This window comes from Pseudorhizobium tarimense (assembly GCF_022968135.1).
In the GTDB taxonomy this organism is placed as follows: Bacteria; Pseudomonadota; Alphaproteobacteria; order Rhizobiales; family Rhizobiaceae; genus Neorhizobium; species Neorhizobium tarimense.
This window is the reverse complement of the sequence record NZ_JALJRA010000009.1, coordinates 165,350-219,833: the sequence shown is the minus strand read 5'-3', so window position 1 is coordinate 219,833 and position 54,484 is coordinate 165,350. Positions and strand designations below refer to the sequence as shown.

General features: G+C 60.9%; 56 protein-coding genes and 3 pseudogenes. 42 read left to right on the top strand and 17 right to left on the bottom strand.

The annotated features are described in order from the left end of the window. Window positions 1-496: 496 nt before the first annotated feature. The 7 genes from MUU54_RS13135 to MUU54_RS13105 all read left to right on the top strand — a co-directional run bounded on the left by MUU54_RS13135 (window position 497) and on the right by MUU54_RS13105 (window position 5,359). On the top strand, window positions 497-895 hold the full coding sequence (locus tag MUU54_RS13135) for a hypothetical protein (RefSeq protein WP_247244469.1): 399 nt from the start codon (window positions 497-499) through the stop codon (window positions 893-895). 89 nt (window positions 896-984) lie between these two features. Next, a complete protein-coding gene (locus MUU54_RS13130; protein WP_247244468.1) occupies window positions 985-1,206 on the top strand; it encodes a hypothetical protein in 222 nt (73 codons plus the stop codon). Beyond that, window positions 1,206-2,663, top strand: a complete 1,458-nt coding sequence (locus MUU54_RS13125; RefSeq protein WP_247244487.1) for a TolC family protein — start codon at window positions 1,206-1,208, stop codon at window positions 2,661-2,663. Before MUU54_RS13130 ends, MUU54_RS13125 begins: the two co-directional genes overlap by 1 nt. A 14-nt stretch (window positions 2,664-2,677) precedes the next feature. Next, window positions 2,678-4,036 carry a multicopper oxidase family protein gene (locus MUU54_RS13120; RefSeq protein WP_247244467.1) on the top strand — a complete coding sequence of 453 codons (1,359 nt, stop codon included), beginning with the start codon at window positions 2,678-2,680 and terminating at the stop codon, window positions 4,034-4,036. Window positions 4,037-4,067: 31 nt separating this feature from the next. Then, window positions 4,068-4,544: a cupredoxin domain-containing protein gene (locus MUU54_RS13115; protein WP_247244466.1), complete on the top strand. Its 477-nt coding sequence runs from the start codon at window positions 4,068-4,070 to the stop codon at window positions 4,542-4,544. Window positions 4,545-4,565: 21 nt separating this feature from the next. Beyond that, entirely contained in the window at window positions 4,566-4,850 is a 285-nt protein-coding gene (locus MUU54_RS13110) for a copper-binding protein (RefSeq protein ID WP_247244465.1), read from the top strand. Between the two features lie 59 nt (window positions 4,851-4,909). Next, window positions 4,910-5,359 carry a DUF411 domain-containing protein gene (locus MUU54_RS13105; RefSeq protein ID WP_247244464.1) on the top strand — a complete coding sequence of 150 codons (450 nt, stop codon included), beginning with the start codon at window positions 4,910-4,912 and terminating at the stop codon, window positions 5,357-5,359. A gap of 21 nt (window positions 5,360-5,380) precedes the next feature. Here MUU54_RS13105 and MUU54_RS13100 read toward each other — a convergent pair whose 3' ends face one another. Next, on the bottom strand, window positions 5,381-5,764 hold the full coding sequence (locus MUU54_RS13100) for a MerR family transcriptional regulator (protein WP_247244463.1): 384 nt from the start codon (window positions 5,762-5,764) through the stop codon (window positions 5,381-5,383). Between the two features lie 72 nt (window positions 5,765-5,836). Between MUU54_RS13100 and MUU54_RS13095 the strand changes: the two genes are divergently transcribed. Then, entirely contained in the window at window positions 5,837-6,625 is a 789-nt protein-coding gene (locus MUU54_RS13095; RefSeq protein ID WP_247244462.1) for a glutaredoxin family protein, read from the top strand. A 415-nt stretch (window positions 6,626-7,040) separates the two neighbouring features. On the opposite strand, the gene MUU54_RS13090 is transcribed toward MUU54_RS13095, so the two are convergent. After that, window positions 7,041-8,102, bottom strand: coding sequence for a LacI family DNA-binding transcriptional regulator (locus MUU54_RS13090; RefSeq protein WP_247244461.1), 1,062 nt, complete (start codon window positions 8,100-8,102; stop codon window positions 7,041-7,043). Between the two features lie 107 nt (window positions 8,103-8,209). Between MUU54_RS13090 and MUU54_RS13085 the strand changes: the two genes are divergently transcribed. From MUU54_RS13085 to MUU54_RS13060, 6 genes are all read left to right on the top strand, one after another. Beyond that, entirely contained in the window at window positions 8,210-9,244 is a 1,035-nt protein-coding gene (locus MUU54_RS13085; protein WP_247244460.1) for a TRAP transporter substrate-binding protein, read from the top strand. A 91-nt stretch (window positions 9,245-9,335) separates the two neighbouring features. Continuing rightward, entirely contained in the window at window positions 9,336-9,794 is a 459-nt protein-coding gene (locus MUU54_RS13080; protein ID WP_247244459.1) for a TRAP transporter small permease, read from the top strand. Then, complete coding sequence (locus MUU54_RS13075; RefSeq protein WP_247244458.1) at window positions 9,791-11,068, top strand: TRAP transporter large permease; 1,278 nt, start codon at window positions 9,791-9,793, stop codon at window positions 11,066-11,068. The genes MUU54_RS13080 and MUU54_RS13075 overlap by 4 nt, the downstream gene beginning before the upstream one ends. Window positions 11,069-11,077: 9 nt before the next feature. Then, a complete protein-coding gene (locus tag MUU54_RS13070) occupies window positions 11,078-11,617 on the top strand; it encodes a VOC family protein (protein ID WP_247244457.1) in 540 nt (179 codons plus the stop codon). 7 nt (window positions 11,618-11,624) lie between these two features. Next, complete coding sequence (locus MUU54_RS13065; RefSeq protein WP_247244456.1) at window positions 11,625-12,905, top strand: RuBisCO large subunit C-terminal-like domain-containing protein; 1,281 nt, start codon at window positions 11,625-11,627, stop codon at window positions 12,903-12,905. Then, the gene (locus MUU54_RS13060) at window positions 12,902-14,182 is read left to right on the top strand and encodes a four-carbon acid sugar kinase family protein (protein ID WP_247244455.1); all 1,281 of its coding nucleotides are present in this window, start codon (window positions 12,902-12,904) and stop codon (window positions 14,180-14,182) included. Before MUU54_RS13065 ends, MUU54_RS13060 begins: the two co-directional genes overlap by 4 nt. Before the next feature lie 374 nt (window positions 14,183-14,556). Here MUU54_RS13060 and MUU54_RS13055 read toward each other — a convergent pair whose 3' ends face one another. The 3 genes from MUU54_RS13055 to MUU54_RS13045 form a co-directional block, all read right to left on the bottom strand. Next, window positions 14,557-15,123 (bottom strand): recombinase family protein, encoded by a 567-nt coding sequence (locus MUU54_RS13055; protein ID WP_247244454.1) that lies wholly within the window; start codon window positions 15,121-15,123, stop codon window positions 14,557-14,559. 503 nt (window positions 15,124-15,626) lie between these two features. After that, entirely contained in the window at window positions 15,627-16,277 is a 651-nt protein-coding gene (locus MUU54_RS13050) for a Vgb family protein (protein WP_247244453.1), read from the bottom strand. Window positions 16,278-16,286: 9 nt separating this feature from the next. Continuing rightward, window positions 16,287-17,507, bottom strand: a complete 1,221-nt coding sequence (locus MUU54_RS13045; RefSeq protein ID WP_247244452.1) for a helix-turn-helix domain-containing protein — start codon at window positions 17,505-17,507, stop codon at window positions 16,287-16,289. A 106-nt stretch (window positions 17,508-17,613) separates the two neighbouring features. Between MUU54_RS13045 and MUU54_RS13040 the strand changes: the two genes are divergently transcribed. From MUU54_RS13040 to MUU54_RS13025, 4 genes are read left to right on the top strand one after another with little or no spacing between them, the layout of a single operon-like run. Continuing rightward, on the top strand, window positions 17,614-17,904 hold the full coding sequence (locus MUU54_RS13040) for a hypothetical protein (protein WP_247244451.1): 291 nt from the start codon (window positions 17,614-17,616) through the stop codon (window positions 17,902-17,904). Between the two features lies 1 nt (window position 17,905). Further along, window positions 17,906-18,613, top strand: a complete 708-nt coding sequence (locus MUU54_RS13035; RefSeq protein WP_247244450.1) for a DUF899 domain-containing protein — start codon at window positions 17,906-17,908, stop codon at window positions 18,611-18,613. A 44-nt stretch (window positions 18,614-18,657) separates the two neighbouring features. Next, complete coding sequence (locus tag MUU54_RS13030; RefSeq protein ID WP_247244449.1) at window positions 18,658-19,866, top strand: MFS transporter; 1,209 nt, start codon at window positions 18,658-18,660, stop codon at window positions 19,864-19,866. Window positions 19,867-19,923: 57 nt separating this feature from the next. Beyond that, entirely contained in the window at window positions 19,924-20,676 is a 753-nt protein-coding gene (locus tag MUU54_RS13025) for a DUF899 family protein (protein WP_247244448.1), read from the top strand. Between the two features lie 523 nt (window positions 20,677-21,199). On the opposite strand, the gene MUU54_RS13020 is transcribed toward MUU54_RS13025, so the two are convergent. After that, window positions 21,200-21,892 (bottom strand): helix-turn-helix domain-containing protein, encoded by a 693-nt coding sequence (locus tag MUU54_RS13020; protein WP_354532213.1) that lies wholly within the window; start codon window positions 21,890-21,892, stop codon window positions 21,200-21,202. A 63-nt stretch (window positions 21,893-21,955) separates the two neighbouring features. On the opposite strand from MUU54_RS13020, the gene MUU54_RS13015 reads away from it, so the two are divergent. From MUU54_RS13015 to MUU54_RS13005, 3 genes and pseudogenes are all read left to right on the top strand, one after another. Continuing rightward, window positions 21,956-22,159, top strand: coding sequence for a hypothetical protein (locus MUU54_RS13015; protein WP_247244446.1), 204 nt, complete (start codon window positions 21,956-21,958; stop codon window positions 22,157-22,159). Between the two features lie 12 nt (window positions 22,160-22,171). Continuing rightward, window positions 22,172-22,498, top strand: a pseudogene (locus MUU54_RS13010) (VOC family protein); the annotation flags it as partial. Between the two features lie 157 nt (window positions 22,499-22,655). Beyond that, window positions 22,656-23,825: an MFS transporter gene (locus MUU54_RS13005; RefSeq protein WP_247244444.1), complete on the top strand. Its 1,170-nt coding sequence runs from the start codon at window positions 22,656-22,658 to the stop codon at window positions 23,823-23,825. A gap of 656 nt (window positions 23,826-24,481) precedes the next feature. Here MUU54_RS13005 and MUU54_RS13000 read toward each other — a convergent pair. Both MUU54_RS13000 and MUU54_RS12995 read right to left on the bottom strand, forming a co-directional pair. Then, window positions 24,482-25,213, bottom strand: a complete 732-nt coding sequence (locus MUU54_RS13000; RefSeq protein ID WP_247244443.1) for a haloacid dehalogenase type II — start codon at window positions 25,211-25,213, stop codon at window positions 24,482-24,484. A gap of 156 nt (window positions 25,214-25,369) precedes the next feature. Beyond that, window positions 25,370-25,927: a TetR/AcrR family transcriptional regulator gene (locus MUU54_RS12995; RefSeq protein ID WP_247244442.1), complete on the bottom strand. Its 558-nt coding sequence runs from the start codon at window positions 25,925-25,927 to the stop codon at window positions 25,370-25,372. Between the two features lie 140 nt (window positions 25,928-26,067). On the opposite strand from MUU54_RS12995, the gene MUU54_RS12990 reads away from it, so the two are divergent. Together MUU54_RS12990 and tyrS are read left to right on the top strand one after the other, a co-directional pair. Continuing rightward, window positions 26,068-27,504, top strand: coding sequence for an MFS transporter (locus MUU54_RS12990; RefSeq protein WP_247244441.1), 1,437 nt, complete (start codon window positions 26,068-26,070; stop codon window positions 27,502-27,504). Window positions 27,505-28,149: 645 nt separating this feature from the next. Beyond that, window positions 28,150-29,410, top strand: a pseudogene (gene tyrS / locus MUU54_RS12985) (tyrosine--tRNA ligase). A gap of 61 nt (window positions 29,411-29,471) precedes the next feature. Here tyrS and MUU54_RS12980 read toward each other — a convergent pair. After that, window positions 29,472-29,675, bottom strand: a complete 204-nt coding sequence (locus MUU54_RS12980) for a DUF4287 domain-containing protein (protein ID WP_247244440.1) — start codon at window positions 29,673-29,675, stop codon at window positions 29,472-29,474. Window positions 29,676-30,094: 419 nt separating this feature from the next. Here MUU54_RS12980 and MUU54_RS12975 point away from each other — a divergent pair, with 419 nt between their 5' ends. Continuing rightward, window positions 30,095-30,439, top strand: coding sequence for a hypothetical protein (locus tag MUU54_RS12975; protein ID WP_247244439.1), 345 nt, complete (start codon window positions 30,095-30,097; stop codon window positions 30,437-30,439). A gap of 93 nt (window positions 30,440-30,532) precedes the next feature. On the opposite strand, the pseudogene MUU54_RS12970 reads toward MUU54_RS12975, so the two are convergent. Continuing rightward, window positions 30,533-30,826, bottom strand: a pseudogene (locus MUU54_RS12970) (transposase); the annotation flags it as partial. Between the two features lie 556 nt (window positions 30,827-31,382). Here MUU54_RS12970 and MUU54_RS12965 point away from each other — a divergent pair. The 6 genes from MUU54_RS12965 (at window position 31,383) to MUU54_RS12940 (ending at window position 36,465) form a co-directional block, all read left to right on the top strand. After that, the gene (locus MUU54_RS12965) at window positions 31,383-31,610 is read left to right on the top strand and encodes a helix-turn-helix domain-containing protein (protein WP_247244438.1); all 228 of its coding nucleotides are present in this window, start codon (window positions 31,383-31,385) and stop codon (window positions 31,608-31,610) included. Continuing rightward, window positions 31,607-32,824 (top strand): type II toxin-antitoxin system HipA family toxin, encoded by a 1,218-nt coding sequence (locus tag MUU54_RS12960; RefSeq protein ID WP_247244437.1) that lies wholly within the window; start codon window positions 31,607-31,609, stop codon window positions 32,822-32,824. The genes MUU54_RS12965 and MUU54_RS12960 overlap by 4 nt, the downstream gene beginning before the upstream one ends. 183 nt (window positions 32,825-33,007) lie before the next feature. After that, window positions 33,008-33,400: an HNH endonuclease signature motif containing protein gene (locus MUU54_RS12955; protein WP_247244436.1), complete on the top strand. Its 393-nt coding sequence runs from the start codon at window positions 33,008-33,010 to the stop codon at window positions 33,398-33,400. Between the two features lie 782 nt (window positions 33,401-34,182). Beyond that, complete coding sequence (locus MUU54_RS12950; protein WP_247244435.1) at window positions 34,183-34,719, top strand: hypothetical protein; 537 nt, start codon at window positions 34,183-34,185, stop codon at window positions 34,717-34,719. Between the two features lie 7 nt (window positions 34,720-34,726). Next, on the top strand, window positions 34,727-35,647 hold the full coding sequence (locus MUU54_RS12945; protein ID WP_312038825.1) for a DUF6615 family protein: 921 nt from the start codon (window positions 34,727-34,729) through the stop codon (window positions 35,645-35,647). Between the two features lie 194 nt (window positions 35,648-35,841). After that, window positions 35,842-36,465 carry a hypothetical protein gene (locus MUU54_RS12940; protein ID WP_247244433.1) on the top strand — a complete coding sequence of 208 codons (624 nt, stop codon included), beginning with the start codon at window positions 35,842-35,844 and terminating at the stop codon, window positions 36,463-36,465. 260 nt (window positions 36,466-36,725) lie between these two features. On the opposite strand, the gene MUU54_RS12935 is transcribed toward MUU54_RS12940, so the two are convergent. Together MUU54_RS12935 and MUU54_RS12930 are read right to left on the bottom strand one after the other, a co-directional pair. Continuing rightward, window positions 36,726-36,977, bottom strand: coding sequence for a Y4lK-related protein (locus MUU54_RS12935; protein WP_247244432.1), 252 nt, complete (start codon window positions 36,975-36,977; stop codon window positions 36,726-36,728). A gap of 52 nt (window positions 36,978-37,029) precedes the next feature. After that, window positions 37,030-37,938, bottom strand: coding sequence for a LysR family transcriptional regulator (locus tag MUU54_RS12930; RefSeq protein WP_247244431.1), 909 nt, complete (start codon window positions 37,936-37,938; stop codon window positions 37,030-37,032). 93 nt (window positions 37,939-38,031) lie between these two features. Here MUU54_RS12930 and MUU54_RS12925 point away from each other — a divergent pair, with 93 nt between their 5' ends. Beyond that, complete coding sequence (locus MUU54_RS12925) at window positions 38,032-38,385, top strand: helix-turn-helix domain-containing protein (RefSeq protein ID WP_247244430.1); 354 nt, start codon at window positions 38,032-38,034, stop codon at window positions 38,383-38,385. Window positions 38,386-38,966: 581 nt separating this feature from the next. On the opposite strand, the gene MUU54_RS12920 is transcribed toward MUU54_RS12925, so the two are convergent. Then, on the bottom strand, window positions 38,967-39,281 hold the full coding sequence (locus MUU54_RS12920; RefSeq protein WP_376742089.1) for an EAL domain-containing protein: 315 nt from the start codon (window positions 39,279-39,281) through the stop codon (window positions 38,967-38,969). A 229-nt stretch (window positions 39,282-39,510) separates the two neighbouring features. Between MUU54_RS12920 and MUU54_RS12915 the strand changes: the two genes are divergently transcribed. From MUU54_RS12915 to MUU54_RS12905, 3 genes are all read left to right on the top strand, one after another. Continuing rightward, complete coding sequence (locus MUU54_RS12915) at window positions 39,511-39,702, top strand: hypothetical protein (RefSeq protein ID WP_247244429.1); 192 nt, start codon at window positions 39,511-39,513, stop codon at window positions 39,700-39,702. A 74-nt stretch (window positions 39,703-39,776) separates the two neighbouring features. After that, window positions 39,777-40,166, top strand: a complete 390-nt coding sequence (locus tag MUU54_RS12910) for a group II truncated hemoglobin (RefSeq protein WP_247244428.1) — start codon at window positions 39,777-39,779, stop codon at window positions 40,164-40,166. A 4-nt stretch (window positions 40,167-40,170) separates the two neighbouring features. Continuing rightward, complete coding sequence (locus tag MUU54_RS12905; protein ID WP_247244427.1) at window positions 40,171-40,548, top strand: DUF423 domain-containing protein; 378 nt, start codon at window positions 40,171-40,173, stop codon at window positions 40,546-40,548. A gap of 204 nt (window positions 40,549-40,752) precedes the next feature. Here the strand turns inward: MUU54_RS12905 and MUU54_RS12900 are convergent, their stop codons facing one another. After that, window positions 40,753-41,160 carry a DUF2325 domain-containing protein gene (locus tag MUU54_RS12900; RefSeq protein ID WP_247244426.1) on the bottom strand — a complete coding sequence of 136 codons (408 nt, stop codon included), beginning with the start codon at window positions 41,158-41,160 and terminating at the stop codon, window positions 40,753-40,755. A gap of 209 nt (window positions 41,161-41,369) precedes the next feature. Between MUU54_RS12900 and MUU54_RS12895 the strand changes: the two genes are divergently transcribed. The 4 genes from MUU54_RS12895 to MUU54_RS12880 all read left to right on the top strand — a co-directional run bounded on the left by MUU54_RS12895 (window position 41,370) and on the right by MUU54_RS12880 (window position 47,998). Then, entirely contained in the window at window positions 41,370-42,731 is a 1,362-nt protein-coding gene (locus tag MUU54_RS12895) for an NAD(P)-dependent oxidoreductase (RefSeq protein WP_247244425.1), read from the top strand. Window positions 42,732-42,743: 12 nt separating this feature from the next. Then, complete coding sequence (preA, locus tag MUU54_RS12890; RefSeq protein ID WP_247244424.1) at window positions 42,744-44,060, top strand: NAD-dependent dihydropyrimidine dehydrogenase subunit PreA; 1,317 nt, start codon at window positions 42,744-42,746, stop codon at window positions 44,058-44,060. A 206-nt stretch (window positions 44,061-44,266) separates the two neighbouring features. After that, window positions 44,267-46,174, top strand: coding sequence for a methyl-accepting chemotaxis protein (locus MUU54_RS12885; RefSeq protein ID WP_247244423.1), 1,908 nt, complete (start codon window positions 44,267-44,269; stop codon window positions 46,172-46,174). Window positions 46,175-46,336: 162 nt separating this feature from the next. Then, the gene (locus MUU54_RS12880; protein WP_247244422.1) at window positions 46,337-47,998 is read left to right on the top strand and encodes an alpha-amylase family protein; all 1,662 of its coding nucleotides are present in this window, start codon (window positions 46,337-46,339) and stop codon (window positions 47,996-47,998) included. A 6-nt stretch (window positions 47,999-48,004) separates the two neighbouring features. On the opposite strand, the gene MUU54_RS12875 is transcribed toward MUU54_RS12880, so the two are convergent. Next, on the bottom strand, window positions 48,005-48,904 hold the full coding sequence (locus MUU54_RS12875; protein ID WP_247244421.1) for a LysR substrate-binding domain-containing protein: 900 nt from the start codon (window positions 48,902-48,904) through the stop codon (window positions 48,005-48,007). A gap of 105 nt (window positions 48,905-49,009) precedes the next feature. Between MUU54_RS12875 and MUU54_RS12870 the strand changes: the two genes are divergently transcribed. Further along, window positions 49,010-50,035 carry a YeiH family protein gene (locus MUU54_RS12870; RefSeq protein WP_281433317.1) on the top strand — a complete coding sequence of 342 codons (1,026 nt, stop codon included), beginning with the start codon at window positions 49,010-49,012 and terminating at the stop codon, window positions 50,033-50,035. 1 nt (window position 50,036) lies between these two features. On the opposite strand, the gene rutR is transcribed toward MUU54_RS12870, so the two are convergent. Then, window positions 50,037-50,690 carry an HTH-type transcriptional regulator RutR gene (rutR, locus tag MUU54_RS12865; RefSeq protein WP_247244419.1) on the bottom strand — a complete coding sequence of 218 codons (654 nt, stop codon included), beginning with the start codon at window positions 50,688-50,690 and terminating at the stop codon, window positions 50,037-50,039. Between the two features lie 252 nt (window positions 50,691-50,942). Between rutR and MUU54_RS12860 the strand changes: the two genes are divergently transcribed. From MUU54_RS12860 to hydA, 3 genes are all read left to right on the top strand, one after another. Beyond that, the gene (locus MUU54_RS12860; protein ID WP_247244418.1) at window positions 50,943-52,196 is read left to right on the top strand and encodes a Zn-dependent hydrolase; all 1,254 of its coding nucleotides are present in this window, start codon (window positions 50,943-50,945) and stop codon (window positions 52,194-52,196) included. A gap of 49 nt (window positions 52,197-52,245) precedes the next feature. Beyond that, the gene (locus MUU54_RS12855; RefSeq protein WP_247244417.1) at window positions 52,246-52,449 is read left to right on the top strand and encodes a hypothetical protein; all 204 of its coding nucleotides are present in this window, start codon (window positions 52,246-52,248) and stop codon (window positions 52,447-52,449) included. A 105-nt stretch (window positions 52,450-52,554) separates the two neighbouring features. Then, complete coding sequence (gene hydA / locus MUU54_RS12850; protein ID WP_247244416.1) at window positions 52,555-54,009, top strand: dihydropyrimidinase; 1,455 nt, start codon at window positions 52,555-52,557, stop codon at window positions 54,007-54,009. 14 nt (window positions 54,010-54,023) lie between these two features. Here the strand turns inward: hydA and MUU54_RS12845 are convergent, their stop codons facing one another. After that, window positions 54,024-54,437, bottom strand: coding sequence for a cupin domain-containing protein (locus tag MUU54_RS12845; protein ID WP_247244415.1), 414 nt, complete (start codon window positions 54,435-54,437; stop codon window positions 54,024-54,026). Window positions 54,438-54,484 lie beyond the last annotated feature (47 nt).

The following is a 54,484-nucleotide window of genomic DNA, read 5'->3' as shown; positions in this document are numbered from 1 at the left end:
GCACACTTGTATGCCCGATGGACGGAGGGGACAGCCGCCGGAGCGCTCATGATCGGCAGCTCAGGCATGAGCGGACAACAGTGCGTCGTGCCGCAGCATTGTCTGGCGGCATTATCTTTATCGGCGTGATGTGAATCCGCTTGCAACTGATGGCACTCGGATGCGGCTGCGCCGGCAGGTGTTATGTCCGCGAAGGTAGCCATCGCCGCCACGATGGCGACAAGGGTCAAGACCGTCCTCATGTACCTGGCAAAAACCATTTCGCTCTCCGGCAGCAGTCGGGAAACAGCGCGTCTCCCGGAAAGTTCCATTTTGCTCTCGAGCAGGCGCGCGCCTCCGACTGAATGACGAGGAAAAAAAGCGCTTCACCTTCCCATAGAGGAAGCCCTTACCTCGACTTCACGGCAAGCTCCTGACAAGCTCACTGCGTCACACTTAGTTTCGCCGCACGAATCGGCGATTGAACAGCTACGGGACCAATGGTAGTCCCAGGAGTATGAGCAGGGTGCTACGCGACCTGGCGAACAGGATCATGGTTGTCTTTCGTCTGGCGGTCGTCGTGTCGCTGGCCAGCTACACCATGCCCAACGCCAATGCCGCCATGCACGGCTCCGCCTATCCGGATGCGACCATTTCCATCGAAGCCGGACATCATGGCGAGGCCCACTCCCACGGTGCGAAAGTGCTCGACGCGGACGCCGGTCATCACGGCGACGGCGGCGACGCCGGCAAGACGGCAAAGGATAACTGCTGCCAGGACTTCTGCTTCAGCATCGCCCTGCCCTCTCCTTGCCAGACCTCCGTAATGGCAAGAGCCTCCGCCGTCTTCGGCGCTTTTGACGAATCTCGCGTGCACGGCACGCGCCCTAGCCTCCACAGACCCCCCAACATCTGAGCATGAGCACCCGCTCGGGCGGGTTCTGCAGCGTCTTGACGTCCGCGATGACGTGAGCGCGCTCGCCACCTCATGTTCGGAAACTCAAGATGAAACCATCGTTTCTGGTGGCCGCACTGCCGCTCGTCGTCAGCGGCTGCGCCTCCACCCTGCCAGAAGTCGTAGATCACGGCTCCCATCCTGATTCAGCATATGCGGCCCCCGTGCGGTACCAGGGCGTGATGGGGAGCTACACCCATCGCGTTCCCGTCGATCCGAAGCCCTGGCGGGGGCTCAACGACGCCCAGGTCCCGGCAAAGGAGGGCGCATGATGGTCTCCAGGGGGATGAAGTTGTTTGCAGTGATGGCACTGCCGTTGCTGGCGTCGGGGTGCACTACGGCATATTCCGCAAAGGATGCGGGCTTTATGAACGCGTCGCTGAAGAGCGGCGAAGCGACCGGCAAGCAGACGGTCTGGATCCAGAACCAGCAGCAGTCGGCCGAGGCACGAGCGCGCGTCAAGGCGCTGATGGCGAAGAAGACCATCGACGCCGAAACGGCCGTACAAGTCGCGCTCCTGAACAACAGGGGTCTTCAGGCGGCCTACGCCGACCTAGGCGACAGTGCCGCGGACGCATGGCAGACACAGTTGTCGGTGTTCCCGACGTTCTCGATCGGGCTTTCCGGGATCGGTACGCCGGGGTTGGAAGCCTATCGCGTGCTCGAGGGCGCAATCGCCGCCAACATCCTGGCGCTGGCGACCTACGACCGGAACGTGAAGCTGGCCGAGACGCGGTTCAGGCAGGCCCAGCTCAATGCCGCGCTTGCAACGATCTCGCTTGCGGCGGAGACCCGCAGAGCATGGATCGAGGCGGTAGCGGCATGGGAAAACGTCGCCTACCTCAACCAGGCAAAGGCGGCTGCCGACGCCGCTTCGGACTTGGCCAAAAAGATCGGCGAAGCCGGTTCCATGACGAAGGCCAATCAGGCTAGAGAGCACGTCTTCTACGCGGAGCTGGCAGGCGAGACGGCGAAGGCCCGCCTTGCAGCCAAGCTCGCCAAGGAGGAGCTGGTCCGGTTGATGGGCCTGTCAGGTTCGGACATCGAATTCCAGATCCCCAACCGTCTGCCCTCGCTCCCGAAGGCCCTGATCAGGCGGGACGACATCGAGGCCGAAGCTATCCACAAGCGGATGGACCTGCAGGTTGCTCGCCTGGAACTACAAGCGACCGCTCAGTCCTACAAGCTGGAGGACGTGACCCGTATCGTCACCGACATCGAACTCGTCGGCATGGTCGAAAAGGAGCGCGAGCGCGAAGACGACGGGATCGTCTCGGAGATTTCGAAGACGGCAGGCTTGGAGTTCACGATCCCCATCTTCGATTCCGGACAGGCGCGCCTGCGCAAGGGCGAGCTTGCCTACATGCGGGCCGCAAACCAGCTTGCCGAGCTGGCGGTCAACGTCCGCTCGGAAGCGCGCTCCGCCTACGTGGCCTACAGGTCGAACTACGACATCGCGCGCCACTACCGAAACAGCGTCCTGCCGCTGCGCAAGGCGATCGAGGAGCAGTCGCTGCTCACCTACAACGGCATGATCACCAGCACGTTCGAACTGATCTCCGATGCTCGGGAGAAGATCGACTCCACCATCCTCGCCGTCAACGCGAAGCGCGACTTCTGGCTTGCCCAAGCGAACCTAGCGCCCGTCGTCTACGGCGGCAGCACTGGTTCGGCTGCGGCGCAAGACGAGGTCGCGTCGTCCGAAGAAGCGCCGGCAGGCGGACATTGAGAAAGGACATGAGCATGTTCAGCAGAAGACAACTTCTCGGAGCGGGCGCGGCAGGCGCCGCGCTCGTTTCCTCCAAATCATGGTCCCAGACCTCTAACATGGGGCTGCCCGAGGCCGCCGTCATGGAGTCGTCCGCGACCCAGACGCCCGTGCGCCCCTCCGTCGGCCCCGACTACAACCCCGTCGTCACGCTCAACGGCTGGACTGCCCCCTTCCGGATGAACAACGGCGTCAAGGAGTTCCATCTCGTTGCCGAACCGGTCGAACGGGAGATGGCGGAAGGCATGACCGCCTATCTCTGGGGCTACAACGGCCAATCTCCCGGCCCGACGATCGAGGCGGTCGAGGGCGACCGTGTTCGGATCTTCGTCACCAACAGGCTGCCGGAGCACACCACCATCCACTGGCACGGCATGATCCTGCCGTCCGGCATGGATGGCGTCGGCGGACTGTCGCAGCCGCACATCCCGGTCGGCAAGACCTTCGTCTACGAGTTCGACCTCGTGAAGTCGGGCACCTTCATGTACCACCCCCACTCGGACGAAATGGTCCAGATGGCGATGGGCATGATGGGTTTCTTCGTGGTCCACCCGAAGGATCCGAAGTTCATGCCGGTCGACCGGGACTTTGTCTTCCTCCTCAGCGGCTATGACATTGATCCCGGTACCTACGTTCCACGGGTGATGGAGATGACCGACTTCAATCTGTGGACATGGAACAGCCGCATCTTTCCGGGGATCGACCCTTTGGTGGTCTCGAAGGACGACAAGGTCCGGGTCCGCGTCGGCAACCTGACGATGACCAACCACCCGATCCACATGCACGGCTACGACTTCGAAGTCACCTGTACGGACGGCGGCTGGGTGCGGCCGGAGGCACGGTGGCCGGAGGTCAGCATCGACATCCCGGTAGGCGCGATGCGGGCCTACGAGTTCGACGCGAAGTATGTCGGGGACTGGGCGATCCACTGCCACAAGTCGCACCACACGATGAACGCCATGGGCCATGACATCCCGACGTTCATCGGCGTCGACAAGACGGAGGTCGCAAAGAAGATCCGACAGTTCCAGCCGGAGTACATGCCCATGGGAACCGCCGGCATGGCGGACATGGGCGAAATGTCGATGGAAATCCCGGAGAACACGGTTCCCATGATGACCGGCTGGGGGCCGCATGGCCCGATCGAGATGGGCGGCATGTTCTCGGTGGTGAAGGTCCGCGAGGGCATCTCGGCGGCCGATTACAGCGACCCCGGCTGGTACGAAAACCCGCCCGGCACGCAGGCCTGGGAATGGACGGGCTCTCTGCCCGAGCCGGCCAAGGCCAATGACGCAAAGACACAGGTCCCTTCCAACCATTCCAACCACGGTTGACCGCAGGTCTCCGAACGAAAGAGGAATAAGCATGAGAAACGCAATCACAGGCCTCCTTCTGGCAACTCTGGCGACGCCCGCCCTGGCCGCCGGTAGCCATGCCGGGGGACACGGCGAGATGGCCGTCGGCGAACCTGGTCAGAAGTCGAAAGTCACCCAGACGGTCCGGGTCAGCATGAAGGAGACTGACGACGGCCGCATGATCTTCATGCCGGCTAGCTTCAAGGTCCGCAAAGACCAGACGATCCGGTTTGCTGTGAAGAACGACGGCGAAATCGATCATGAGTTCGTGCTCGACCAGGAAGACAAGGTCATGGAGCACAAGGCTCTGATGGAGAAGTTCCCTGAGATGGAACACGACGATCCGAACGCGATCCGGCTGGCACCGGGGGAGTCTGGGGAGATCGTCTGGAAGTTCACGAACGACGGCGTCTTCAAGGTGGCCTGCCTGGTTCCTGGCCACTTCGACGCTGGAATGCATGGCGACGTCACCGTCGCAAAGAAATAAGCAACGAGGAAGGAAGAACCCATGAAAGCTCTGTTCAAGTTTGCTGCCGTCGCAGCTCTCGTCATCTCCTCCGCCGCCGGCGTTTCGGCGCAGGAATTCACCAAAGGCACCGTCAAGAAGGTCGACGAGAAGGCAAAGAAGGTCACGCTTATCCACGAGGAACTGAAGAGCCTCGACATGCCTGCGATGACCATGGTGTTCAGCGTCGCCGACGCAGCCATGCTTGCGAAAATGAAGCAGGGCGCGGCCGTCGAATTCGTTGCCGACCGCGTCAACGGCAAGCTCACCGTGACACAGGTGAAGTGACCTAAGCGCCGTCTCCGGCGTAGAATCCGGAGACGGCAGTCATCAGAGGAGAAGCAGGAATGAAAAGAAGACAATTCGTGTGCATGGCCATCTCCGCAACGCTTCTGCCAGGAATGGCTGTCGCGCAGAACCCCGCCATGATCGTGCACAAGGACCCGTACTGCGGATGCTGCGGGGCGTGGGCGAAGGCGTTCGAAACTGCCGGTTTTCCGGTGAAGACCCGCAACGAAGACGACATGGACGCCGTCAAGGATCGCCTTCGCGTGCCCTCCGACGTCTGGGGCTGCCACACGGCGGTGGTCGACGGCTATTATCTCGAAGGGCATGTGCCTCTCGAGGCCGCCGAGAAGCTTCTGAGGGAGCGGCCGCCCGTTGCGGGGCTGGCGGTAGCGGGGATGCCGAAGGGATCGCTCGGAATGGGCTCCGATCCCGCCGCCTCCTACGACGTGATGGCCATCCCGAAGGATGGTACGAAGCCTTACGTCTACATGGAGGTGCGGCCGTCCTGATGAATTGGAGAGCCGCCTTGATCAGACGCCAAACGAATGCAGGATCGGGCACGGCCCGGTCTTCCCGGAAGCGCATTCGCCGACGAGTTTCTCGAGGGACCGGCGCGCTTCCTCGAGCTCCGCGATCCGCACAGTCAGAGCCTCGAGCCTTGCTCGCGCAAGCCTACGTGCGCTCTCCCTGTCCTCCCCGGAGTCGAGATCAAGGAGCTGCTTGATTTCCTCCAGGGTGAACCCCGCCGACTGCGCCTGTCGGATGAACTTCAGGCGACGCAGGTTTTCCCCGTCGTAGCGCCGGACGCCCTCGTGCCCCCTGGGCGTGGGGAGAAGCCCCCGGCGCTGGTAAAAGCGGATCGTCTCGACGCCCACGTTTCCGGCCTTGGCAAATTTTCCAATCGTCATATCCATGGTATTGACTCCGTACTACGGTACGGAACATATGGTCTTACCAACGGTTTCACAAGACAAAGGAGACGTGAAATGTTGGATCGAGTTCAGCAGGCAGGAAACGTGAAGAAGGCCGTCCTCTATCGGATGGTGATGCCCGGCCACACCTGCCCGTACGGGCTGAAGGCGAAGCACCTCCTCGAGAGTGACGGGTACGAGGTGGAAGACGTGCACCTGACCACGCGTGAGGAGACGGACGACTTCAAGCAGCAGCACGGAGTCGCCACGACGCCTCAGGTGTTCATCGGCGGAAACCGCGTTGGCGGACATGACGATCTCCGCCGCTTTCTGGGGAAGAAGGTCGCCGACCCGAAGGCGACGACCTACCGCCCGGTGGTGGTGTTGTTTTCGCTGACGGCCCTGATGGCGATGGCCGCGAGCTACGCGATCAGCGGCGACGCCTTCACGCTTCGAGCAGCCGAGTGGTTCATCGCGTTCTCGATGGTGGTGCTCGCGATGCTAAAGCTCCAGAACGTCGAGAGCTTCGCGACCATGTTCCTGAACTACGACCTACTCGCCAAGCGATGGGTGCCATACAGCTACGTCTACCCGTACGCTGAAGGATTCGCGGGCGTGCTTATGGTCGCAGGCGCACTGACCTGGCTGTCGGTTCCGGTGGCATTGTTCATCGGCACCATCGGCGCCGCCTCAGTCTTCAAAGCGGTCTACATCGACAGGCGCGAGCTTAAGTGCGCATGCGTCGGCGGCGCCAGCAACGTTCCCCTCGGGTTCATCTCGCTGACGGAAAACCTGATGATGATCGCGATGGCGGTCTGGATGCTGGCGGGCGAGATGGGGTTCATCGGCGGGCATGCGATGTGAGCCGTTTGAGGAAGCTGCACCCGTGCGGCTTCCTATCCAGCCTGGGCGATCCCGTTGACAGGGGCAGAGATTAGGCTTGTGACGCGCTGGGGCTCCCCGCTCTTGCAGTCAATAGCCGTTGGAAGCAACGAGGCCTTCCCCACGGCGAGGTGGGAGGGCGCAAAGCCAAAATCATCTCCACTGCCCGCTGGAATAAGGCACTCCTGGTCCGACAGTGTTTTTCCGGGGTGACCATCGCGAGGATACGTCGGCTTGTCGCGCCCGGTCGCTTCCGACACGACCGATGAATGAACGCTATGACCGCTTGTGGTGCGCAGGAGACGAGACCCCGTGACCGATAGGGTGTCCGCTTTCAGGGAAGGCGGACGGTACCCTTAATGACTGGAGTGGGGGCGCTAAGTTGCCGATGAACTGTTCAAATTGCAGGAAGATTCTCCCGAAGGAAGATGTCCATCTTGATGGTGTGGATCGAGCCGTTGGAAGAGGGGCGGCACGCTTCTATGGCCGTCGCGACCAAGGAGTCCGGATCTGAATTGATAACGGCGTCCATCGTTCCGTTGAGCAGCAGACGCCGTGTGTCCGGACTCAGTCCGTGGCCGATGAAGATCGTGTCGCTGCGTCCCCGCTCCCTTAGCGCTCGTGCTATCCCATCCGAGGAGCCACCCGCGTTGTAGATGCCGACAAGACCAGGATGCTGGTCAAGGATAGATAGCGCGTGGCGATAGTTCTCGTCCCGGTCATCATGACCTTCGCGCACGCCGACCGGCTGCAAGCTCGGAAACATCTCCTCCATCAGGCTCTGGAAGCCCATTTCCCGCTCCGTGTGGGCGCGATAGATGCGGCTGCCGGCGATGACTGCGACGCTTCCCGATCGCCCTGCGCAGAAGCGTCCGAGCAAATAGGCCGCAGTTCGTCCTGCAGACTGATTGTCCAGCCCGACATAGGCGCTCCGTACCGCGGGCGCAAAGTCGGAAACAATGGACACCACACGCTTTCCGCGATGCACGAGCTCGGCCGTGACCTCGCGAACGGCGGGATGATCAAGCGCCATGCACGCGATCGCATCAGCCCATTTCGAATGATGCCGAAGAGCGGTCGCCAAGGCATCCGGATTGAAGCTGTCGATGAAGAAGCAGCGGATGTTTCCCGCGTCGCGCGACGTCTGGTCGGCCAGCCGACGGACGCGCTCACCCAAGAGCCCCAGATAGGGGTTCGTACCATTGGGGAGCAGGAAGATGATGTTGGGCGGCCGCGGCTTGGCGAGGTTCTGATAATCCTGCTCGCTGAGGTAGCCCGTTTCAAGGGCAGCCGCCAGAACCAGGCCGACCGTGCGCTCGCGGACACCCTTGCGCTGATTGAGCACCCGATCGACGGTCGCCAGCGAGACGCCGGCGCGCGCCGCAACATCCTCCATCAGCGGCTGGGCCGGCGTCAAGATCTCGCTGGCGTTCTCTGATGACACATCAAAACCCATCATTTTTTACCGTTTGACCTGAAGGATGCTTGTTCGTAGCGTCCTGTCAAGAGCGGATCCAGGAGGTGGGTTCGCTGGAAGCTTCGTCGATACTCTGGGGAGGATATGAGATGAGCATACCAACACGCAACGGCAGGATCGTGATGACTCGACGCAAGGCGCTGGGCCTTGGCGCGGGCGTCATGGGAACTGCTCTGATGGCGCCCTATCTCGCACGGGCGCAGTCGATGACGCTTCAATATGGGCACAACAACGAGCCTGCAAGCGTGGCCGGGGCGCAAGCGGACTGGCTCGCCGAGGCGGTCGGCAAGTATTCAGGCGGCGACATCAAGGTGGATGTCTATCCGGCGTCCCAGCTCGGCAAGCTGCAAGAGCTGGCCGAAGCAGTGTCGCTTGGCAATATCGCCTTCTCCCACAATACGGCTGGCGGCATCGGTTCGCTTTACGAGCCCTTTGCAGCGCTCGACACGCCTTACCTCTATCGCGACATCGACCACCTGATGAAGGTCATGGACGTCCGCTCTCCTGTCATGGAAGAACTCAACAAGGGGCTGATCGATGCGGCCAATGTTCGAGTCATCTACGCGCACTACTTTGGCCGGCGTAACCTCACCTGCAACAAGGCGATCAAAACACCGGGCGATCTTGCCGGCGTCAAGATCCGGGCCGTGCCGTTCCCGGTCTATACCACCGCAGTTGAGGGAATGGGCGCAGTTCCGGTTCCGATCGACTGGTCGGAGGTGCCGACCGCGCTGGCGACCGGTGTCGCAGACGGTCAGGAAAATCCCGTCAACGTGGTGCTCACCGTCAAGCTCTACGACGTTCAGTCCCATCTCATGCTGACGGGGCACATGTCCAATGCCGAAGTCGTCGTCATGAACGAGGATGTTTGGCAGGGCCTTTCAGAGAGCCAGAAGGACGCTGTTTCCAAGGCTTCCCTGGAGATCCGTGCGCGTGCAACCAATGCCATCGCGGACAACGAGGCGAAGGATACGGAAGCGCTGAAGCAGGCTGGAATGACCGTCATCGGTCCAGAGGAGGGGCTCGACATCGAGGCGTTCCGTCAGTCGGTGCAGAAGCTGGTGGATGAGAGGTTCGGCGAAAAATACGGCTCGCTCTACGAGAAAATCCGGGCTGTGAGCTGATCTGACGACGGAACGGGAAACACGCATGGACCAGGCGCATCCATCTTCGGGTTCGGCCTCTCGTTTGTTGTCGAGGCTATGTCGGGCCTGCATGGCGATCGCCATCGGCTTTCTCGCCCTGGTAGCGATCCTCGTGGTCGTCCAGGTGATTGCGCGAAACGGCTTCGACGTCGGGCTGCCCTGGGCTGACGAGCTTGCCCGCTTCGGCGGCGTTGCGCTGGTCTTCCTGTCGATACCGCTGCTGGCCCTTCGGGGCCAGCACGTCGCAGTCGACCTGGTACCGCAACTGATCGGAGGGCGCACGCAGGCGGCGCTGGCGATCATCGCCGAGATTGGCATCCTTCTGTTTTGCGCGATCTCGCTCTACGGCATGCACAGCTATCTGTCCCGCGCCGGGAAATTTTCCACCCCGGCCATGGGCATGTCCAACTGGCTCTTCTACGCCCCCGCCACGATTGGCTTGGCCCTGTTTGCCTGCGTTGCCGTGCTGCGGCTGGCGCATCTTATCAGGACCTTCGGTCCGACCTCGCGATTTGACGGTCAATCATGAGCCTGCTTCTTGTCATTCTCTTCCTGCTGGCACTGCTGATCGGTATGCCGGTGGCGGTCTCGCTCGGCCTGTCGTCGGCAATTGTCATTGTTTTCTACGGGCTACCGGTGAATGTTCTGGCACAGCGCGCCGTCAATGCGCTTGACTCATCACCGCTGCTCGCCGTCCCACTGTTCATCCTGGCGGCCAATCTGTTGACGGCGACAGGCGTGACAAATCATCTGTTCGACTTCGTTCGGCTTCTGGTCGGCCGGGTTCGTGGTGCCATCGCTCAGGTGAGCATCCTCGTCAGCCTCGTCTTTTCTGGCATTTCAGGTGCGGCACTTGCCGACATTGGTGCGCTCGGCAAGATTCAAATCGACCAGATGAAGAAGCAGGGCTACCGCGAAGATTTTGCTGCCGGCGTGACGATTGCAGCGGCAACGATCGGCCCGATCTTTCCACCCTCGATCCCGATCATCATCTATGCGAGCGTCGCCAATGTGTCCGCGGTCAAGCTGCTGCTCGCCGGCATCATTCCCGCGATCCTGATCACTCTTCTTTTGATGGTGCAGGTTGCCATCACCGCACGCATCAAGAAGCTTCCTCGCGACGACGTGAGACCGAGCCTATCGGCCATCCTGCGGAAGTTCATGGTTTCGGCGCCAGCGCTATTTGCGCCAATCCTGCTCATCGGCGGCCTGATGAGCGGCTATTTCGGTCCAACCGAAGTTGCAGGCGTAACGGTTGCCTATGCGCTCTTCATCGGTTTCTTTATCTATCGGACGCTGAGCTTCCGCGGCGTAATGAACAGCCTTCGCGAAACCGTGGAAGCCACCGGCAGTGTCCTCTTCATTGTCTCGACGGCTGCACTCTTCGCCTGGGTCCTGACAATGGACCGCGTGCCGATGATCGTGAGCTCCTTCCTGCTGAGCCTGACCGACGATCCGCTGCTGCTGCTGCTGCTCGTCAACATTCTGCTTTTGCTGGTCGGCATGATCCTGGAATCGATTGCGGCCATCCTCATCATTGCGCCGATCACCGCGCCGGCCCTGACGGCGGCGGGCGTCGATCCACTGCAACTTGGCATCGTCTTCGTCCTGAACCTGATGATCGGCCTGCTGACGCCGCCGGTCGGGATGAGCCTCTACATGGTATCGATCGTCGCAAAGATGCCCATCCACGTGGTCATCCGCGGAACCATCCCTTTCCTGGTTTCGCTGATGCTTTCCCTTCTCGCCGTGACGCTGATCCCGGCGATCTCGACATGGCTCCCCAATTACATGGTTCAGTGAGGCAACAGAATGAGCAGATTCCTTGGAGAAATCCGGCAGCTTGGCTACGTGGTCGACGACATTGAAGCGGCGATGGCCTACTGGCACGGCACGATCGGCGTCGGTCCTTGGTACTACAATCCGAAGGTGCCAATCGAGGACTATACCTACGAGGGCAAGCGTTACGAGGTCCACAATTCGGTGGCGCTGGCCAATGCCGGCTTCATCCAGGTCGAACTGATACAGACCCGCAACGACGCGCCCTCCATGTACCGAGACTTCATGCAGAAAGGCCATCGCGGACTTCAGCATGTGGCCTACTGGACCCAGCAGTTCGACGGCGATCTCGCCCGCATGGAAGGCGAGGGCTTTCAGGTCAAGATGAGCGGGACGGTCGGTGTCAACGGCCGCTTCGTTTACTTCGACAAGGAGGATCATCCCGGCACTGTGATCGAACTATCGGAGGTTCTTGGACCCAAGGGGCGCATGTTCGATCTTATCCGCGAGGCATCCAAGAAATGGGATGGAAGCGATCCCGTGCGCCCGTTCCCGGACCTGAGCAAGATCTGAGCCTGCCATGACCGAGAAAGTTTATGTAAGGGCGCAATACCTGGTCGAGACGCCGCTCGATCTGGAGAAAGTCGCCGGCATGATGGCGGGTGAGCAGAGCTCCGGTACCTTCGTTCGGGTTGCGAACGAAACCGACGAACTGCGCGAACGCGCAGCCGCCGTCGTTGTGGCCGTCGAGGAGCAGGAGCCCGTCACGGAGCCCACCTTGCAGAGCGACTACCTCCTTCGCAAGAAGGTGACGGGCCCATACCGCAGAGCAAGTGTCACCATCGACTACCCTGTTGGCAATATCGGCCACAACCTGCCGACACTGGCCGCGACCGTGGCGGGAAACCTCTACGATCTCGGCGAAGTAACGGCGCTGAAGCTCGTTTCCGTCCAGGTGCCGCAATCCTATCGCGCGCTTTTCCCGACGCCCCGGCTCGGCGTTGAGGGAACGCGCCTGGCGTTGAACGTTCGGGATCGGCCGTTGTTCGGGACGATCATCAAGCCCAATGTCGGCATGTCGTCCGTGCAGATTGCCTCGCTGGTCGGGGAGCTCTGCGAAGCCGGGGTCGACTTTATCAAGGACGACGAAGTCTGCGCCAACCCTGTTCACGCACCCATCGCAGAGCGCGTTCCGGCGGTGATGGCTCAGATCCGCGCCCACCGCGACCGGACGGGCCGCGATGTCATGGTGGCGTTCAACATCACCGACGAGTTGGACGCCATGCGGCGTCACGCGGAGCTGGTCGAACGTAAGGGCGGCACCTGCGTGATGGCCAGCCTCAACTGGTGCGGGCTTTCGGCAATGGAGACGTTGCGCGATTCGACACCGCTGGCAATCCATGGCCACCGGAACGGCTACGGTGCATTCGGACGTCACCCCGCCCTCGGGTTTGGCTTCGACGCCTATCAGGCGCTCTACAGGCTCACCGGCATCGACCATATGCATGTACACGGCATCGGCGGCAAATTCGCGGATGCTGCCGCCGATGTTGACGAGGCGGCGCGACGCTGCCTTCAGCCACTGGCGCACGACGGTCGGAAAGATGATGTCGTCATGCCAGTCTTTTCATCCGGTCAATGGGCGGGCACTTTGGAGCGCGCGCGAGAGGCGGCTGGCTCCACCGATTTCATGTTCTTGGCAGGCGGCGGCATTCTGGCTCATCCGCTCGGACCGGCGGCCGGGGTCAAAAGCTTGCGCTCGGCCTACGACGCCCTCTGCGCGGGAAGCGATCTCACGACATTCTCTGCCGGTCGACCGGAGCTCGAGGCCGCCATCGCCATGTTCGGAGACATTCGATGACATCCCTGGACGCGCCGGAATGCGTCTACATCGGAGACGACTTCACCGGAGCATCCGACACACTGGCGACCTTCTCCAAAGGGGGCGCGCGGACAAAGCTTTTCCTGCAGCCTCCGACGGCCACGGAAATGGCTGATCTGGGGGCTGTCGGCATTGCTACTGGCCTGCGTTCGATGGCACCGCGCAGAATGCAGGAGGAACTCGAACGGATAATGGCGCCTCTGGCTGCCAGCAGAGCCCGCTTCTTCCACTACAAGGTCTGCTCCACCTTTGACAGCAGCCCCAAGATCGGCAGCATAGGCGCTGCCGTTGCGGCAATTTCAGCGCATATCCACCCTGCGCTCGTTCTGATCATCGGCGGACAGCCGAGCCTCGGCCGCTATTGCTGCTTCGGACATCTCTTCGCCGGTGCGAGCGATCGAAGTGTCCACAGGATCGACCGCCATCCAGTCATGTCTCGTCATCCCGTTACGCCCATGCGCGAATCGGATCTTCGTCTCCATCTGACAGAACAAGGGCTGGCCGATATTGCTCTGGTAGCGGCGACGGAGATCGACCAAGGAGCGCCGGCGATCATCGAACGCCTGTCGGCTGCAGCCGTATCTGGAGCGCCTTGCTTCCTCTTCGATGCGGTCTGTCAGGACCACATCTCCATGTTGGCCGAGGTTCTGCGCGGCCTGTCCGTCGAGCGCCCGGTCCTTCTCGTTGGCGCAAGCAGCGTTGCAGAGGCTCTGACGGCAAACGATGGCAGTTCGGCCGCCACGATGCAGGTGGATAAACCAGATGCCGGCTCCGGCCTGCCAACGTTCATCTTCGCCGGTAGCCGATCGTCGGTGACCCAGTCGCAGGTCGAGGCTGCCCGGCTGTTCAAAAAGCTCCCCCTCACCCCTCAAGTCATGTCCGACCCAAAACTCTTGCAGTCCGCCGTAGAGGAGGCCCGTCGTCATCTCTCAACTGGAGCTAATCTCCTGGCGCATCTGCTGCCGGAGGAGGACTATGGACTGTCGAACGATGATCTTACCGAAAGGTCGGCGCGGTTTGTGGCGGCAGTCGCTTCGGAAATCCATCTGTCCGGCTTGGGAATAGCGGGAGGAGACACGTCGAGCGCGGCGGTCGTGTGCCTTGGTGTCCGCAGTCTATCCTATCTGGGAGATGCAGATCGCGGAGTGGCGATATGCAGCGCAGAAACCGCTGACGGGCCGCTCATGCTCATGTTGAAGGGGGGACAGATGGGTAACACCGACCTGTTTGACCGGTTTGCCGGTGCACGGCTATAAAGCTGTAAGCGCGCACTTGGCCATAACAAATCCTCCGGACGTAAACGATCCCATACCGGCGCCACCGACAGCCGTGATTGGATGGACACGCACCTGCACCAGTAGCGTTGGAAATGAAGCGATCCTCCAGCGGCAGATGGCCGGTGGTTTTCAGCGCAGATGCAACGTTACGCCTGGCAAGAGGATGTCTGCTTTCCGGCAGACGCGGTAGTGTCATCTATGACCGACATGGGGGCGCTAAACAGTCGTTTCAGAAATGAGGCACGAGCGTCGTTTTGGGGTCGATCCCAGCCATACATGGTTCGTTGAAAACACTCCGACCGAAGTCGGCCGGGTGCTTACGTCGCTGCGAAAGCGGCCAATGAAAATAACAATTAGAGAGCGGTCATTTTCGACTCGTCCGCGACGCGACTGATGGTGGCCCGATGCACGCCGAATATGCGGGCAATCTCGGCCGCCGGCCGCCCGTCACTCAGCATGCCGACGATTTCCGCGCGTTGCTCGATTGTCAGTTTCGGCCGGCGGCCGCCCTTTCGGCCGCGCGCCCGCGCCGCCCGCAAACCCGCCATGGTACGCTCGCGCACAATGGCGCGCTCGAATTCGGCGAAGGAACCGAGCATCTGCATCATCATGCGGCCGGCCGGCGTGGTCGTGTCGATCGCCTCAGTCAGGGATCGAAACCCGGCGCCTGCGGACTCTATTTTTTCCAGGATGAGCAGCATGTCCTTGAGCGACCGCGTCAGCCGGTCGAGCTTCCACACGACAACGACATCATTCGGGTCGAGCTCAGCAAGAAGGCGATGCAATTCAGGCCGGTCCCAACGTCCACCCGAGGCCCGTTCTTCAAAAACCCGCTTGCAACCGGCGGCTTTGAGAGCACGCAATAGCGCGCCCGTCTCCTGATCGTCTGCTTTGGAAACGCGAGCGTAGCCGATGAGCATTGTCGGATGTCGCTTTAACCTGTTGCCATTGCTTTTCTTTATGCAACAGGTTTGTGCACGGAACAAGTGCTTGTTTCTGCTACTGCCTGCAATCCGCTGCACAAACGTTCGTTTGCGCAACGGACCGGACCCGCGGACGGCGAAGCGGTGATCGACGAACCATTTGTGGCCACCCGCCGCGTCTTCCGCATCCGTTCTTCTGATCGCTGTCCTGCCGCTGTTTCTTCGCCTCTTCGGCCGAAACTGAATTCAAAAAGCAGCAAACCAGTTTCTGTGCTGGTTTCTGAAGGCCCGCGCTGGGCGGGGAGGTTCTCCCGGACAATCAGCCATTCGCGCCAGGGGTAGCATTCCGCGCTCGCGTTGGCAGGAGGTTTGTTGGGACGAACGCGCCGGAGTTACCTGAGGGCAGAGAAGGACCCGAGCGTGCCCTCAAAAAGGCATCACACCTTCTGGAGCCGTCCCTCGCGCAAGAGTGACCAACTCCGCCCGGGCTTTTTGTCGTCTCACGTGGGTGCTTCAGTTTGCCTCGGTCTGCGGATCGCGCGCACCCTGGCGCTGGTTCCGCCTCCGCAGAAAAAGCGATCGCCGCCGTCGGATTCGAGGCCCGAAACCCCGGTGCCCTTCGGCATGTCCAGCCGCTCCAGCACCTCACCGCTCGAAAGATCGATGCGGCGGACGTCGCTTTCGTCGTTCTCCCACGTACCATGCCAGAGCTCGCCGTCGACCCAGGTGACGCCAGTGACGAAGCGATCGGATTCGATCGTGCGCAGCACCGTTCCCGTCTCGGGATCCACTTGATGGATCTTGCGTCCGCGATGTTGCCCGACCCAAAGCGAACCTTCCGCCCAGGCAAGGCCGGAATCGCCCCCATCACCCGGCGCCGGGATCGTAGCGAGCACTTCGCCGGTCATTGGATCGATCTTCCGGATCACCGCCTCAGCGATCTGAAACAAGTGCTCGCCGTCGAACGCCGTGCCCGCATCGGCAGCAACATTGAGCGGGCTCAGCATCTCCCCGGTGTCCGGGTCGAAAGCGTCCAGCCTGGTACCTGTCGCCATCCAAACTTGGCGGCCATCAAAGCTGACCCCATGGACGGAATCCACCCCAGGAAATGGACCATATTCACGGATGATTTCGGCGGCTGCGTATCTCATGCCTTCATTTTAACCCACAACGCCATTGGCGGGGAGTAACAAACTCGTCGGGAAACCCGGAACGGTCGCTGCGATCCAACGACGTGCGCGTCCCTGGCCGAAACATTCCGCCTTGCCGTTATCCGCAAGGGCGTCGAGCGCCCGCTGCACCGTGCGCGGGCTGACGTCGAGCGCCAGTGCCAGCGCGGAACTGGACCAGGCCGCGCCATCGGCAAGTAGCGCCAGCACTTCGCCATGCTCGTTCTCCACGGGCGGGGCAAGCACTGTGACCGCGCTGGCTTTATTGGGTTCCAATACGAAGCCCCGTTCCGTGGCGTGTATCTCCGCCAAGGGGCTGATCGCTTCGCGCAAGCGCCCAATCTCTACCCGCAGTCGCGCGCGATGCGATTCATCTGCTTCCCGTGCGCGAAAGGCGCGGACGAGAAGCTCTTCCCGGGAAGCGTCGCCTCGCCAGCTCTCACCGAGCGTTCGGGCAAGTTTGAACAGGACCGGGCGACTGGCCAGAGAAACGACGGCTGTCTTGGTTCGCACTACATTCCGGTACGCATCGATTATGAGCGCATCCGAGGCCATCAGAGACTCGACCTCCTCAAGCCGAAGGTACCGTTCTGAATCGCACCCAACTATTCGCGCGGCGGGCGCTTCGAATGCCTGTACGGCTCGATCGACCTCGACCTTCAACGCAGCGTTTCCGACGCTGGCGGCGACATTCTTAGCGCGGCCGAGCGCATCACGCGCCGGTTTCGCGCGTATGCGGCGTATCGCAATGCCCGCGGCCACCAACTCGTAGCCCGCCTGCGATGTCACCGGCAGTGCGTCCGCATCAAACTCATCGAGGATCCGCTCCGCCTCGTCGAGGCGACCAATCAACAGCAAGCGCCTTGCTTCGAGGTAGCCGGCATGCGCCGCGTTCGCGACGTCTCCAAACGCCTCCAGCGCAGACCGGGCGGCGCCGAGCCCCTCCATGGGCCGGCCGAGGTCGCGCGAGACCAGCGCAATCTCGGCCTCGGCGACGTTGCATCGCGCACGAGCCATGGGCTCCTTGGTGCCGAAAGCGCGCGCCGCGTTTCTCAGCAGCTCTTTTGCGCGCACAAGATCGCCGAGTTGCGCCATGGCGATGCCACGCAAGGCAAGCGCCGGGGCGTCATCGCGCAATGCGATGCGCTTGAGCGCCGCAAGCGGATCGCCCGCCGCGAGCGCCCGCGCCGCGGCGGTAATCAGAGAGTCCATTTAAATCCCGTCACACTTGTTACTCACGATCTCCTGCCGTTCGGCCGTACATCTTCGCCAGTTCAGCGCCAAAAAGTGTCGGCGAAGCCCAAATGGAAGTTCGAAGATGACGACGTCCATACTAGCAAGAAAACGCTCTTTCGATACTCAGCAGTCACGCGATGCCGCGAGCTGGCTTGGCCTTGCAGCTTCGCCAACGTTCGCGCTGATGGCCGGTATATCGGCGAATGACATGCAGGCCATGACGTGCGCGTCAGCACCCGGCATTCTTCCAATCGGCGGCATGGCCTGGATGTACCTGCTGATGAGCGTTTTCCACCTGCCGCCCTGGCTGAAGCTTGCTTCCGCGCATTCGCCGCGCCGCAACACCACGATCACCCAAACCGAAGGAGACTGATATGCAACACGCTGTTGTTTCACGCGAAGACTGGCTCACGGCGCGCAAAGCGCTTCTGGACAAGGAACTCGAAATGACCCATGCGCTCGACGCCTTACGCGCCGAACGCCGGCAGATGCCTTGGGTCAAGATTGAAAAAAGCTATGTCTTCGAGGGCTCAGACGGTAAATGCACCTTGCTCGACCTGTTCGGCGACCGCAGCCAACTCGCCGTCTATCATTTCATGCTTACGCCGGGCTCGGACCATATTTGCCCAGGCTGCTCCTACACGATGGATCACGTCGATGCGGCACGGCAGCATTTCGAGCAGGTCGACCTTGCCTTCGCTGCGATATCGCGCGCGCCGATCGCGCGAATCGAACAGGTGAAGTCCCGGATGGGCTGGACCTTTCCCTGGGTCTCGTCCGGAGACGGCGACTTCAACTATGACTTCGGCGTGTCGTTTACCGAGGCCGATCGTACCGCCGGTCGCGCGCTCTACAATTACGACAAGACCAGGATCCAGAAGTCCCCTGACATGTTCGGCGTCAGCGTCTTCACCAAGGACGAGGATGGCGGCATCTTCCACACCTACTCGACCTATCACCGCGGCACCGAACTGCTGATGGGCGCTTTCAACTGGCTCGATCTGGCGCCCAGAGGCCGCAGCGAGACCGGCGGCACAATGAGCTGGGTTCGTCTGCATGACGAATACCCGAAAGCAGAATAGTTGCGCCCGCAGGCAGCTGCCGGCAATCGAATCAGGAGGATAAAATGTCCGAAACCGCTTCCAACGGCAGCGTCTGGCCGATATCGACCTGGCTGTCCGTCGGTTCCCTTACCTGCGGGAGCTTTGCTCTGGTCAGCAGCGAACTTCTGCCGATGGCAGTACTCACGCCAATGGCCACTGATCTTGGAATTACGGAGGGCGCCGCCGGTCAGGCGGTGACCCTTACGGCAATCTTTGCCGGGATCGCAGCCCCCACCGTGGCACTCATCATCGGCCGCCTGGACCGCAAGCTGATCAACCTGATGCTCTGTGCCCTGGTGGTTGCCTCCAACGTCGCGGTTGCCCTCACATCAGATTACCTTGTGCTGCTTGCCGCCCGTACGCTCCTCGGCATCGCCATCGGTGGGTTCTTTGCCCTTGCTGGCGCAACCGTAGTCCCGCTCGTGACCATGGAGGACATGGGCAAGGGCATGTCGATCGTATTCATGGGTCTCTCCGCGGGACTGGTCGTCGCCCCAGCGACGAGTACTCTGATCGGGGAAGCATTCGGCTGGCGAGCGGCGTTTATGGCCGCGGCCGGGGCGGGGCTGCTCGCGTTGCTCTTGCAAGCCATCTGCCTGCCGAGCGTGCCGGCAACAAGTGCGACCAGTCTTTCGAGCCTGTTCCGCCTGCTTAAGCGGCGGCATGTACGGGTGGGATTGGTGGTCGGGCTGCTGTTCTTTGGGGGAGAAGTATGCGGCTTCACCTTCATGCGGCCCTATCTTGAAACAAACGGCGGGCTGGATGCGACTGCCATCGCTCCTGTTCTATTGGTGCTGGGTCTCGCCAGTCTGCTTGGAAGCGCAATCGCTGGCGTGTTCGCTGATCGCGTGCTTCGCGACGGCTTCGCCACCACCTTCTTGATGTTGGGGGTCGCCACGATAGGCCTGTTGACCCTCAGCGCCAGCTACGTCGCGTTGCTTGCCTTCGCCGCTGCCTGGGGCATCGCCATAGGCGCGGGTCCGGTGATGACCCAGACGTGGATGGGGCGTGCTGCGCCCGATCAGCTCGAGGGTGTGGGCGGACTTTTCCTGGCTGTCATTCAGTTCGGCATCACCCTGGGTGCCATCGCCGGCGGGATCGCTGTCGACAGCTTTGGGACAAGCGCGCCGCTCTATGTCACCGCCACTTGTGCCGTGCTTGCAGCCGTAACAATCGCCACGCAACGGGCCCCTGATGGAGCTTCCGCTCTGGCCTTGGATCCGGCCGAATGAATGGAGGTGTCGACACGCGACGTCGAGTGCCTTCTCATCAATCAACAGGAGTCGATCATGGTTCGCGATAAGGTAGATTTTCCAGCACCTGAAATCGTCGATCGAGCAACATTTCAGGCCGAAGTGGATGCGTTGCGCATTCGTGAAAAGGCGCATACCAGAGAGGGTGACGCAATCGCGGCCGCCCGCCGGCGGCTTCCGGTGGTGAGGGTCGATGGCGCCACTTCACTGATAGGCGAGAATGGGTCGGTAACATTGCTGGACGCCTTTGAGGGACGGCAAATGCTCATTGCCTATTACTACATGTGGTTCGATGGCCAGCCGGCGGCCGAGCAATGCGAGGGTTGCACCTTCTTCACGACGCAGGTGCGCGAGCTCTCTCATATTCATTCCCGCGACGTCACTTACGCGACCTTCTGCCAGGGATCGTATGAGCAGAGCGTCCGATACCGCGACTTCATGGGCTGGGAGATGCCCTGGTACTCGGCACAAGATTCACTCGAGACGCTATTGGTCGGCCGACGCATCGGATTGATGCACCTCGTTTGCTATCTGAGGAGCGGATCTGAGGTGTTCGAGACTTATTGGACGACCCGTCGCGGCGTCGAGGCGATGGACAATAGTTACCGTCTGCTCGACCTGACCGTGTATGGGCGGCAGGAGGACTTTGAAGACTCGCCCGACGGCTGGCCACAACACTGGGGCGAAACCAACCATCCATTTCGTCGCGACGGTCGGCACATCTCCCAATGGCCTCGGTTGGAGGCGGGACATTCCGACGATATGGTAGTAGACAACAGCCGACGTTGAACCTGCTTAGCGCGCACTATCCTGCACCGTGCGGCGCCTATTAGCCTCTGGCCACATGCGCTCTGCCGGCTTGGCAGCAGTGCGGTGCGGGATAGAAGGGGCAAATGGCGAGTTAACGTCCCACCAATCTCGCTCAACTCGCCCGTGGGTGGCGTATAACCGCGGCCTTGTATAGCAGGCGGCGTCTTGTCAGCACTGCGGCAGTCGTCAGTGAATCGAACCGGTGCTCTAGGCCGGTCTGAGCCAGGAGATATGCCGAGCATGCGCAGCAGATCACCACATTGCCTCCATCCTTTAGGAGAGGGCCGTTTCATACCAAAGGCGCCGGCCCCGTGCTGGCCCGTTCAACAAGCGTCACAGAGACCTTTTGACGACGCGCTTCTTCGTGCGGTTTGAGAATGGCCTCTACCGCGAGCCGACCAGCCTTTCTGAAGGGTACAACGCCTCAGAGTTCTGCGGGACTGGGGCGGGGCGGCGCGGCATAGGGAGAGGCAATTGGCCGGTTAACGTCCCATCAATCTCTTCAACTATCCCCTAAGTGGCGCGTAACCGCGGCCTTGTATTGCAGCGGCGTCTCGCCCAGCACCTTGCGGAAGTCGGTAGTAAAATGCTGCTGGCTCGAATAGCCCAGATCGTACGCGATACCGATCCAGTCCGGCGCATCGCTGCTGCGAATACCCTCAGCGGCCAGCAAGAGCCTGTGACGCTGCAAGAACCACTTGAGACCTATGCCGACACAGGTGCGGAACAGATGCTGCAGCCAGCGCTCGCTATAGCCAAACCTATGCGCGACAGCAGACACGGTGGACAGCGTATCGTCCTCCTCATCCGCCGCAATGATCGCATTGATCAAGGCGATGTTTTCGTCGGACTTGGGATTTTTTTGCACAAGCAGTTCCTCGAGAAGATCGATGGCCTTGTCGTCATCATGTGCGAGAATCTGCTCCACTTCGGCCTGATCCACGGCTTCAAAGAACCCCGACAGAGGCAGTTGTCGATCCTGCAGGTTTGTAATTTCGCCCGACCAGAACGAACGAAAGGCACCAGGCAGGAACCTGGCACCAATTATGCGACCACTTCCCTTCGCCTCGTAAATGCGCTTGCCGCGAAACGTTCCCTGGACACCAGACCAGCCGAGAGAGAGGAAAACGTCAACGTAGGGGCGATGCATGACCTCGCTTGAATGATAGGCATCCCCCGAAACGTCCCATCGGATGACTCAAAGATGGTCCAGGAAAGGGCGCAGGGGGTCGCAAGGCAATCGCGTGCGGAAGCTCACATGTCGATCGAAGCTCGTGGGGTCCAGGCGACCGCGCGGCTGATATTTCTCTGCGGGTTTTTGAAATACGCCAGGTTTCTTTGGCGGCATAGTTTCTCCATCAACACGAACACCTGGAGCAAACCAATGGCAAATGAGCATTTTCTACGCGGCATGGCCACCGGCAACTACTTTGCCGACGACCTGATAGCGGCACGTGATTAGTATACCCAGCTTTTCGGCATCCAAGCCTATTTTCAGATGCCGGACCGCGAAAAGCCCGCCTATATCGAATTCCGCGTAGGAGACGATGCCGATGAATTTGGGATCATCGACAGCCAATATGCCCCCGAGGGCATGAGACCGGGACCGGGCGGAGCCATACTCTACTGGCACGTCGACGATATCGAGAAAGCTCTGTCTCGCCTGAAGGCGCTGGGCGCCACCGAACATGATCCGCTCACCAAGCGGGGAGAGACCGGGTTTGTCACCGTATCAGTTCTCGACCCCTTCGGTAACATCCTGGGAATCATGTACAACCCGCACTTTGTGGAGTTGCATTGAGCGTACCCACATAGCCGGGCCGACAACCGGCTATGTGGTTAGATCTATCGCAGGTTGCATGAAACTGCCTGATCTGGAGAGGCGGCCCATGTCTTCTCGGGCAAGACCAATCAAAGCAGCCAACACTGGTCCGGGGGCGGAGGTACCGGTGTGGGCCATGCTGTCCACGCTGACTGGAGTGGCTGTGACGAGTCAGGCGTTTCGCACCATAGCCGCGGTCGTCTCCCCCGACCTCCAAAGGGATTTCGGCCTTTCAGCGGAGGATTTGGGTGTGTTCGCGGGCGCCTTTCATCTTTCCTTCGCTCTGGCACAGATCCCTGTTGGCCTAGCCCTCGATCTGTATGGTGTCAGGCGCACTGTTGCTGCCGCATTCTCATGCACCTTGCTGGGAACAATATTGTCCGTGATAGCGCCCAGCCTCCCGCTTCTCGTATTCGGCCAACTGCTGATCGGGCTCGGTTGTGCCCCTGCCTTTGTCGGAACCCTGTTCTTCATCTCAAAACACTTCCTCGATAGCAGGTTCGCAAAAGTGTCGGGTCTGGTCCTGAGCGTTAGTGGGTTGGGGCTGTTAGCGACCGGAACACCGCTTGCCTGGGTGGTCGAAACGTGGACATGGCGCACAGGGTTCGCGATCATGGGAATATTCACATCCGGCATTTTGCTCGCGACGCTTGTGCTCGTGCGGGACGAGCGGTCTGATAAAAGGGCGGATCTACGTTCCGCCACTGCAGAGATCGGGACCATCTTGAAGAAGCGCCATACCATCGGAATTCTGGTTCTCGCTCTTGTCGGCTATTCGTCCTACATGGCCCTGCGCGGACTATGGGCCGTACCAGCGCTTATCGAGCGGTACGATTTTACCCTGACGCAAGCAGGCACCGTGCTCCTGGCGTCCTCGATCGCGGCAATGATCGCCCCCCCGGCCTTCGGACTTTTCAGCATCGATGCTCGGCGCCGTCGGCATCTCATCAGCGGTAGTGTCATGGCCTCTGCTCTTGCCTTCGCCATCTTGGCTTTATCGTCCAGTTGGTACATCGATGCTGCCTTGTGCGTGGCTCTCGGTTTTCTGACCGGTTTCACCGTGTTGCAGTTTGCGGACGTCAAAGCAGCTTATGCGCCCAGAGCCGTTGGGCGGGCTTTCGGGATTTTCAATACAGCAACATTCCTCGGAGTTGCCCTGATGCAATGGACGACCGGGCAGGTGGCTGCCGTGGCAGGTGCGCACGATATCGAACAATTCGCCGCCGTGTTCTCGTTCATCGCGGTCATATCCGTCACAGCAGCGATAGCGTTTCTGCTTCTGCCTTGGCCGAAACCAATGACATAAGGCCGCTGATTTTGGCACTCCGGAGGATAAGCTGGAGCAGCCGCTCCCCGGCAGTCGGTTAAGGTTACACTCAGCGCAATGACGAGGGAAATGCTTCTTCACCTTCCTCCATCGCGGAGGGAGGGGCGCTGCAAGCTGGCTACCATTGGGCACTCAAGTATAACGTCGTAGCATGCAGAAGCAGGCGCTCGATCTTCTGGAGCAGGTGAGGGTTACGAAGTAGAGGACGGATAGGCTCCGAGCTTCGCGACAAAAAACCTGGGCAGCCGATCGGTTAACCTTTCTCAGTCATCCGTAGATTCATCGTGGCAAGCTGATTTCTGCCTGTCGCGATCTATGGCTTCGTCGCGTCGCTGCTCGCACTTCGCCATCCAAAAGACCGCCACTCCAAGCACAAGGGCTCCGGCCGGGAAGATTGTCAGCAATGCCATTTGCTCGATAGGAGTCATTTTTCCTGATGATGAGCTGAAGGCTGCGGAATAGCCCGCGAGGACATTTCGAAAGGCATCAGCGCCTTTCCACGTGAACAGGCGACGGCTTATCTCCAACCGCGGGAGAGGTTGGCCGAGTGAGGAAACGACTTCATCTGAGAACGCGGTTCTCCGCCCTAAGCTCTTGGTGAGATCCAGATCTGGGAAATCTTGGAAGCGCCCCGCCTATTGGAAGCGCCCCGCCAAATTGAGCATCTCGGCGAGGTCGATCAGATCTTTCGCTTTGTAGTCCCAGCCAGCTTGGGGTCCTCGGCTCCCCGCCCTGGAAGGATCCGCAGCGTTGGATCGAACGATATATGCGGTCCTCAATCCGCAGCGGCGTGCCGCTTCCAGATCGTAGTCGTGCGACGCCACCAGCATAGCATTCTGTGGCTTGACCTCAAGGAGCTCGCAGGCTCGCAAATAAACCCGTGGCATCGGCTTGTAAGCTCGAAATATGTCAGCGCCCAAGATGGCATCCCAAGGCAATTTGTTATGTTTCGACACGTTCACCAGGAGCCTGGTGTGTCCGTCAGACAGCGGCGCGATGATGAAGCGCGACTTCAACCGGGAAAGACCCTCAGCCACATCCGGCCAAGCCTTCAGACGATGCCACGAAAGGTTGAGACCTTGAAGCTCATTGGGTGAGAATGGTTGAGAAGCCAACCCAAATTCCGCAAGGCTAGCGTCTAGATTTTCCCTGTTCACTTGGTCAAGGGAGGCGAACGAGCGCTTTCCGACACGGATGTCGTCTACCGAAGCATCGTAACGTCCCACCCACGCATCAGCAAACACCTCAGGCTCTATATGGTCAATATTGTAACGCTCAAAAAACTCAGCGACTGCAGTCGTTATGCTTCCACGCCAGTCGACCATCGACCCTAGTACATCAAAGAACAATACTTGAATGTTGCACACGTCATTCCCCTCCCTGTGAGATATGTTGGCCTGGATACCACGCAACACCGGCTCCCAAATGGATTGATGCACGGATTGATTGCAAGTAGGCTTTCTCAGAAAAGCAGAGCTTATTAAGTACCCGCTGCTAATGTTGTAAAACTTCTTTCAGTGACGTCATGATGAAGCCGCTCGAATTGACAACATCGCCGCTGGGATGGTGTTCAACAGTTGCTCGCGCGATACTCCGTCGCGCGCCTGCACCGCAAACCCGAGCAATATTGTGGCGTAGTGTTCTGAAAGGGCTTGCGCGTCCGCGTCTTGCCGTAGCTCGCCTTCGTCGATAGCGCGTTGCAGGCGCTCGCGCAGCAACGCTGCGCGACGGCGGCGATAGGTGGTCAGAAGGTCCCGGACGCCATCATTCTCGGCCGTGCAGTTCGTCGCCGCCAACACGACCATGCAGCCTTGCGGGCGCCCTTTTCGCGTACAGTTCTCGATCGCCTCGCGCAGGCTGCGCTCAATGGCCTGTGTGGCTGTTGGCTCTTCAGCGATAGCCCGTTCGGCAAAGCCACCTTCCTCGGCTGCATAGAGCGCGACGGCTTCACGAAACAACGCTTCCTTTGATCCGAAGGCCGCGTAGATGCGCGCGGAAGCAATCCCCAGCGTTTCTACGAGGTCGGCCATCGACACGCCCTCGTAGCCGCGCGACCAGAAGGCGTCGCGCGCCTTTGCCAAGGCCGCATCCCGGTCGAATTCGCGCGGACGTCCAGCCATCGAACTCTCCATTCTTTATCAAACAACAAATAATTCGCTTGACTGGGTAATGCAAGCCCGTATTCTTGGTGGATCGACAAAGAATAATCATGGAGTTTGACATGACCGCATCGGATCATGCTGGTGCAATGCCGGCAACGGGGACTGGCGCGCGTAGGGGCGGGGCGCTGGCGCTACTTGCCTTCGCCCAACTCATCTACTCGCTTGACATCAATATCGTTTTCGTCGCCCTGCCCGAGATTGGAGCCAGCCTCGGGTTTTCGGGCCAAACCCTGCAATGGGTGGTAAGCGCCTATATGGTCCTGTGCGGCGGGTTCCTGCTGTTCGGAGGACGCGCGGCGGACCTGATCGGCCAGCGCCGCATGTTTGTCTTCGCACTCTGGCTTTACGCACTTTCGTCGCTGGCTGGCGGGCTGTCTTGGTCGCCGGAGGTGATCGTCGCAGCGCGTGCCGTGCAGGGCATAGGCGCAGCCTTCCTGTTCCCAGCCACACTGTCGCTTATCAACCGTCTATTTGCAGAAGGGCCGGAGCGCAACCGGGCGCTGGCTGTGTGGGGCGGGGCCGGCGCGAGCGGCCTCAGTGTCGGTGCGCTGGCAGGTGGTTTTCTTACCGCCACATGGGGCTGGCCGGCAGTCTTCTATGTCAACGTCGTGCTGGCCGGAATCGCCATGGTTGCGGCATTCCTCGTAATCCCGCGCGATCCCGCACGCAACGAACGCCGCAGTTTTGACCTTCCCGGCGCGCTGACGGTGACAGTCGGCGCGACGCTTCTGGTCTTTGCGCTGGTCGAGGGGCCGGAAATGGGCTGGGGTTCGTCCTCCGTCATAGGCGCTCTTGTCCTGTCGGCGATCTCCCTCGTTGCGTTTGCGGTGATCGAGGCGCGCAGTGCCGATCCGCTGATGCCGCTGCGCCTTTTCGGCAATCGCAGCCTCGCGATCGGCATGTTGATCACCTTCCTGTTCATGGGCACATTCGGTGCGCTGCCATATTTTCAAACTATCCTGTTCCAGAATGTGCAAGGCTTCTCGGCACTGCAAACCGGCTTCGCCTTCCTCGTGCCTTCCGTCGCCATTGTGATTGGCACACAACTTGGCGAGCGGCTGGCGACGAGGCTTTCCACGCGTACGACGCTGATCGTCGGAATGGTGGTGGGCGCGGTCGGTACGGCGTTGCTCGTTCCTGGCTCCCATGCGGACAGCACTTATCTCGCCATTGTACCGGGCCTGATCGTGTCGGGTATCGGCCAAGGCATTGCTTGGACTGGCATGTGGATCGCGGCGGCTTCCGGCGTGCATCACGACGAGCAGGGGGTGGCGTCGGGCATGGCCTCTACCACGCTCAGCGTCGGCAATTCCATCGGCCTAGCTGTCCTGATCGCCATCGCCAACCGGCATGTCGGCGGGTTGGGGGGAGACGCGCTCCGCAACGCCGTCGCCGAAGGCACGCAACTCGCCTTCTGGCTGGCCGCTGCCGGCATCCTCGTCAGCCTCCTTGCAGCTTTCGCACTACCGGGCAAGGCCAAACTTGCGGCAGAATGACAGTGGGCGATTAGCGATGCGACGCGGCAACGTTAAGCATCGATGATCGACCGCCAACGGGGAATGCCGATCTCGCTGGGATCGCGCATTCCTCTCGTATCGTTGATCCAGACGCTCGCCGTGCAGAATACCTGAACGTTCGCTACGCGGCGAACGCGCGCTCAGCGTAGCGCATGGCTATCCGCTCCCGCCCCGCTGCTCAGATAGCGGACGAACCACCTTCCGCCCTCATGCTGGCCCCTTCGGCAGTTCGACGCGGCGTCCCCAAGCCGGCCCTTCGGCCACACCGCAGCGCCCCGTCAATCCATGTTCAATGGGCAAATTGGGGACCAATCGGGAAACAGGTTCAGTCAATGTGTAAGCGCCACACCGCTCACTATGGGCCCGATCTCGTCGAAGAAGCTTCGTCCGCTGGGCGCGAACTGACGACCCTTTCGGCCCAAACCGGTTATGAAGCCTGCCTTGCAGCGAAAGGGGAACTCCTCTATGAACCGCCCCATGATCAGGACCATGCTCATTGCCGCAATCTATTATGCGGCCTCTCCATAAGGAGCGGCGCGTTTCGATCATGCCTTGAAACAAGCCGCCGTCAGGCGGCTCTGTTCATTCTGGAGAACCCCTGGCGGCAACACCAGGAGACTTCTCGTGACGCACTCAGAGACCACCACTGACCAATTCAAACCACGTTCGCCAGTGCTGAAGACGCTGGTCGAACGCGGTTACGTAAACCAGGCGACGGACCTCGCTGGCCTCGATTCCGCCTTCGAGGAAGGAATCGTGCCTGCCTACGCAGGTTTCGACGCGACAGCCGACAGTTTGCATGTCGGACATCTTCTTCCAATCATGACCCTGCGTCGACTTCAGCAGGCTGGCCACAAGCCCATCGTCCTCATTGGTGGCGGCACTACACGCATCGGCGATCCGAGCTTTCGATCCGAAGTGCGGCCTATGCTGACGGACGAGCAGATCGCCAGCAACATCGCGGGGATCAGAAAGGTCTTCGACCGCCTTCTCGTCATCGGTGACGGCCCAACGGATGCGGTGATGGTCAACAATGCGGATTGGCTGGACAACATCCGCTGGATCGACATGCTGAGAGATGTCGGCAGGCACTTCTCGGTCAACTGCATGCTCTCCTTCGACAGCGTCAGAACAAGGCTGGAGAAGCAGGAGAACCTGAGCTTCCTGGAGTTCAACTACATGATCCTCCAGGCCTTCGATTTTCTCGAACTATCCCGCCGCGCAGGCTGCCGCTTACAAATGGGCGGAGCCGATCAGTGGGGTAACATCATCAATGGCATTGAATTCGTGCGGCGGACCGAGGGGCAAGAGGTCTTCGGTATGACAGCTCCGCTTCTCACCGTCTTCAGGTGTGAAGATGGGCAAGACTGCGGCCGGAGCCGTATGGCTGAATGAGGACCGCCTGTCGCCCTACGACTACTGGCAGTTCTGGCGCAATACGGAGGATGCCGATGTCGTGCGCTTCCTCAAGCTCTTCACCGACCTGCCGATGGACGAGATCGAGCGTCTCGGCCGCGCAAAGGGCGCAGAACTCAACGCAGTCAAGGAACGTCTTGCCAATGAAGCCACCAGGCTTTCGCACGGCGCAGATGCAGCGAGGGAGGCTGCAGCGACGTCCAAGCAAGCCTTTGAGCATGGGGAGGCCGCGCAGGGACTGCCAACACTTGAGTTGGAGCATGAGGAACGGTCAAGCGGCGTCACTCTCGTCGAGCTCCTGGTCCGTACGGGGCTGTCGTCGTCCAAGAGTGAGGCAAGGAGAGCAATCGCAGGTCGTGGGGTTCGGCTCGATGGGGATGTCGTTGAAGACGTCGATCTTGTTGTGTTGGTACAGCAAACGCCTGTCCGGCTCTCCTTCGGGCGAAAACGCCACGCCGTCCTCAAGTGATAGAGACGCGCCGGGTAACGGGGCCGCGTTCCGCCCTGAGCGGACGACGTGCCCCCAGAACTCACTTTCGGACCGTATCCGCGACAAGGGCCTTGGCATGACCATGGCCCAGCCCGTGTTCCTGCTTGAGCCACGCGACAAGCTCCATGTGCTTCTTTCCGTCCTGCCTACGAATGAGGTCTTTCCACTCCGCGATCGGACGGCCGTATTTGGCCTCGATAGATGGAAAATAGGACGCGGGACCCTTCACGGTATTTGTTGCCAATTCACCCTCCAAGCAGCAACCGGTTCGCTTGAGAAATGGTAGCACGGGCAGACGCGTTATCACAATAGTCGGCCGCAGTTGGCGCACACGCGACGTGACGACGCCACGAGCGATGTCCGCTTTCAGGGAGCGCGCGAGACGTCTTCTATGGCCGAGATGAAGGCGCAAAGCGGAATTTCCGGTACAGGCTCGGAGCAGTCCGACAGCTTCAAATCTTCACCCGCAACGTGTGGTTCGAAGGCACTCGAACATGGCTGGCTTCTAATCGACGCGAGAGCTATAGCTTCCTCGCCTAAGCCCCTTTTGATTATCTCCTGCTCCAAACGGTAGGGACGGTCCTCGTACTTGACAGCCACCCTTCATCTGCACACTCTGCAGCCGCAGGAACTGGGGCGTCCTGTGGGTCAATAGGGGGTTCTATGAAATACCAACTGATGACGCTCGCTGCGTTGCTGGCGGTAAGCGGCTGCGCGAAGCGGCCGGACGCCATCGTTCCGGCTGACATTCCGATGCAGGCGTACACGTCCTATGGCTGCAACGAGCTCGCGGTGGAGTTGGCGAAGGAGAAGGCGAACCTCGCCGCCGTATCCAAGAAACAGCATGACGCTGCAACAGGCGACGCCTTCGGAGTCTTTCTAATCGGCGTTCCGATGTCGTCGACATTCGGCGGAGACAATGAAGGCAATGTGGCGGTGGCAAAAGGAAAAGTCCAAGCTATCGAGTCCGCCATGACAAGCAAGAAGTGCAGCGCCCCTGCGGGTTAGGCTTCCTTGCGAAGTTTGATGGGTTTTCCGTTCTCCGACAGCGCCCTTCACCAGCCCGATCCTTTTGCATGGCGGCGGGTGTCGGTCTCACTCTTCAAGCGGCCGATGTGCAATCGCCAAAGGCACAAACGCAGGCTCGCCGTCGCCGCTCTCCGACAGGCCCGGCATAGACTCAAAAGGAAGCGCCAGAATGCCCTCGCGCACTTGCCGGCGCCAGAACGAAAGCTGGTGCGGAACAACGTCATGACGGCGCGCGACATCAACAACACGAACACCAGGCTCAAGGCTTTCCGCCACGATCCGAGCCTTCACATCATCTGGCCAACGCCGGTTTCCGCGGCGCGGCTCGACAACTTCGTAGCGCCCAACAAATCCATCATCTGCCATGCAAATCTCCAGATAGTTTTGGAAAACTTTTCGCACGCCCGGCCAGCTTCAGAATACAGCCTATCCAATGGGGCGGAGACGGCGCTTACGGCTCGTCTCCGCCTGATGCGGATTCTTGCCAAGGGATGCGGTCAGCCGGTGCGGGCGTCGAACCCTTCCGGCTGAGGGCAACGTTTTCGGCGTTGCATCACGACCAGGGAGACTGCCGCTCTCCTTTGTGCGAGGCGAAAAACGTTCCGGCGGCCCCGGCCTGGTCGAAGATGAAAAAAGCCGAGCTGGCGGCATTCGCCGCCCGCGAGGTCCGCGGTATCGGCTGGCTTCCCGAGGCCATGCGGCTAGGAGATGAAGGTCCGTTGCCCTTCGACGAAGCGGCATAACCGTTCTGCCGGTCGCGCCGGTGGCGCGGCCGGCTTACTTCCTTCTTGGAGAACGAATTTGTCCCGAGCGGGACGTTTTCGGTGCGCTGAGCCCGCCAGAAGCCAAAATCGTCCCGATCGGTTCTTTTTATGGATTTCTAGCGCCGGCACTGCTATCATCATCCCGATAGGGACGATTTATGCAAACGATCATCGATACGAAAACTCTGGGCCTGCTGATCCGCGAGGAACGCAAGGCGCAGAAACTGACCCAGGAACAGCTCGCCGGCCTGACCGGCGTGGGTGTGCGCTTCGTGCGCGAGCTCGAAGCCGGGAAAGAGAGCTGCCAGATCGGGCGCGCCCTGCAGGTCGCTTCATCGCTGGGGCTGACTGTTTCAGTTAGCAGCCGGCGGGAGAGTGCGCCGTGACGCATCTTCTGGATGTCTGGTTCGGTGAAGCCAAGGCGGGCGCTCTCAGTCAGGATGATGGGGGCGCGCTCGCGTTTGCGTACGACCGCGACTATCTCGGGCGCAAGGAGACGCGGGCGATCTCGTTTTCCCTGCCGCTCTGCGAGGAGCCGTATGCGGACCGGGTCGTGCGGCCGTTTTTCTCCGGCCTTCTCCCGGATGAGAGCGCGCGGCAGCGTCTTGCCGGGGCGCTCGGGATTTCCGAAGGCAATGCCTTCGGCCTGCTGGAAGTCATCGGCGGGGAATGCGCGGGGGCCTTATCGCTCTACCCGGCGGGGCAGACGCCGCCATCGTCGGATGATGATGGCGTCGAAATTCTCGGGACAGAGCGGCTCGAAGAGCTAATCGGCAAGCTGCGCGACCGCCCGCTGCTGGGCGGGCAGGAAGGCGTACGCCTTTCCCTCGCGGGCGCGCAGGACAAGCTCGCCGTGTGTGTCGAAGGCGAAAGCATCGGCCTTGCCAAAGGCGGCCGGCCAACAACCCATATCCTGAAGCCGTTCATCCAGGCGCTGGAAGGCACCGTCGAGAACGAGCTGTTCTGCCTGCGCCTTGCGCGCCTCGGGCTGCCGGTGCCCGCCGTTGAAATGCGCCGCGCGGGCGCGGTCTCGTTCCTGCTGGTGAAGCGCTATGACCGCGTGCAGCACAAGAACGGGTCTATCACCCGCCTGCATCAGGAAGATTTCTGTCAGGCGCTGAGCGTGCCGCCCGAACTCAAATACGAAGAGGAAGGCGGGCCGGGGGTAAAGGCGTCGTTCGACTTGATCGACCGGGCGACAGCCCGGCCGGCGGCGGATCGCCTTGGCTTTATCCGCATGCTGGTTTTTCACTATCTCGTCGGCAATGCCGACGCACACGGCAAGAACTATGCGCTGCTCTACCGGGAGCGTGTTCCGGACCTTGCGCCGCTGTATGACGTAGTCTGCACCGCCGCTTATGCGCGGCTTGCGAAGAAACTCGCGATGGCGATCGGGGAGCGGAACGTGCCGGAGACGAGGGGCGCACAGCGGCTTCTTGTGAAGGACATCGCCGATCTCGCCGACAGGATCAGGGGTGAGGCCGACGCATTGGCTGCAGAGTTCGAGGCGGCGGGCAATGCTCACGATGTCCTCAAAGCCATACGCGCCGTCATAGAGACGCGGGCGACCCATCTGCTGCGCATTACGGAAAAGGTTTGAAGCTCCTGCTGCGCCCACACTCCTCTCATGACTCTGGGGGAGCCGCCCGGCAGAATTCCCCTCGTGCAAGTGAGCATAAGGCTGCGCCTGGCACCTAGATTACTGCGGCCATCAAGAATCCAGCACCAGTTGTGAACTGGCAAGGCTGATGAAAATCCCGGAAACAATCCATGGAGGCGTGCCATGCACGACACGGATGCGTTTGCGCGGATGCCGGTGCGGGAAACTCCTGCCGCGCAGCCGCCCCTCTCTGAACTGCTTCTCGTTTTCGAGAAGGAAGTCGATGTCTCATCCAAGGATGAGCTCTATCGCGTGCGCGACAACGGAGCCGTTCTGCGCCGCGCGCGCCCGCTACGCCGCGTTCGACCTCTCGACGAGATTTGGACGTTCGGCACTCTCAACTGGCATACGGGCTACCCTGAGCTGGCGGGCCATGTCGTGCACCGCATCGTGGCGACGGCCTTTCACGGGACGTGCCCTTCGTCCGACTACGTCGTCGATCACATCGACACCAACCGCCAGAATAACCGCGCCGAAAATCTGCGCTGGGGGACAGGCTCGATAACATCCTGCTGAACCCTATTACTCGCACACGCATCGAGCTGGCGTATGGATCGCTGGAGGCCTTCTTCGAGAATCCCGGCGCGAGCTTCCTTCCCAACATGGAATAGATGCGGGCCGTGACGAAGGAGCAGGCGGCGGAAAGCCACAAGCGCCTTCTGGCATGGGCGCAAACGGGGCAGAATAGCCGGGGCGGTTCGCTCGGCGCATGGATTCACGAGCCTGTCAGGCCGAGCATCCAGCCCAACGACGTGAAAGGAGATGCTGCGCAGCTGGCGGCGGCGCAGCAGGAAGCGCTTCAAGCGCCGGCGTTTGAGTTTCCCGTGACAGAGCGGGAGGTGCGGATACCTGGTGCGGTCAGAAGGACGCCCATTCATGACCCGCAGCCGATCGACCGGGAGTCCCTGACGCGGGGGCTTTTCAGCGCAAATGGAAGACGCCAACGGAATTCCCTCAATGTCCGTCGGCGGCGCAAGACGACGCGCTGCAGGCCTATCTCGCCCGTCTTGTTCCCGGCGCCGCATTTACCCGCACCCAATACGGCGAGAATATTGTAGTGGAGGCTGCCATCGGGCCCGACAACGTCATGTCGGTCGTGTGCAGCGCGCCGCCTGACAGCGTGAAGGGGTGGACCCGCGCCAAGGTCTACATTGAGGGGGATCTGTTTTGCCATGAATCCGGCGGGACGTTCTTTGAATTGGTGGGGCCATGAAAGAGCACTGCATATCTATTGGCGCGCCATACGAGCATTTCGGACAGACCTTTGATAAATGTTGCTAATGACCGCGGGAGAGAGTTTGCAGATTTCACTGACCAACGAAGAAATTGAATCGCTCGCGAAGTCATACAGCTATGCTGACGATGTGGCTTTGGGCCACCGTATGACAGAAGCCCAAGCCCGGGGATCGATGACGTTGGAAGACCTGCAGGGTGTTGCTACCTGGAAGTGGCGCGGCGGTCGCACACGGAATCTTGTAAGCGAAAATAGTGCGGAGGATGTTCAGGAAATAACGCGGGTCGCGTTCTCCGCGACGAGCGAGCGTCTCAAAATGGGCGCACTACTTGCCTTGCGCGGCGTTGATTGGCCTATGGCCAGCGTCATTCTTCACTTCGCCTTCCCTGATCATTACCCCATCCTTGATGTGCGGGCGATGAATTCTGTCGGAGGGTCTACGAACTACACCTTCAGTTCATGGATGGAGTACGTCGCGCTCTGCCGCGACAAAGCACGGGCTGAAAACGTCACCCTGCGCACGCTTGATCGCACTTTGTGGAGTGCCGATAAAATGAAGGTTCCCCGCCGCCAACGTAGACCACGCCAGGTACAGAAATAGTCTATCTATGCTTTGCTATCTTGCTCACCAATTTCCGCCATTTGTAGAGAGTTTCCTAGAGCGTGGACGGCACCTGCGTCGTCGTTTCCGGGAGGAGACGGTCACCGACCTGATGATGGGAAGCCTCATCACGGCCGGGAGCGGGAGAGTGATCGTGGATTTTCCCAACGAGCCTGTCACCGGCGCAGACATGGAATGGAACTTCGTCAACCAGACGGACGGCACATTTCTCCGCATCTTGCTGCAAGCAAAGCAAGCTTACGGTGAAGGGGAAAAGTGGACGCGGCACGCATATCGAGAATTACTGCACACGTCGGGCAAAGGCGGCAAGCTTCAGGTAGAAACACTTTGCGATACCGCCCGCGTGCCCGGATCGGCAACCTATCCGTTGTATATCCTCTATCACCCGGCCCATACCTGCACGCTCGCACGCACGGACGGCGTTTCGCATGTGGCGGGGGTCAACTTAGTTGACGGCTACTTGATCGAGCGGCTTGTTAAAGCGGCGAGTACCCGCGCGCTGCGCACCAGCAACAAAAGCCTTCGCGTAATTTCCCCGCATATTTTTCCGTTGAGTGAAATTTTTTGTCCGCCGACGGTGCTCCCCGTCGGACCATTCGCATTCTCGCCGGGTGGTGCCCCCGCCCCTCTTTATGCGGTGTCGTCTGGCGGCCGGCGCGCGATCGGATTTGCGATCCCTCCTACGCCGACGGAAGTGCGCAACCGTCTTGCGGAGAGGCGAGGTAGACCGGCTGGGGGCGAAGGTGTTCCACAGGTTCCGGAAGTTTCTCAATCGATTCCTGACGACGTGGCTTCAATCATTTCGCGCTATCGCGAACCCAGCGTGCATGATGAGCCTGTTCCGGTGAGCCGCTGGCGTATCACTTTCGTGTCGGCCACTTTGGCTGACGATATTGAAGCCGAGTAGGCGGGCAAGGAGAGCTATTGGAAAGCGGTGCGGTCATAGGGATCGATGTAGGCTGCTCGCCCGCGAGGCGGTCAAGCGCCATTTGCAGGCTGGAATGGTCAAGCACGACCGTGTCTTGGCGCAACGCTAGGTTCCGGGCAATCGAGCCGGAGAGAGAGCAGGCCATCGCGGGGCTCGCGGGAGGGCAGCCCATTTTGGCCGCCGCTTTCGACGGCCCCATCAGGCGCGGCTTTGAAATCATCGGCCGCTACCGGAGAGCAGAGCGGATGCTGACACGGCGCCTTCGCCCTCTCATTGGCAAGCCAGGACAATCGAGCGCTCCGGTCGGCAAACTTCTGAACCTGCATGCCAATACCTGCGTAGGTCACGTAGTCAGGCATGCAGACCTGTGTTCCTCACGGCATGACCTTGCCATCGACGAAAAGGCATTGGTCGAGGCATTCCCGAGCTCGTTCCTCGGCATGATGATCGCGGACCCTGAGCGTCTCGCGGCGCGTAGAGGCGACCGCTCCGACACCTTTTACAAACACCTCGCGACGGAAGGCGTTCTTGCGTTGTTGATTTCGCATTGCCTTCCGGGCAGGCAGTTAGCGTCGAACCTCGCGGCTGTCGTCAATCACGACGACCGAGCCGCATTTGTCTGCGCGTTAACGGCGCTCTGTGTAGCCAAAGGTGACTTTGTCGCCGTCGGTGACGACGATGGCTGGATCATACTGCCGCCGAAGAATTTTATCGCGCCAAGCCGATGGCAGCTACTTCAGCTCAATGCCAATGAAGAGACTGCCACGAGCATTCATATCGGCTCCGCTATATTATAGAGCTGCTACAATGACATAGGAGTGCCCGGGTTCATCTCGTCCGGCGCGCCATTTCAAATGAAATCGAATATGTGGGGCTTGGCCATCCGCAGCTGTTTTGTCGGATCGGGCGTCAATATGACGAACTCCCGCCCCGCTAATGCCGGAAAAGATAAGGAAGGCGCGAAACGTGTAGCCTTCGAAACGGTAGTTATCACGCCTGCGCGCATTAGCTGCCGCGCATATACTGCCAATTGCAAGCTACCTTGCCTCGCATTCTCCTACTGCACTACCGGAGGGGGATAACATCTGCCGATCGAGTACAGGTAGTTGGTGATCTGCGCCTTCAGATGGTCGCGCTCACCATAGGTCTCGGAAATTCGTATCAGCTCCGGCTCGACTGCCTCATAGACATCGTCCGGCAGATCGGCGTCGGCAATGACGTAGAAATCGGCCACCGCCCGGATGTCGCAGCCGGTCGCCACGATATCGCTGACGAAGTCAGGGATCTGCTTTTCAGTCATTATCACCATAGGCACCTCCGTATCTTTGGTTGTCTCTGACGCCAATCATTCGCCCGCAGCATCAGGCAGCACGCAGGCGCCGGCCCGCCGGCCGTGCCAGGGATCTTGCAATGTCGATGATGTCATCGCGCCCAGCAGTCGGATCTTCCTTGTTCCAGGCCACACCTAACCCGATCTTCAAGTCCACTCCCCTCACCTTCTTCAGTTCGATGCTGCGGTTGGGAAGATCCCGTGTCCATTCCGGGACAAAGCCAACGCCAAGACCTGCCGAAACAAGTGAGACCATGGAGAAGGTGTCATCACAGCTATAGGCAACACGACCTGCCAGATCATGCTCCTCGAACTTCTCAGCAAAATAACGCTCCGTGTAAGACAGGTTGGAGCGGGAGAAGGAGATAATCTTCTGATCACGCAGATCCTCGATCCCGACATCCTCCATGGCTGCAAGCGGGCTGTCCTTCTGGACTGCCAGAAGATAGCGCTCATGCGAGATGGAGAAGAACCTCAGCGAGCCGATGTTTTCCACCGGCCGGATGAAGCCGAGATTGAGCTGGCCTGCTTCTATGCTGCGAATGATGCCACCGGTGGAGCCGCTGGCGGTGTGGATGCGGATACCGGGGCACTTCCTTGCAATGCGCGACAGGAATGACGGCAGGACACCGATGGTGGCCGGATAGATCGTGCCGATCCGGATTTCCCGCGATCCCTTGCCGTCAGCAGAGCGCGCCAGCTCTGTCGAAAGGCTGATATCACCGAGGATCCTGATGCAGCGGTCGTAGAAGACCTCCCCTGCCCGTGTCAGCTCCACCTTCCGGGTCGTGCGATGCAGCAGCTGCACCCCCAGATGCTTCTCCAGCGCCTGGACCTGCGTGCTCAGCGCCGGCTGGGCAATACACATCCGCGCTGCCGCCCTGCCGAAGTGCAGCTCCTCGGCCACTGCCACGAAGTAGGAAAGCTGGCGAAGTTCCATGGCGCGCCTCAAACCGAATGGCTACATTTTGTTCTTATAACACTCCATAATGTTCGTGGCCAGACTGGTGTTTCCAAGGAACAGAATGTTCCTATGGAAATTCTTTCTAAACAGCTCCAAGGACGTGCAAAGCAGCTCGGCATATCAAATGCGGAGGCGGCACGCCGCGTCGGTTTGGACGAGAGACGCTATGCTCACTACGCATCGGGACGAAGAGAACCTGATCTGGCTACGCTTGTACGGATTGCCGCCGCCCTTGGCACCACCCCAAACTGGCTTCTAGGAATAAACGCTGCTCCCAACGAGGATCCCCAAGTTTCTGCGTTGCTTGACCGCTTCGCTAACGCGGCAAGCGGGATGACCCTTCAAGACTTGGAGCTGTGTGTAATCCAGGCAGAAGCTGTTGTCGCGGCTGATCGGAATAAACGCTCGAAGAATGGGTCTTAGCTAGTCCAAATCCACCAGGCAAGATGCCGGCCGGTTCACACGGCGAGAGGGAGCGGCCAACGAGAGCCCGATCTGTAACCGCTCGCCAGGACTGCGTCTGCCCTCGGTGTCACCTTAGAAGACCTGATCGCTTAAAATATTGATCGCACAAAGGTACTGCTGAAGAACTCTTTCAGGAACCCATTGCTACGGCTTTGAAACCGTTCGCGTCCGAGGAACGTCGTACGTTGGTCACTATGATCGAAGCACTTGAAAGTACAAGATGGGAGCACACTGGTTCTTGACGTTGTGGGCTGATGCTTGGGCACCCACTGGTGTGCTGCTATAAGCTATGCACCATGTAGCACCGCAGGCGCTCCGCCAGGGCTCATCAGCTCGCCCATCATTCGGCAACCGATACACATTGGATGAAGGATCCGGCCAAGCGGCATCTATGCCGCTTCCTCAGAGCAAGAATAGGGCGTCACCTTCCTCGGCCGCATCGGAACTCGCCGCTATCTCTGGACGGAAGTCACCATCTAAAAGGCAATCAACATGGACCTATTGTCGCTCCACCAATGATGCCGAAGACAGCCCGATGCTCAGATTAACGTGCTCACGGCTCTGGCATGGGCCTCATGCCATCTGCCGCAGCTGTTCCTGTTCCGCAGATAGCCTCCAATTGCCTTCTCCGGCATCGGCCGGGCGAAGAGGTAGCCCTGATAGCCGTCGCAACCGGCGGTGGCGAGGAATTGCAGTTGGGCGTGGCTCTCGACGCCTTCCACGATGCACTGCAGGCCGAGGTTCTGGCACATTACGGCGATCGTGCGCATGATGTCGCGGGCGCTGGCGTCCTTCTCCAGGTCGAGGATGAATGAGCGATCCACCTTGATCCGGTCGACCGGCAAACGGCGCATGTAGCTGAGGCTGGAATAGCCGGTACCGAAATCGTCGAGCGCACCAGCCTCCCTGCTCGCCCTACCTCACAACCCGCTCGACCGCATTCCGTTCCGGTGCGGCGTACAAGATCATGAGGATGCGTTGCAGACGATAGCGAAGCTCGATTTCAGCACTGCAGAGCCTGAGCCAGAGCTTGCGGAACTCGGCAAACCCGGGAAGTGTTATTTCATTGAAAGGAGAAACCCCATGGCCGACAAGAACAAGGACGAGATGGCACAGGAAGCGGTCGAGAACCGCGACGGTACTGCGCAGACGGGCGGTGCGAAGAACCCGGCCGGCCCGCACGCCAAGGACACGCTTGTAGATAAACAAAAAACGCCGGGAGCCGGATCCCTTCCCGACGAGAAGGGGCGTGAAGCCGACGTCGGTCCCGACTGAGTGCGACGCCTTGGCGCTTGTCAGGAACGATCCGCGGATCTAGAGCGAGGGGCAGGATCAAGCCGGAAGACCTGATGTCGGGCAAAACCATCACCCTCTACGAAGCTATCGGCGGCGACGTGACCGTCCGTGCCCTTACCAGACGCTTTTACCAGCTGATGGACACGCTGCCCGAAGCAAGGCACTGCCGGGCCGTCCATCCGGCAAGCCTCGAAGGCAGCGAGGCGAAACTCTACGACTACCTCACCGGCTACCTCGGGGGCCCGCCGGTTTATGTCGAGAAGCATGGGCATCCGAGGCTTCGATCCCGGCACTTCGGCGCGTCCATCGGACCTCGAGAAACTGAGGAATGGCTACTTTGTTTTCGTCGCGCGCTGGACGAAACAGTTGAGAACCCGAAGCTTCGCGACATCATCTGGCCGCCGATCGAGCGGCTCGCTTCCCACATGCAGAACAGGGAATAGCGCGGTGGAAAGATTCCATATTCTGCGGCCGTTCATCCTGTTTCTAAGCGGCATCTTTGGGGCGGCCGGCGTGGCACTCGCCGCTGCAGCAAGCCATGGCGGCGATGCACGACTGCTCGGCTCCGCCTCGACCATGTGCCTCGTCCATGCACCTGCACTTCTTGCACTGCACCTGGGACACCGCCAGTTTAAAACGGCGACTATGGCCGCCCTGGTGATCGGCTTGGGGACTTTCGTATTCGCAGGAGATCTTCTCATGCGTCACTTTGGCGGCAGCGGACTATTCCCGATGGCAGCACCCATCGGTGGCACGACCATGATCCTGGGTTGGATAGTGGTGGCAGTGGGTGCCCTGCTCCCAAGCCGCCCTCCCGCCGATTGAGCCTAGCGCCGGAACGTCAAAATCCTGTTTGTGCCGATGACGGGAGCTGACGGGACCGTCTCTCGTCGCTCTGCCGGAAACGGTATGACATCGGCCATGTCCGCGTGAGAACGCAAGGGTTCCACAAGCAGAGAATAAAGCTCCGGCACGAGGCCATCTCCGTTTTGCTGCGCCAGCTTGTGAAGCCCAATCAACAGGCTGACATCAGGGCCTTGTTCGTTCATTGCTCCGCTCCTTCATTGACTGCAGCGCCCGTTCGAGGCTCGACTTCGAACCGTTACGCAGCGGGATGAAGGTCTTTCCGAATTTCTTGCATCCGGTCTTCACCCGCAGACACGCGTCATGGCTGATACAGTCGATGGGGCAGAAGACGCAGTCGACGGAGGGGAGAACGGTATCAATGCGCGACACCGCTTCGCGCAGTCCGCCATCGTGGTGAATGAGTTGGGCGCCGTGGTTGGTGGCAATCTGGCGGAGATGTGCAACCTGGCAGTCACGGCCCCCGACATAAAGGAAGCTGCGGATCGCTCCCGACTGGTCTGTCGATGCGCCATCGGCCGACTGCTGCGCCTGCGCGCCGCTGCGGCTCGCCTTCTTGCCCTTCTTCGCCATGCTTCTCCCCTTGTTGCGGGAGGCCGAAATTCGGCCGCCCCTCTCTGAGTTGATGGCGACCTTATTAAACTTGATTTTTATAGTAAAGATTAAATTTGCAGCTGACGCCCAGCGTCTGACATTCCAAAGTTTTACCGTTTGATAAATTTTTGGCCTGTGTTAGCCTGCTTCCAATAGTTGTCCATGAAGCCATAAAAGAGGGAACGCAGATGGATCGACTGGGAAGCGGGATACAGGCTGACCGCCTGTCTCCCGAGCAATACGCCGTCAATTTTTCCGATCTCCACCCGCGCCTTGACAAGCATGAGGCGCTGGTTGCAGCCGACCGCTGCTATTTCTGCTACGACGCGCCGTGCATGACGGCTTGTCCCACCGCAATCGACATTCCGCTGTTCATCCGGCAGATCTCTACCGGCAACCCGCTAGGGGCGGCCAAGACGATCTTCGACCAGAACATCCTCGGCGGCATGTGCGCCCGCGTCTGTCCCACCGAGACGCTCTGCGAACAGGCGTGCGTGCGCAACACGGCGGAGGACCGACCGGTCGAGATCGGCAAGCTGCAGCGCTATTCGACCGATATTGCCATGGAAACGAACCGCCAGTTCTACCAGCGTGCGGCATCGACCGGACGGCGGGTGGCGGTGGTCGGCGCAGGGCCGGCCGGGCTTGCCTGTGCGCACCGCCTTTCCATGCACGGGCACAGCGTAATCGTGTTCGATGCGCGGGAGAAGGTCGGCGGTCTGAACGAGTATGGTATCGCCACTTACAAGGCGACGGAGAATTTCGCGCAGCGCGAAGTGGACTACGTCACCGCCATCGGCGGCATCGAGATCCGCAATGGTCAGGTCCTTGGTCGAGACTTCACGCTTGCCGACCTCACCGCGGAATTCGACGCCGTCTTCCTCGGCATCGGCCTTGCGGGCGTCAACGGCCTTGGCATCGAGGGCGAGGAACTGAACGGCGTCGAGGATGCGGTGCAGTTCATCGCAGCTCTGCGACAGGCCAAGGACAAGTCAGAGGTGCCGGTCGGGCGGCGGGTTGTGGTGCTCGGCGGCGGCATGACCGCCATCGACGCGGCAATCCAGGCCAAGCTTCTCGGCGCCGAAGAGGTGACGATCTGCTATCGCCGCGGCAAGGAAAGCATGAACGCCTCCGGCTACGAGCAGGATCTTGCCGCCTCGAACGGCGTGATCATCCGCCACTGGCTGGCGCCCAAACGCATCCTGGGCAAGGACGGCGCGGTGGCAGGCATCGAGTTGGGTTACACCAAGGCCGAAAATGGCAAGTTGGTCGGGACCGGCGAGACCGGCATTATCGCCGCCGATCAGGTGATGAAGGCGATCGGCCAGACCTTTGCGACGAGCGGTCTCGGCAGCCTGCGGATCGAGGCAGGCCGGGTTTTCACGGACGCGGAAGGCCGCACCTCGGTCGAGGGTATTTGGGCTGGCGGCGATTGCGTCGGCAGGGGCGAAGATCTGACCGTCACCGCGGTTGCGCAGGGGCGCGACGCCGCCGAAAGCATCAACAGGCAGCTTGCCGCCGGCGCTCAACCCGCCGCCGCGGTCGCCTGAGGAGGAACGGACATGGCTGATATCCGCAACAACTTCGTCGGCATCAAGTCGCCAAACCCCTTCTGGCTTGCCTCCGCGCCGCCGACTGACAAGGCCTACAATGTCGAGCGTGCCTTTCAGGCGGGCTGGGGCGGCGTCGTCTGGAAGACGCTAGGCGAGGAAGGCCCCCCGGTCGTCAACGTCAACGGACCGCGTTACGGTGCGATCTGGGGCGCCGACCGCCGGCTATTAGGGCTGAACAACATCGAGCTGATCACCGACCGCGACCTTTACGTGAACCTGCGCGAAATGAAGGAGGTGAAGAAGAAGTGGCCGGACCGCGCCATAGTCGCCTCCATCATGGTGCCGTGCGAGGAGGATGCCTGGAAGGCGATCCTGCCGCTCGTGGAAGAGACGGAAGTCGATGGCATTGAGTTAAACTTCGGCTGCCCCCACGGAATGTCCGAACGCGGCATGGGATCGGCCGTCGGCCAGGTGCCGGAATATATCGAGATGGTGGTGCGCTGGTGCAAACAGTACAGCCGCATGCCGGTGATCACCAAGCTGACGCCGAACATTACCGACATCCGCTACCCGGCGCGCGCCGCCAAGCGCGGCGGCACCGACGCGGTGTCGCTCATCAATACGATCTCCTCGATCGTGTCCGTCAATCTCGACACCTTCTCGCCCAATCCCTCGATCAATGGCAAGGGCAGCCATGGCGGCTACTGCGGCCCGGCCGTGAAGCCGATCGCGCTCAACATGGTGGCCGAGATCGCCCGCGACCCGGAAACCTACGGCCTGCCGATCTCCGGCATCGGCGGGGTGACGACCTGGCGCGATGCGGCGGAATTCTTGGCCCTTGGTGCAGGCAACGTGCAGGTCTGCACCGCGGCCATGACCTATGGCTTCAAGATCGTCCAGGAGATGATCACCGGCCTTTCCGACTGGATGGATGCCAAGGGGCACCGCTCGCTCGACGACATCTGCGGCCGCGCCGTCGGAAACGTCACCGACTGGCAGTACCTGAACCTCAACTACGTGACGAAGGCGAAGATCGACCAGGATCTCTGCATCAAGTGCGGCCGCTGCCACATCGCTTGCGAGGACACCTCGCACCAGGCGATCACCAGTGTCGTCAACGGCGTTCGCCACTTCGAGGTAATGGAAGACGAATGCGTCGGCTGCAACCTCTGCGTCAACGTCTGTCCCGTCGAGAACTGCATCACAATGGAAGCGCTTGGTGCGGGCGAACTGGACAAGCGCACTGGCAAGACTGTTGATCCGCAATACGCGAACTGGACAACGCATCCGAACAACCCTGCGGCAGCTCCCGTAGCGGCCGAGTGAGGGAAGCAGCCCTGCGTGAGCTTCTCGACAGGGCTGCAGAAGACCAATTCCCAAGCAACATCGACTCACGTGCTGCAGTGCGAAAGTCCGGCCGATTTTTTAACTGCGAGTTAGCCGATCTCTGCCAAGTGTTAAGCGGGAGTTTCTGTGGTGCGGCTTGAAGCCGCGCCGCGACATACTTGCTTGTCCAACCGGGATTCAAGATTATGACATTTAAGGATCTAGGAATTTCCAAGAAGATCGGTCTTCTTGTGGTTGTAATGGGAATTTCCTCCCTCATCATCGCTGCAATCTCCGGCAGCGGGCTCTATGGCTTGCAGCAGGCGATGACGAACGTCGGTGCGCGCGAGGAAACGGCACGCGAAGCGATGGATCTGCGGGTCGATATCATCGCCATCAGCCGCATGACCTACCAGCTCGCCGCGGCGCCGGAAAAGGCCGCGGACTTTCGTGCCGAAACGGAAAAGCGTGCGGCAGAGATGCTCGACCGCCTGCCCAAGATCGAATCCACGGCTGACGCAACGGAGCTGGATCAGCTGAAGACGATCCGCGCGGCGATAGACAGCTACTTTAACGAAATCCGCGCCATGGTGAGGGTCGCTGAAAGCAATCCTTCGGATGCAGCGGCCATCTCCGCCGCACTTGGCAAGGCACTGGCCGGCCAGAAAGTCGTGACCGACACCGTCAAGGTCTACAGCAAGTACTCCGGCGAAGAGCTGGCCGCTGCCCGCGCTGAAGCCCTTTCCTCTTCGTCCACCGCGATGATCGTGGCAGCAGCATCCGCGCTGGCATTCACTGTGATCGGCGCTGCCATCAGCACTCTGGTTGCCCGCCGCGGCATCGTTCTGCCGATCCGCTCGCTGACCCAGGCGATGAGCCGCCTTGCGCAGGGCGACCTCCAGGACACGTCCGTCGATGCCGGCCGCAAGGACGAGATTGGCGAAATGGGCCGTGCCGTCGACGTCTTCCGCAAGAACGCGCTCGCCGTGCAGGAACTGAAGTCGCAGGAAGCAGCACTCCACGAGCGCAGCAGCGACCTGCAGTCGAGCATTGCGACAGTCGTCGCTGCGGCTGTTGCCGGTGACTTCTCCGGCCGCATCAGCAAGGACTACCAGAACGAAGACCTCAACCGCTTCGCAAAGAGCGTCAACGAATTGGTCGGCAGCGTGGACACCGCGGTTGCCGAAACCCGTCGCGTCATCGCAGCGCTTGCCGATGCCGACCTGACGCAGACCATGAATGGCCAGTTCCAAGGGGCGTTTGCTGAGCTTCAGGCCAACGTCAACGCCACGATGGTAACGCTGCGTGCCACCATGAACGATGTTCGCGGTGCCGCAAGCACGATCAACGACAAGTCGGCAGAGCTGAGCTCCGCTGCCAACGATCTGTCCAAGCGGACGGAACAGCAGGCTGCGGCTCTCGAAGAAACGGCTGCGGCTCTCGACGAGATCACCGCGACCGTCCGTGCCTCCTCCTCGCGTGCCAACGAGGCTCGCGACATGGTTCACGAGACGCGCCAGAGTGCGGCAAAGTCGGGCGAAATCGTCCGCAGCGCCGTCGACGCCATGGGCCGTATCGAGGACTCTTCCAACAAGATCAGCCAGATCATCACCGTGATCGATGAGATCGCCTTCCAGACCAACCTGCTGGCTCTGAACGCCGGCGTAGAGGCGGCCCGTGCCGGCGAAGCCGGCCGCGGCTTTGCAGTCGTTGCCCAGGAAGTCCGTGAACTGGCACAGCGCTCCGCCAATGCTGCCAAGGAGATCAAGACGCTGATCACCGCGTCGGCCTCCGAAGTGGAAGGTGGCGTCGCGCTCGTCCGCTCGACCGGCGATGCTTTGCTGGAAATCGAAAACCTCGTCAACCGCGTCAACGGCCACGTCGAGTCGATTGCAACGGCTGCCCGGGAACAGTCGACGGCGCTTGGTGAGATCAACTCCTCGGTCAACCAGATGGACCAGATGACACAGAAGAACGCAGCCATGGTGGAAGAAACCACTGCGGCCAGCACGACGCTCGCCCAGGAGAGCTTCCAGCTGCAGACCATGCTCCAGAACTTCAAGCTCGACGGCCACTCCGGCATGTCTGGACACAAAGTCCGTGCGGCCGCCTAAGCGACCCGATCACTCTCCAGCCCAAGGCCCGGCAGCACCCGCTGCCGGGCCTTTTCATTTGGCTGCTCCGTCGGCATGAAGCCGGCCGATGCAAGAGCGCCCGTGGGGAACAATCAGTCGCTCCCGTCATTGCTGCTCGGGTGCGCACAGGAGAACCGCCCCGTGATCAGCGATCTTTGGTATAAGAACACCGTCGTCTATTGCCTCTCTGTCGAAACCTTCATGGACGCCAATGGTGACGGTGTGGGCGATTTCGAGGGCCTGTCCCGTCGGCTCGATTACCTCGCAGGCCTCGGTGTTGGCGCCATCTGGCTGATGCCGTTCCAGCCCTCGCCGGGCAAGGACGACGGCTACGACATCACCGACTACTACAACGTGGATCCGCGCTACGGGACGCTCGGCGATTTTGTCGACTTCACCCATGGCTGCAAGCAGCGCGGCATCCGGGTCCTGATCGATCTGGTAGTCAACCACACCTCAAACCAGCATCCCTGGTTCCAGTCGGCCCGCAGCGACCCCAACTCCCCCTACCGCGACTGGTACGTCTGGTCGAACACGAAGCCTGCGGATGCCGATCAGGGCATGGTCTTCCCGGGCGTGCAGGACAGCACCTGGACGCGGGACGAGAAGGCAGGCGGATACTACTTCCACCGCTTCTATGAGTTCCAACCGGACCTCAACACGGCCAATCCCATGGTTCAGGAGGAAATCCTGAAGATCATGGGCTTCTGGATCCAGCTCGGCGTCAGCGGCTTTCGCATGGATGCCGTGCCCTTCGTCATCGCCGAGAAGATTCCCGGCGTGAAGGAGGCGAAGGAGCACTTCGACATGCTGCGGACCTTCCGCGAGTTCCTTCAGTGGCGCAAGGGCGACTCGATGATCCTCGGGGAAGCGAACATCCTGCCGGAGGAAAACCTGAACTACTTCGGCGACGACGGCGACCGCATCCAGATGATGTTCAACTTCCAGGTCAACCAGACGCTGTTCTATGCCCTGGCGAGCGGCGACACGCGCCCGATGATCGAGGCGCTTGAGAGGACGAAGCCGAAGCCGGGCACGGCTCAATGGGGCCAGTTCCTGCGCAACCACGATGAACTCGACCTCGGACGCCTCGACAAAAATCAGCGTCAGGCGGTCTTCGCCGCCTTCGGCCCGGACAAGAACATGCAGCTTTACGACCGTGGCATCCGCCGTCGTCTGGCGCCGATGCTGGGCGGCGACCAGCGCCGGCTCGAGCTGGCTTACAGCCTGATGTTCTCGCTGCCCGGCACGCCGGTGATCCGCTACGGCGACGAGATCGGCATGGGCGACGACCTGAAACTTCCGGATCGCAACAGCTGCCGCACACCAATGCAGTGGTCTGACGAGCCGCAGGGAGGCTTCACCAAGAGCGACAAGCCGGTGCTGCCGGTGATCTCCGAGGGGCCGTTCGGCTACGAGCACATCAATGTCGCCGAGCAGCGACGATCGCCGGAGTCTCTTCTGAACTGGATGGAGCGGCTGATCCGGATGCGCAAAGAAGCGCCCGAGATCGGCTGGGGCGACTTCACGGCGCTCGACACGAAGGATCCTGGCGTACTGGCGCTGCGCTACGACTGGCGCAACAACGCGGTGCTGATCATTCACAACCTCCACCCGGAACCGGTGGAGATCGATCTTGATGTCGGCTGCGGCGAGCAGGGTCGGTTGCTGATCGACATTGCCGACAGCCAAAGCAGCGAAGCCGACGAGAATAGCCGGCACCGGCTCCTGCTGGAGGCACACGCCTATCGCTGGTTCCGTGTCGGCGGTCTCGACTACATCCTGAGACGCACGGAGATCTGAACCTGGTCAGACGGCGTTTGGCTTTTCCTGCTCCTGCAGAATGTCCAGCATTGCCCGCATGGCGCGCGTCACATGGCGCTCGCGGTGGTGCAGGACGGAGAAGGCCCGCACAGGCATCGGAAAATCGACGGCGCGGACCCGGCCTGAGAAATGATGCGAGCGTGCGGCACGGCTTGAAATCACCGTTGCGCTGAGTCCCGCCTCGACGGCAGCAATTGCCGCTTCGTTCGAGGGCAGTTCCAGCACGATGGACAGGTCTGCCGGATCAAGGCCCAGCGCCTGAAGCTCTCGCTCGAAGGCGGAACGCGTGCCGGAGCCGACCTCGCGCATGATCCAGCTGGTTTCCATCAGTTCCGACGGCAGGATCGCCTGCCGATCAGCCCATGGATGCCGGTTGCCGACGACGAGCAACAGATGGTCTTCGGCCACTTTGGTACGCACGAGTTCGGGGGAATCGATCTCACCCTCGACGACCCCGAGCTGCGCCCGCCCGGATATGACCGCTTCCGCAGCGCTTCTGGTATTGCCGACGACAAGCTCCAGGTCGACCCGCGGGAAGCGCTCGTGATAGGCGACGAGGCGCGATGGCAGCCAGTAGCTGGCAACCGTTTGGCTGGCGTGGAGCCGCAAGGTGCCGCTCGCCGTCCCGCCGAGATCCGCCAGCATGTGTTCTGCCGCCCCTGCTCGCTCCAGCAGCGCCTTTGCCTCCGGCAGGAAGAGGCGTCCCGCCTCCGTCAGCTCAATGCGACGGCCGATCCGATTGAAGAGGATCACCCCGTGGCGCTGTTCAAGCGCAGAAACCGCAGCACTCGTGGCCGACTGCGTCATGTTGAGCGCAGCCGCCGCCCGCGTCACATGCTGGCGCTCTGCCACTTCCACAAATACCCGCAGCTGATCCAGCGTCATCGCAACCGTTCGACATTATCGATCAATAGGAGCGATATTACGCGTTGGAATTGTGTTTGGAAGTGGATGAGAATGGATTTGCATGATTAGAACGAGATTTAGAATATGCATGACACTCTGGCCGAACATCAACAAACTCATTCCGCGCGCTTTTCTCACCCCCTCCTGAATGGACTTTTGTTGACCGCTGGGATCGCTCTTTCAGCGATGGCGTTCCGAACGGCCAGCGGCTGGCAGTGGCTGAGCCCGCTGATCCTGTCGATCGTGATGGGAATGGCGCTCGGCAATGTCATTCGGCTTCCTGCAAGCTCGTCGCACGGGATCGCCTTCGCCATGCGACGCCTGCTGCGCGCCGGTATCGTTCTCCTCGGTCTGCAGGTGACGCTTGGACAGATCCTCTCCCTCGGCATCGGTGGACTGGCTGCCGTCACGGTGACGCTGACGGTCACCTTCGTCGCCATCCGCCTTGCGGGGCGCGCCATGGGCGTCGACCCGGCATTGACCGACCTCATCGCCGCCGGCACCTCGGTTTGCGGCGCCTCGGCCGTGATTGCGGCAAACACGGTGGCACGGGGCCGTGATGAGCAGGTGGCCTACGCCGTCGCCTGCGTCACCATTTTCGGTTCCGTCTCAATGCTGCTGTTTCCGCTAATCGCCGGCGTGCTGCCGCTCGACGCCACCGGCTATGGCGTCTGGACCGGGGCCACCATCCACGAGGTGGCCCAGGTGGTCGCCGCAGCCTTCCAGGGCGGCGACGTGGCGGGCCAGTCAGGCACGATCGCTAAGCTGACGCGGGTCGTGCTGCTTGCCCCGCTGGTCATGACGATGGCGATTGCTGCACGCCGCGCTGCAGGCGGTGGATCGGCGGCCTCAGCCCCGACACCTTGGTTCGTGCTCGGCTTTATCGCGATGGTTCTCTTCAACAGTGGCTTCGATATCCCTGCAGAAGCGCAGGCGGTAACGGGCCTCCTCACGACATTCCTGCTTTCCACGGGACTTGCGGCCATGGGGCTGCACACCAATCTGGCGCGGCTGAAGGCCCAAGGGGTCCGCCCGCTGGCGCTCGGCGCCTTCGGCTGGCTCTTCATTTCCGTCTTTGGCTTGGCCATGGTGAAACTCACAGGCTTCTAGATCACGGCTCTGACTGAATCCCGATCTTCAGGCCGGACATGAACAACTGCTCGAGGTAGCGGGCCGCATCCTCGAAGCGGCCCTCGCCTGCCCGCCTTTCCCCAAGCACGGCACGCACCTGGACGTCGAAATCCGCATAATGCTGCGTCGTCGCCCAGATGGAAAAGATCAGGTGGTACGGGTCGCATCGCGCAAGCTTGCCGGCCTTGATCCAGGCCCGGATGACCTCAGCCTTTTCATCGACGAGAGCCTTCAGCGGGCCTTTCAATTCGTCCTCGATATGCGGTGCTCCCTGCAGGATCTCGTTGGCGAAGAGCCGGCTCTCCCGAGGAAAGTCGCGAGACATCTCGAGCTTGCGGCGGATATAGGAGCGGATCTCCGACTCCGGGTCGCCATCGGCGTCAAAGGCCTGCAGCGGGTCGAGCCAGGTGAACAGCATCCGCTCCAGAAGTGTGCGGTGGATCGCTTCCTTCGTGCGAAAATAGTAGAGGAGGTTCGGCTTAGACATGCCCGCGACTTCGGCGATCTGGTCGATCGTGGTGCCCCGGAAGCCGCTGGAGGAGAAGACGTCGAGCGCGGCATCAAGGATGCGCTCTTCCTTTTCTTCCTGGATCCGCGTCCGCCGCTGCGTCTTTGCCGCCCGTGGTACAGCCATCCCCTCTCGTCATCCCCTGTCGTTGCGCTTCCGCCGCCTGCCTCAGGCGCTTTTGGCACTGCTGGCGACTTTTCGTGATTTTCGTCTTGAGTGGCGGCGCGGAAATTGTATGTTTTTACCAACCGGTCAAATTATCAGCGACAAGTCCAACAAAGGCAATGTTGAGTTTCACTGCTGACGGGGCAGGAAACAGAGAACCGGCGGGAACAGCATAAGCCGCCAAAGCGGCTCAAACAGGTGAGGATGTGGCTGATGGTGGCAGCACCCGGCGAGAACCTGCGCATCAATGGCGACAGGTTGTGGGATTCGCTCATGGACATGGCGAAAATTGGCCCCGGCATCGCCGGCGGCAACAATCGCCAGACGTTGACGGACGCGGATGCCGAGGGACGTAAGCTCTTCCAGACATGGTGCGACGATGCGGGGCTGACGATGGGCGTCGACAAGATGGGCACCATGTTCATGACCCGCGCCGGCACCGACCCTGATGCGCTGCCGGTATACATCGGTTCGCACCTCGACACCCAGCCGACCGGCGGCAAGTATGACGGCGTGCTCGGCGTGCTATCCGGCTTGGAAGTCGTCCGCACTCTGAACGACCTCGGCATCAAGACGAAGCACCCGGTGGTCGTCGCCAACTGGACCAACGAGGAAGGCGCCCGCTTTGCGCCGGCCATGCTCGCCTCGGGCGTCTTCGCCGGCGTCCACGACCTCGACTACGCCTATGCCCGCAAGGACCCCGAAGGAAAGAGCTTCGGCGACGAGTTGCAGCGCATCGGCTGGGTCGGCGAGGAAGAGGTCGGTGCGCGCAAGATGCACGCCTACTTTGAATATCATATCGAACAGGGCCCGATCCTCGAGGCCGAGAACAAGCAGATCGGCGTCGTCACCCACTGCCAGGGGCTCTGGTGGCTGGAGTTCACGCTGACGGGCAAGGAAGCCCACACCGGCTCCACCCCGATGACCATGCGCGTCAATGCCGGTCTTGCTATGAGCCGTATCCTGGAGATGGTGCAGGAGGTGGCGATGAACGAGCAGCCGGGCGCCGTCGGCGGCGTCGGACAGATGTTCTTCTCCCCGAACTCACGCAATGTGCTCCCCGGCAAGGTCGTCTTCACCGTCGACATCCGTACGCCGAGTCAGGAGAAGCTCGACCGGATGCGGGCAAAAATCGAGAAAAAGGCCGCCGAGATCTGCGACGACCTGGGCGTCGGCTGTTCCGTGGAGGCCGTCGGGCATTTCGATCCGGTGACCTTCGATCCGGTTCTGGTCGGGCGCGTCCGCGAGGCGGCCGAGAAGCTCGGCTACAGCCACATGGATATCATCTCCGGCGCCGGTCATGATGCCTGCTGGGCGGCCAAGGTGGCGCCGGCGACGATGGTCATGTGTCCCTGCGTCGGCGGGCTGTCGCACAACGAGGCGGAGGATATCTCGAAGGAATGGGCAAGCGCCGGCGCCGACGTGCTCCTCTACGCCGTGCTGGAGACCGCGGAGATTGTCGAGTGAGCCCAACGCCACTATATTCTAAGCCATCGCGAACTGCGGAGCCTGGCGAATGTCCCCCGCAACTGAAAACCTTGTCCTTGAGCATCTTCGTGCCATCCGTGCGACGCAGGAAAAGCACTCGGAAGACCTGCGCGAGATCAAGACGAGGCTCGGTTTTCTTGAACAGCAGTATGCGAACCTGTCGCACCGTCTTGATCGGATGGACGAGCGCGTACCCAGAATTGAGAAACGCCTCGGCCTGCTCGAAGCCTGAGCAGACAAGCAATCACACCAGACGACGATCAGGACAATAGGCATCGGGCCTCCGGCCCGCATGCGGCCGGTGGTCCCTTGAAACAAGAACAGAGGGAACGGGACCATGAGCACAGTGATCAAAGGCGGAACCATCGTCACCGCCGACCTGACCTACAAGGCCGACGTCAAGATCGATGGTGGCAAGATCATCGAGATCGGCCCAAACCTCTCCGGCGACGAAACTCTCGACGCCTCCGGCTGCTATGTCATGCCAGGCGGCATCGACCCCCATGTCCACCTCGAAATGCCCTTCATGGGCACCTATTCCGCCGATGACTTTGAAAGCGGCACCAGGGCGGCCCTTGCCGGCGGCACGACCATGGTGGTGGACTTCTGCCTGCCGGACCCCGGCCAGTCGCTGCTTGATGCCCTGAAGCGCTGGGACAACAAGTCCACCCGCGCCAATTGCGACTATTCCTTCCACATGTCGGTCACCTGGTGGGGCGAGCAGGTCTTCAACGAGATGAAGGCGGTGGTGCTGAACCACGGCATCAACACCTTCAAGCACTTCATGGCCTACAAGGGTGCGCTGATGGTGAACGACGACGAGATGTTCGCCTCCTTCTCGCGCTGTGCCGAGCTCGGCGCCCTGCCCCTTGTCCATGCCGAGAACGGCGATGTCGTCGCGGCCATGCAGCAGAAGCTGATGGACGAAGGCAATGACGGGCCGGAAGCGCACGCCTATTCGCGTCCCGCCTCCGTCGAGGGCGAGGCCACCAACCGCGCCATCATCATCGCGGATATGGCCGGCGCCCCCCTATACGTCGTCCACACCTCCTGCGAGCAGTCGCACGAGGCGATCCGCCGGGCCCGGCAAAACGGCATGCGCGTCTATGGCGAGCCGCTGATCCAGCACCTGACGCTCGACGAAAGCGAGTATTTCGACAAGGACTGGGATCATGCCGCCCGCCGGGTGATGAGCCCCCCCTTCCGCAACAAGCAGCACCAGGATTCGCTCTGGGCCGGCCTCTCGGCGGGTTCGCTGCAGGTGGTGGCGACCGATCACTGCGCCTTCACGACCGAGCAGAAACGCACCGGCATCGGCGACTTCCGCAAGATTCCAAACGGAACCGGGGGCTTGGAAGACCGCATGCCGATGCTGTGGACCCACGGCGTGGCGAGCGGGCGCATCACCATGAACGAGTTCGTTGCCGTGACCTCAACGAACGTCGCAAAGATCCTCAACGTCTATCCCCGCAAGGGCGCGATCCTGCTCGGCGCGGATGCCGATATCGTCGTCTGGGACCCGAAGCGCTCGAAGACGATCTCGGCGAAGTCCCAGCAGTCGGCGATCGACTACAATGTCTTCGAAGGCAAGCAGGTGACTGGCTTGCCGCGCTACACCCTGACCCGCGGCGTCGTCGCCATCGAGGAAAGCACGGTCAAGACGCAGGAAGGCCACGGCAAGTTCGTCAAGCGCGAGCCCTTCCAGGCGGTCAACAAGGCGCTCTCGACCTGGAAGGAACTGACGGCCCCACGCAAGGTGGAACGAACGGGTATTCCGGCGAGCGGGGTGTAAACGAGCTTATGTCCCTAGTTCTCCACCAGCGCATCCAGTTCGGGCAACAGCACGACGCTCTCCTGCTCGCTGGGATCTGTCCGGGCGATGATTGCCGTGCAGGGCGTGTTGGAGAGATTGGCGGGCAGGTGCGGGACGCCGGCGGGGATGTAGAAGAGCTCGCCGGCATGGACGACGACATGGTGCTCCAGCCGGTCGCCGTACCAGGTGTGGGCCGAGCCGGAGAGCATGTAGATCGCCGTCTCGTGGCTCTGGTGCAGATGGGCCTTCGCCCGCCCGCCCGGCGGGATAGTGAGCAGGTGCATGCAGATCCCGGTCGACCCGACCGTTTCCGCCGCGATGCCTTCGAAATAGCTGAGCCCCTGCTTGCCGTCATAGGTCGAGCCGGGCTTCACGATCCGGCAGGTTGGCTTCGATGATGCGTCCATGCGCGTTCTCCCTTGGCCGAACCCCGCGACCGCCTCTTGAGCGGACA

What these genes read in the sequence shown, in the direction of transcription:
- MUU54_RS12990 (WP_247244441.1), top strand. Translation starts at nt 26,068, where the DNA reads ATGACCGCATCGGATCATGCTGGTGCAATGCCGGCAACGGGGACTGGC.
- MUU54_RS13125 (WP_247244487.1), top strand. Translation starts at nt 1,206, where the DNA reads ATGGTCTCCAGGGGGATGAAGTTGTTTGCAGTGATGGCACTGCCGTTG.
- MUU54_RS13075 (WP_247244458.1), top strand. Translation starts at nt 9,791, where the DNA reads ATGAGCCTGCTTCTTGTCATTCTCTTCCTGCTGGCACTGCTGATCGGT.
- MUU54_RS13025 (WP_247244448.1), top strand. Translation starts at nt 19,924, where the DNA reads ATGGTTCGCGATAAGGTAGATTTTCCAGCACCTGAAATCGTCGATCGA.
- MUU54_RS12845 (WP_247244415.1), bottom strand. Translation starts at nt 54,437, where the DNA reads ATGGACGCATCATCGAAGCCAACCTGCCGGATCGTGAAGCCCGGCTCG.
- preA (WP_247244424.1), top strand. Translation starts at nt 42,744, where the DNA reads ATGGCTGATATCCGCAACAACTTCGTCGGCATCAAGTCGCCAAACCCC.
- MUU54_RS12875 (WP_247244421.1), bottom strand. Translation starts at nt 48,904, where the DNA reads ATGACGCTGGATCAGCTGCGGGTATTTGTGGAAGTGGCAGAGCGCCAG.
- MUU54_RS13030 (WP_247244449.1), top strand. Translation starts at nt 18,658, where the DNA reads ATGTCCGAAACCGCTTCCAACGGCAGCGTCTGGCCGATATCGACCTGG.
- MUU54_RS13055 (WP_247244454.1), bottom strand. Translation starts at nt 15,123, where the DNA reads ATGCTCATCGGCTACGCTCGCGTTTCCAAAGCAGACGATCAGGAGACG.
- rutR (WP_247244419.1), bottom strand. Translation starts at nt 50,690, where the DNA reads ATGGCTGTACCACGGGCGGCAAAGACGCAGCGGCGGACGCGGATCCAG.
- MUU54_RS13130 (WP_247244468.1), top strand. Translation starts at nt 985, where the DNA reads ATGAAACCATCGTTTCTGGTGGCCGCACTGCCGCTCGTCGTCAGCGGC.
- MUU54_RS12965 (WP_247244438.1), top strand. Translation starts at nt 31,383, where the DNA reads ATGCAAACGATCATCGATACGAAAACTCTGGGCCTGCTGATCCGCGAG.
- MUU54_RS12930 (WP_247244431.1), bottom strand. Translation starts at nt 37,938, where the DNA reads ATGGAACTTCGCCAGCTTTCCTACTTCGTGGCAGTGGCCGAGGAGCTG.
- MUU54_RS12935 (WP_247244432.1), bottom strand. Translation starts at nt 36,977, where the DNA reads ATGGTGATAATGACTGAAAAGCAGATCCCTGACTTCGTCAGCGATATC.
- MUU54_RS13135 (WP_247244469.1), top strand. Translation starts at nt 497, where the DNA reads ATGAGCAGGGTGCTACGCGACCTGGCGAACAGGATCATGGTTGTCTTT.
- MUU54_RS12860 (WP_247244418.1), top strand. Translation starts at nt 50,943, where the DNA reads ATGGTGGCAGCACCCGGCGAGAACCTGCGCATCAATGGCGACAGGTTG.
- MUU54_RS12925 (WP_247244430.1), top strand. Translation starts at nt 38,032, where the DNA reads ATGGAAATTCTTTCTAAACAGCTCCAAGGACGTGCAAAGCAGCTCGGC.
- MUU54_RS12855 (WP_247244417.1), top strand. Translation starts at nt 52,246, where the DNA reads ATGTCCCCCGCAACTGAAAACCTTGTCCTTGAGCATCTTCGTGCCATC.
- MUU54_RS13120 (WP_247244467.1), top strand. Translation starts at nt 2,678, where the DNA reads ATGTTCAGCAGAAGACAACTTCTCGGAGCGGGCGCGGCAGGCGCCGCG.
- MUU54_RS13100 (WP_247244463.1), bottom strand. Translation starts at nt 5,764, where the DNA reads ATGGATATGACGATTGGAAAATTTGCCAAGGCCGGAAACGTGGGCGTC.
- MUU54_RS13115 (WP_247244466.1), top strand. Translation starts at nt 4,068, where the DNA reads ATGAGAAACGCAATCACAGGCCTCCTTCTGGCAACTCTGGCGACGCCC.
- MUU54_RS12895 (WP_247244425.1), top strand. Translation starts at nt 41,370, where the DNA reads ATGGATCGACTGGGAAGCGGGATACAGGCTGACCGCCTGTCTCCCGAG.
- MUU54_RS13080 (WP_247244459.1), top strand. Translation starts at nt 9,336, where the DNA reads ATGGCGATCGCCATCGGCTTTCTCGCCCTGGTAGCGATCCTCGTGGTC.
- MUU54_RS12870 (WP_281433317.1), top strand. Translation starts at nt 49,010, where the DNA reads ATGCATGACACTCTGGCCGAACATCAACAAACTCATTCCGCGCGCTTT.
- hydA (WP_247244416.1), top strand. Translation starts at nt 52,555, where the DNA reads ATGAGCACAGTGATCAAAGGCGGAACCATCGTCACCGCCGACCTGACC.
- MUU54_RS13045 (WP_247244452.1), bottom strand. Translation starts at nt 17,507, where the DNA reads ATGGACTCTCTGATTACCGCCGCGGCGCGGGCGCTCGCGGCGGGCGAT.
- MUU54_RS13070 (WP_247244457.1), top strand. Translation starts at nt 11,078, where the DNA reads ATGAGCAGATTCCTTGGAGAAATCCGGCAGCTTGGCTACGTGGTCGAC.
- MUU54_RS13110 (WP_247244465.1), top strand. Translation starts at nt 4,566, where the DNA reads ATGAAAGCTCTGTTCAAGTTTGCTGCCGTCGCAGCTCTCGTCATCTCC.
- MUU54_RS13095 (WP_247244462.1), top strand. Translation starts at nt 5,837, where the DNA reads ATGTTGGATCGAGTTCAGCAGGCAGGAAACGTGAAGAAGGCCGTCCTC.
- MUU54_RS13035 (WP_247244450.1), top strand. Translation starts at nt 17,906, where the DNA reads ATGCAACACGCTGTTGTTTCACGCGAAGACTGGCTCACGGCGCGCAAA.
- MUU54_RS13085 (WP_247244460.1), top strand. Translation starts at nt 8,210, where the DNA reads ATGAGCATACCAACACGCAACGGCAGGATCGTGATGACTCGACGCAAG.
- MUU54_RS13005 (WP_247244444.1), top strand. Translation starts at nt 22,656, where the DNA reads ATGCTGTCCACGCTGACTGGAGTGGCTGTGACGAGTCAGGCGTTTCGC.
- MUU54_RS13040 (WP_247244451.1), top strand. Translation starts at nt 17,614, where the DNA reads ATGACGACGTCCATACTAGCAAGAAAACGCTCTTTCGATACTCAGCAG.
- MUU54_RS13060 (WP_247244455.1), top strand. Translation starts at nt 12,902, where the DNA reads ATGACATCCCTGGACGCGCCGGAATGCGTCTACATCGGAGACGACTTC.
- MUU54_RS12885 (WP_247244423.1), top strand. Translation starts at nt 44,267, where the DNA reads ATGACATTTAAGGATCTAGGAATTTCCAAGAAGATCGGTCTTCTTGTG.
- MUU54_RS12910 (WP_247244428.1), top strand. Translation starts at nt 39,777, where the DNA reads ATGTCGGGCAAAACCATCACCCTCTACGAAGCTATCGGCGGCGACGTG.
- MUU54_RS12920 (WP_376742089.1), bottom strand. Translation starts at nt 39,281, where the DNA reads ATGCGCCGTTTGCCGGTCGACCGGATCAAGGTGGATCGCTCATTCATC.
- MUU54_RS13090 (WP_247244461.1), bottom strand. Translation starts at nt 8,102, where the DNA reads ATGATGGGTTTTGATGTGTCATCAGAGAACGCCAGCGAGATCTTGACG.
- MUU54_RS12900 (WP_247244426.1), bottom strand. Translation starts at nt 41,160, where the DNA reads ATGGCGAAGAAGGGCAAGAAGGCGAGCCGCAGCGGCGCGCAGGCGCAG.
- MUU54_RS12945 (WP_312038825.1), top strand. Translation starts at nt 34,727, where the DNA reads ATGCTTTGCTATCTTGCTCACCAATTTCCGCCATTTGTAGAGAGTTTC.
- MUU54_RS13015 (WP_247244446.1), top strand. Translation starts at nt 21,956, where the DNA reads ATGTCGATCGAAGCTCGTGGGGTCCAGGCGACCGCGCGGCTGATATTT.
- MUU54_RS13050 (WP_247244453.1), bottom strand. Translation starts at nt 16,277, where the DNA reads ATGAGATACGCAGCCGCCGAAATCATCCGTGAATATGGTCCATTTCCT.
- MUU54_RS13065 (WP_247244456.1), top strand. Translation starts at nt 11,625, where the DNA reads ATGACCGAGAAAGTTTATGTAAGGGCGCAATACCTGGTCGAGACGCCG.
- MUU54_RS12975 (WP_247244439.1), top strand. Translation starts at nt 30,095, where the DNA reads ATGAAATACCAACTGATGACGCTCGCTGCGTTGCTGGCGGTAAGCGGC.
- MUU54_RS12915 (WP_247244429.1), top strand. Translation starts at nt 39,511, where the DNA reads ATGGCCGACAAGAACAAGGACGAGATGGCACAGGAAGCGGTCGAGAAC.
- MUU54_RS12955 (WP_247244436.1), top strand. Translation starts at nt 33,008, where the DNA reads ATGCACGACACGGATGCGTTTGCGCGGATGCCGGTGCGGGAAACTCCT.
- MUU54_RS13105 (WP_247244464.1), top strand. Translation starts at nt 4,910, where the DNA reads ATGAAAAGAAGACAATTCGTGTGCATGGCCATCTCCGCAACGCTTCTG.